49 protein-coding genes (1 of these 49 running past the window's edge) are annotated in these 57,671 nt (G+C 62.5%); 12 read left to right on the top strand and 37 right to left on the bottom strand.

Features of this window, described 5'->3' with window-relative positions; translation table 11 throughout:
* The 11 genes from ureC to urtA all read right to left on the bottom strand — a co-directional run.
* A protein-coding gene (gene ureC, locus HX792_RS16490; protein WP_176997083.1) for an urease subunit alpha crosses the window boundary here: on the bottom strand, positions 1 to 1,449 show its 5' portion. The gene continues 252 nt to the left of window position 1, outside the view; the window shows 1,449 of its 1,701 coding nt (coding positions 1–1,449); the start codon lies at positions 1,447 to 1,449; its stop codon lies beyond the left edge, outside the window.
* 112 nt (positions 1,450 to 1,561) lie between these two features.
* Positions 1,562 to 1,867 carry an urease subunit beta gene (locus HX792_RS16485; protein ID WP_176997082.1) on the bottom strand — a complete coding sequence of 102 codons (306 nt, stop codon included), beginning with the start codon at positions 1,865 to 1,867 and terminating at the stop codon, positions 1,562 to 1,564.
* A complete protein-coding gene (locus HX792_RS16480; RefSeq protein WP_176997081.1) occupies positions 1,864 to 2,397 on the bottom strand; it encodes a GNAT family N-acetyltransferase in 534 nt (177 codons plus the stop codon). Before HX792_RS16480 ends, HX792_RS16485 begins: the two co-directional genes overlap by 4 nt.
* A 5-nt stretch (positions 2,398 to 2,402) precedes the next feature.
* Positions 2,403 to 2,915, bottom strand: a complete 513-nt coding sequence (locus HX792_RS16475) for a GNAT family N-acetyltransferase (protein ID WP_176997080.1) — start codon at positions 2,913 to 2,915, stop codon at positions 2,403 to 2,405.
* Positions 2,916 to 2,924: 9 nt separating this feature from the next.
* Complete coding sequence (locus tag HX792_RS16470) at positions 2,925 to 3,227, bottom strand: urease subunit gamma (protein ID WP_069075162.1); 303 nt, start codon at positions 3,225 to 3,227, stop codon at positions 2,925 to 2,927.
* A 125-nt stretch (positions 3,228 to 3,352) separates the two neighbouring features.
* On the bottom strand, positions 3,353 to 4,192 hold the full coding sequence (locus HX792_RS16465; RefSeq protein ID WP_176997079.1) for an urease accessory protein UreD: 840 nt from the start codon (positions 4,190 to 4,192) through the stop codon (positions 3,353 to 3,355).
* A 30-nt stretch (positions 4,193 to 4,222) separates the two neighbouring features.
* Positions 4,223 to 4,921 carry an urea ABC transporter ATP-binding subunit UrtE gene (gene urtE / locus HX792_RS16460; protein ID WP_176997078.1) on the bottom strand — a complete coding sequence of 233 codons (699 nt, stop codon included), beginning with the start codon at positions 4,919 to 4,921 and terminating at the stop codon, positions 4,223 to 4,225.
* 133 nt (positions 4,922 to 5,054) lie between these two features.
* Positions 5,055 to 5,876, bottom strand: a complete 822-nt coding sequence (gene urtD, locus HX792_RS16455) for an urea ABC transporter ATP-binding protein UrtD (RefSeq protein WP_176997077.1) — start codon at positions 5,874 to 5,876, stop codon at positions 5,055 to 5,057.
* Between the two features lie 8 nt (positions 5,877 to 5,884).
* On the bottom strand, positions 5,885 to 6,952 hold the full coding sequence (urtC, locus tag HX792_RS16450; protein ID WP_176997076.1) for an urea ABC transporter permease subunit UrtC: 1,068 nt from the start codon (positions 6,950 to 6,952) through the stop codon (positions 5,885 to 5,887).
* Complete coding sequence (gene urtB, locus HX792_RS16445; RefSeq protein WP_176997075.1) at positions 6,952 to 8,454, bottom strand: urea ABC transporter permease subunit UrtB; 1,503 nt, start codon at positions 8,452 to 8,454, stop codon at positions 6,952 to 6,954. The genes urtC and urtB overlap by 1 nt, the downstream gene beginning before the upstream one ends.
* Before the next feature lie 126 nt (positions 8,455 to 8,580).
* Positions 8,581 to 9,846 carry an urea ABC transporter substrate-binding protein gene (gene urtA, locus HX792_RS16440; protein ID WP_176997074.1) on the bottom strand — a complete coding sequence of 422 codons (1,266 nt, stop codon included), beginning with the start codon at positions 9,844 to 9,846 and terminating at the stop codon, positions 8,581 to 8,583.
* Positions 9,847 to 10,108: 262 nt separating this feature from the next.
* On the opposite strand from urtA, the gene HX792_RS16435 reads away from it, so the two are divergent.
* Positions 10,109 to 14,638, top strand: coding sequence for a DUF4329 domain-containing protein (locus tag HX792_RS16435; RefSeq protein WP_176997073.1), 4,530 nt, complete (start codon positions 10,109 to 10,111; stop codon positions 14,636 to 14,638).
* Positions 14,639 to 14,648: 10 nt separating this feature from the next.
* On the opposite strand, the gene HX792_RS16430 is transcribed toward HX792_RS16435, so the two are convergent.
* The 10 genes from HX792_RS16430 to HX792_RS16385 all read right to left on the bottom strand — a co-directional run bounded on the left by HX792_RS16430 (position 14,649) and on the right by HX792_RS16385 (position 25,415).
* On the bottom strand, positions 14,649 to 15,659 hold the full coding sequence (locus HX792_RS16430; RefSeq protein WP_176997072.1) for an iron ABC transporter permease: 1,011 nt from the start codon (positions 15,657 to 15,659) through the stop codon (positions 14,649 to 14,651).
* On the bottom strand, positions 15,656 to 16,603 hold the full coding sequence (locus tag HX792_RS16425) for an ABC transporter substrate-binding protein (RefSeq protein WP_176997071.1): 948 nt from the start codon (positions 16,601 to 16,603) through the stop codon (positions 15,656 to 15,658). The genes HX792_RS16430 and HX792_RS16425 overlap by 4 nt, the downstream gene beginning before the upstream one ends.
* The gene (locus HX792_RS16420) at positions 16,600 to 17,388 is read right to left on the bottom strand and encodes an ABC transporter ATP-binding protein (RefSeq protein ID WP_176997070.1); all 789 of its coding nucleotides are present in this window, start codon (positions 17,386 to 17,388) and stop codon (positions 16,600 to 16,602) included. The genes HX792_RS16425 and HX792_RS16420 overlap by 4 nt, the downstream gene beginning before the upstream one ends.
* Positions 17,389 to 17,529: 141 nt before the next feature.
* On the bottom strand, positions 17,530 to 19,638 hold the full coding sequence (locus HX792_RS16415) for a TonB-dependent siderophore receptor (RefSeq protein ID WP_176997069.1): 2,109 nt from the start codon (positions 19,636 to 19,638) through the stop codon (positions 17,530 to 17,532).
* A gap of 149 nt (positions 19,639 to 19,787) precedes the next feature.
* Positions 19,788 to 21,170, bottom strand: coding sequence for a PepSY domain-containing protein (locus HX792_RS16410; protein ID WP_176997068.1), 1,383 nt, complete (start codon positions 21,168 to 21,170; stop codon positions 19,788 to 19,790).
* Between the two features lie 124 nt (positions 21,171 to 21,294).
* Entirely contained in the window at positions 21,295 to 23,355 is a 2,061-nt protein-coding gene (locus HX792_RS16405; protein ID WP_176997067.1) for a TonB-dependent copper receptor, read from the bottom strand.
* 93 nt (positions 23,356 to 23,448) lie between these two features.
* On the bottom strand, positions 23,449 to 23,850 hold the full coding sequence (locus tag HX792_RS16400; protein ID WP_176997066.1) for a DUF2946 domain-containing protein: 402 nt from the start codon (positions 23,848 to 23,850) through the stop codon (positions 23,449 to 23,451).
* Between the two features lie 11 nt (positions 23,851 to 23,861).
* Positions 23,862 to 24,344 (bottom strand): copper chaperone PCu(A)C, encoded by a 483-nt coding sequence (locus tag HX792_RS16395; RefSeq protein ID WP_176997065.1) that lies wholly within the window; start codon positions 24,342 to 24,344, stop codon positions 23,862 to 23,864.
* A gap of 46 nt (positions 24,345 to 24,390) precedes the next feature.
* On the bottom strand, positions 24,391 to 24,786 hold the full coding sequence (locus tag HX792_RS16390) for a DUF2946 domain-containing protein (protein ID WP_176997064.1): 396 nt from the start codon (positions 24,784 to 24,786) through the stop codon (positions 24,391 to 24,393).
* Between the two features lie 272 nt (positions 24,787 to 25,058).
* A complete protein-coding gene (locus HX792_RS16385) occupies positions 25,059 to 25,415 on the bottom strand; it encodes a hypothetical protein (RefSeq protein ID WP_176997063.1) in 357 nt (118 codons plus the stop codon).
* A 449-nt stretch (positions 25,416 to 25,864) separates the two neighbouring features.
* On the opposite strand from HX792_RS16385, the gene HX792_RS16380 reads away from it, so the two are divergent.
* The gene (locus HX792_RS16380; protein ID WP_176997062.1) at positions 25,865 to 26,113 is read left to right on the top strand and encodes a DUF6124 family protein; all 249 of its coding nucleotides are present in this window, start codon (positions 25,865 to 25,867) and stop codon (positions 26,111 to 26,113) included.
* 118 nt (positions 26,114 to 26,231) lie between these two features.
* Here HX792_RS16380 and HX792_RS16375 read toward each other — a convergent pair whose 3' ends face one another.
* A complete protein-coding gene (locus HX792_RS16375; protein WP_176997061.1) occupies positions 26,232 to 26,951 on the bottom strand; it encodes a cobalt-precorrin-6A reductase in 720 nt (239 codons plus the stop codon).
* Positions 26,948 to 28,153, bottom strand: a complete 1,206-nt coding sequence (gene cbiE, locus HX792_RS16370; protein WP_176997060.1) for a precorrin-6y C5,15-methyltransferase (decarboxylating) subunit CbiE — start codon at positions 28,151 to 28,153, stop codon at positions 26,948 to 26,950. The genes HX792_RS16375 and cbiE overlap by 4 nt, the downstream gene beginning before the upstream one ends.
* Before the next feature lie 38 nt (positions 28,154 to 28,191).
* Here cbiE and cobG point away from each other — a divergent pair, with 38 nt between their 5' ends.
* From cobG to HX792_RS16345, 5 genes are all read left to right on the top strand, one after another.
* Complete coding sequence (gene cobG, locus HX792_RS16365) at positions 28,192 to 29,538, top strand: precorrin-3B synthase (protein WP_176997059.1); 1,347 nt, start codon at positions 28,192 to 28,194, stop codon at positions 29,536 to 29,538.
* The gene (locus HX792_RS16360; protein WP_176997058.1) at positions 29,531 to 30,157 is read left to right on the top strand and encodes a precorrin-8X methylmutase; all 627 of its coding nucleotides are present in this window, start codon (positions 29,531 to 29,533) and stop codon (positions 30,155 to 30,157) included. The genes cobG and HX792_RS16360 overlap by 8 nt, the downstream gene beginning before the upstream one ends.
* Complete coding sequence (locus HX792_RS16355) at positions 30,157 to 30,888, top strand: precorrin-2 C(20)-methyltransferase (RefSeq protein ID WP_176997057.1); 732 nt, start codon at positions 30,157 to 30,159, stop codon at positions 30,886 to 30,888. The genes HX792_RS16360 and HX792_RS16355 overlap by 1 nt, the downstream gene beginning before the upstream one ends.
* Positions 30,888 to 32,525 (top strand): precorrin-3B C(17)-methyltransferase, encoded by a 1,638-nt coding sequence (gene cobJ / locus HX792_RS16350; RefSeq protein WP_176997056.1) that lies wholly within the window; start codon positions 30,888 to 30,890, stop codon positions 32,523 to 32,525. Before HX792_RS16355 ends, cobJ begins: the two co-directional genes overlap by 1 nt.
* A 236-nt stretch (positions 32,526 to 32,761) precedes the next feature.
* Positions 32,762 to 33,541 (top strand): hypothetical protein, encoded by a 780-nt coding sequence (locus HX792_RS16345; RefSeq protein ID WP_176997055.1) that lies wholly within the window; start codon positions 32,762 to 32,764, stop codon positions 33,539 to 33,541.
* Here the strand turns inward: HX792_RS16345 and HX792_RS16340 are convergent.
* The 13 genes from HX792_RS16340 to HX792_RS16280 all read right to left on the bottom strand — a co-directional run bounded on the left by HX792_RS16340 (position 33,538) and on the right by HX792_RS16280 (position 50,684).
* The gene (locus HX792_RS16340; protein ID WP_032890615.1) at positions 33,538 to 34,134 is read right to left on the bottom strand and encodes a MarC family protein; all 597 of its coding nucleotides are present in this window, start codon (positions 34,132 to 34,134) and stop codon (positions 33,538 to 33,540) included. The genes HX792_RS16345 and HX792_RS16340 overlap by 4 nt on opposite strands.
* A 162-nt stretch (positions 34,135 to 34,296) precedes the next feature.
* Positions 34,297 to 37,068, bottom strand: coding sequence for a hybrid sensor histidine kinase/response regulator (locus HX792_RS16335; RefSeq protein WP_176997054.1), 2,772 nt, complete (start codon positions 37,066 to 37,068; stop codon positions 34,297 to 34,299).
* A 115-nt stretch (positions 37,069 to 37,183) separates the two neighbouring features.
* Entirely contained in the window at positions 37,184 to 38,476 is a 1,293-nt protein-coding gene (purD, locus tag HX792_RS16330) for a phosphoribosylamine--glycine ligase (protein WP_176997053.1), read from the bottom strand.
* A 138-nt stretch (positions 38,477 to 38,614) separates the two neighbouring features.
* Positions 38,615 to 40,222, bottom strand: a complete 1,608-nt coding sequence (purH, locus tag HX792_RS16325) for a bifunctional phosphoribosylaminoimidazolecarboxamide formyltransferase/IMP cyclohydrolase (protein ID WP_176997052.1) — start codon at positions 40,220 to 40,222, stop codon at positions 38,615 to 38,617.
* An 82-nt stretch (positions 40,223 to 40,304) separates the two neighbouring features.
* Complete coding sequence (gene fis / locus HX792_RS16320; RefSeq protein WP_002555375.1) at positions 40,305 to 40,625, bottom strand: DNA-binding transcriptional regulator Fis; 321 nt, start codon at positions 40,623 to 40,625, stop codon at positions 40,305 to 40,307.
* A complete protein-coding gene (gene dusB / locus HX792_RS16315) occupies positions 40,622 to 41,635 on the bottom strand; it encodes a tRNA dihydrouridine synthase DusB (RefSeq protein WP_176997051.1) in 1,014 nt (337 codons plus the stop codon). Before dusB ends, fis begins: the two co-directional genes overlap by 4 nt.
* Positions 41,636 to 41,820: 185 nt before the next feature.
* On the bottom strand, positions 41,821 to 43,089 hold the full coding sequence (locus HX792_RS16310) for a DUF3426 domain-containing protein (RefSeq protein WP_176997050.1): 1,269 nt from the start codon (positions 43,087 to 43,089) through the stop codon (positions 41,821 to 41,823).
* 30 nt (positions 43,090 to 43,119) lie between these two features.
* Positions 43,120 to 43,998: a 50S ribosomal protein L11 methyltransferase gene (gene prmA, locus HX792_RS16305; RefSeq protein WP_071491599.1), complete on the bottom strand. Its 879-nt coding sequence runs from the start codon at positions 43,996 to 43,998 to the stop codon at positions 43,120 to 43,122.
* Between the two features lie 380 nt (positions 43,999 to 44,378).
* Positions 44,379 to 45,740, bottom strand: coding sequence for an acetyl-CoA carboxylase biotin carboxylase subunit (gene accC, locus HX792_RS16300; RefSeq protein WP_176997049.1), 1,362 nt, complete (start codon positions 45,738 to 45,740; stop codon positions 44,379 to 44,381).
* 17 nt (positions 45,741 to 45,757) lie between these two features.
* A complete protein-coding gene (gene accB, locus HX792_RS16295; protein WP_010213489.1) occupies positions 45,758 to 46,222 on the bottom strand; it encodes an acetyl-CoA carboxylase biotin carboxyl carrier protein in 465 nt (154 codons plus the stop codon).
* A gap of 24 nt (positions 46,223 to 46,246) precedes the next feature.
* On the bottom strand, positions 46,247 to 46,702 hold the full coding sequence (aroQ, locus tag HX792_RS16290; protein ID WP_056860456.1) for a type II 3-dehydroquinate dehydratase: 456 nt from the start codon (positions 46,700 to 46,702) through the stop codon (positions 46,247 to 46,249).
* Positions 46,703 to 46,998: 296 nt separating this feature from the next.
* Complete coding sequence (locus HX792_RS30645; protein WP_371319364.1) at positions 46,999 to 48,042, bottom strand: methyl-accepting chemotaxis protein; 1,044 nt, start codon at positions 48,040 to 48,042, stop codon at positions 46,999 to 47,001.
* Between the two features lie 971 nt (positions 48,043 to 49,013).
* Entirely contained in the window at positions 49,014 to 50,684 is a 1,671-nt protein-coding gene (locus HX792_RS16280; RefSeq protein WP_176997047.1) for a PleD family two-component system response regulator, read from the bottom strand.
* Positions 50,685 to 50,983: 299 nt separating this feature from the next.
* Between HX792_RS16280 and HX792_RS16275 the strand changes: the two genes are divergently transcribed.
* From HX792_RS16275 to HX792_RS16255, 5 genes are all read left to right on the top strand, one after another.
* Positions 50,984 to 52,051, top strand: a complete 1,068-nt coding sequence (locus HX792_RS16275) for a DUF2333 family protein (RefSeq protein ID WP_176997046.1) — start codon at positions 50,984 to 50,986, stop codon at positions 52,049 to 52,051.
* A gap of 2 nt (positions 52,052 to 52,053) precedes the next feature.
* Positions 52,054 to 52,590: an NUDIX hydrolase gene (locus tag HX792_RS16270; RefSeq protein WP_176997045.1), complete on the top strand. Its 537-nt coding sequence runs from the start codon at positions 52,054 to 52,056 to the stop codon at positions 52,588 to 52,590.
* Between the two features lie 281 nt (positions 52,591 to 52,871).
* Positions 52,872 to 53,243 (top strand): translation initiation factor Sui1, encoded by a 372-nt coding sequence (locus HX792_RS16265; protein ID WP_176997044.1) that lies wholly within the window; start codon positions 52,872 to 52,874, stop codon positions 53,241 to 53,243.
* Between the two features lie 143 nt (positions 53,244 to 53,386).
* Positions 53,387 to 55,300: an arginine decarboxylase gene (speA, locus tag HX792_RS16260; protein ID WP_176997043.1), complete on the top strand. Its 1,914-nt coding sequence runs from the start codon at positions 53,387 to 53,389 to the stop codon at positions 55,298 to 55,300.
* Between the two features lie 116 nt (positions 55,301 to 55,416).
* A complete protein-coding gene (locus HX792_RS16255) occupies positions 55,417 to 56,310 on the top strand; it encodes an alpha/beta hydrolase (protein ID WP_176997042.1) in 894 nt (297 codons plus the stop codon).
* On the opposite strand, the gene HX792_RS16250 is transcribed toward HX792_RS16255, so the two are convergent.
* Positions 56,255 to 57,592, bottom strand: a complete 1,338-nt coding sequence (locus tag HX792_RS16250; protein WP_176997041.1) for an MATE family efflux transporter — start codon at positions 57,590 to 57,592, stop codon at positions 56,255 to 56,257. The two genes, HX792_RS16255 and HX792_RS16250, sit on opposite strands and share 56 nt — an antisense overlap.
* Positions 57,593 to 57,671: the final 79 nt, after the last annotated feature.

Genomic DNA, 57,671 nt, shown 5'->3' with positions numbered 1-57,671 from the left:
CAGCGAGCTGCCGAAGCTGGCGAACATCGGGCGGTAGTGCACCGGTTGCGGAGTGGGGATGGAGCCGTTGATGTCGCCCATCAGGCTGGAGGCAATCGCGCCGCCCTTGAGAATCAGGGTCGGCTTGATGCCAAAAAACGCCGGGCGCCACAGCACCAGGTCGGCCCATTTGCCCACCTCGATGGACCCCACGATATGGCTCACCCCATGGGTGATCGCCGGGTTGATGGTGTACTTGGCGATGTAGCGTTTGGCGCGGAAGTTGTCGTTGCCAGGGCCGTCGCCAGGCAGCGGGCCGCGCTGTTTTTTCATCTTGTCGGCGGTCTGCCAGGTGCGCGTGATCACCTCGCCGACACGGCCCATGGCCTGGCTGTCGGAGCTGATCATGGAGAACGCACCGAGGTCGTGCAGGATGTCTTCGGCGGCGATGGTTTCGCGGCGGATACGGCTTTCAGCGAAGGCCACGTCTTCGGCAATGCTGGGGTCCAGGTGATGGCAGACCATCAGCATGTCCAGGTGTTCGTCGATGGTGTTGCGGGTGAACGGCCGCGTCGGGTTGGTGGAACTGGGCAGCACGTTGGGGAAGCCGCAAGCCTTGATGATGTCCGGCGCGTGACCGCCACCGGCCCCTTCGGTGTGGTAGGTGTGGATAGTGCGGCCCTTGAGGGCGGCCAAGGTGGTTTCGACGAAACCCGACTCGTTGAGGGTGTCACTGTGGATCGCCACCTGCACGTCGTATTCGTCGGCGACGCTCAGGCAGTTGTCGATGCTGGCGGGCGTGGTGCCCCAGTCTTCGTGCAGCTTCAAACCGATGGCGCCGGCCTTGACCTGCTCGATCAACGGTTCCGGCAAACTGGCGTTGCCCTTGCCGGTGAAACCGATGTTCATGGGGAACGAATCGCTGGCCTGGAGCATGCGCGCCAGGTGCCATGGGCCGGAGGTGCAAGTGGTGGCGTTGGTGCCCGTGGCCGGGCCGGTGCCACCGCCGATCATGGTGGTCACGCCGCTGGTCAGCGCCTCTTCGATCTGCTGCGGGCAGATGAAGTGCACGTGGGTGTCGATGCCGCCGGCGGTGAGGATCATGCCTTCGCCGGCAATCACTTCGGTGCTGGCGCCGATGGCGATGGTCACGCCGGGCTGCACATCCGGGTTGCCGGCTTTGCCGATGGCGTGGATGCGGCCGTTCTTGAGGCCGACGTCGGCCTTGACGATGCCCCAGTGGTCGATGATCAGTGCGTTGGTGATCAGCGTGTCGACCACTTCATGGGCGAGCAACTGGCTCTGGCCCTGGCCGTCGCGGATGACTTTGCCGCCGCCGAATTTCACTTCTTCGCCGTAGATCGTGAAGTCTTTTTCCACTTCGACGAACAGCTCGGTGTCGGCCAGGCGGACCTTGTCACCGACGGTGGGGCCGTACATGTCGGCGTAGGCTTGGCGGCTGATTTTCATGTGAGAGTGCCCTGAAAAGTTGTGTTGAATATGAAGTCGTTATCGCAGGCAAGCCAGCTCCCACATTTGGAATGCGTTCCCATGTGGGAGCTGGCTTGCCTGCGATGGGGCCCTACAGGTCGCCCATAATCCGGCCGGCAAACCCAAATACTCGCCTGCCACCGCTCAAATCGACCAACTCCACCTCCCGGCTCTGCCCCGGCTCAAACCGCACCGCCGTCCCTGCCGGAATGTTCAGGCGCATGCCGCGGCTGGCCGCACGATCAAACGTCAGCGCGTCGTTGGTCTCGAAAAAATGATAATGCGAGCCCACCTGGATCGGTCGGTCGCCACTGTTGGCCACGCTCAGGCTGAGAGTGCGGCGGCCCGCATTGAGCTCGATCTCGCCAGGCTGGATCAGGTATTCACCAGGAATCATGAAGGTTGCCCCAAGGTCTTGAAGTAGATGGCGGTTGGGTGTGAACGCCCGTCCGGGCTTTGGCAGTAGTCGGGCAACTCACCGAGTTTGGTGTAGCGCAGCGACTGGTAGAAGGCTTCGGCCGGCGAGCCGGCTTCGGTGTCCAGGTACAGCAAGCCGCGCTTGTGCTGGCGCGCGGCAAGTTCCAGTGTGTTCATCAATTGCTGGCCCAGGCCATGGCGGCGCGCCAGGCTGTGCACCATCAGTTTTTGCACTTCGGCGCGGTTCAATCCGTTGGCTTTCTGGCACAGCGCCAACTGCACGCTGGCGATCACTTGTTCATCGCGCACCACCACCCACAGCAGCAGGCTGGCGTCTTGCAGTTGGGTGTGCACGCCGGTGAAGTAATCGCGGGCCTGGGCCTCATCAATGTCGGCCATGAAACCCACCGAGGCGCCATGCTTTACCGCGTCCAGCAACAGCTCGATCAAGCCCAGGCGGTAGTGGGCAAAACTTTCAGCATTGACTCGACGCAGTTGCGCAGCACTCATCGACGTCACTCCTTGGGCGGTTGTGCGCCCGGGTTCAAGGTCAGTTGCATGAAGGTCAGGTCCAGCCAGCGGCCGAACTTGATGCCCACTTGGGGCATTTGCCCGGTGGTGACAAAGCCCTGGCGCTCGTGCAGGCGGATCGAGGCCTGGTTGCCGCTTTCGATGGCGGCGACCATCACGTGTTTGCCGCAAGCCCTGGCGCGTTCGATCAGGGCTTCCATCAGGCGCGGGCCGAGGCCCTTGCCGCGCTGGTCGTTGCGCACGTACACCGAGTGTTCGACGCTGTAGCGGAAACCTTCAAACGGGCGCCAGTCGCCAAACGACGCGTAGCCAGTCACTTCATCGTTTTCGATGGCGACCAGAATCGGGTAAGCCTGGGCCTGGCGCGCGGTGAACCACGCCTGGCGGTTGGCGAGGTCCACCGGTTGCTCGTTCCAGATCGCCGTGGTGTTGAGCACCGCGTCGTTGTAGATGTCGCGGATCTGCGCCAGGTCCTGCTCGGTTGCATCACGAATCATGCTCGCACCTCAGGCGATCGGCTGGTGGACGGTGACCAGCTTGGTGCCGTCGGGAAAGGTGGCTTCCACCTGGATGTCCGGGATCATTTCCGGGATGCCTTCCATCACTTGCTCGCGGGTCAGCAAGGTGGTGCCAAAGTGCATCAGGTCAGCCACGGTGCGACCGTCGCGGGCGCCTTCCATCAAGGCGGCGGAGATGTAGGCGATGGTTTCCGGGTAGTTGAGCTTCACACCCCGCGCGAGGCGGCGTTCGGCGACGAGGCCGGCGGTGAAGATCAGCAGCTTGTCTTTTTCCCGTGGGGTCAAATCCATGGTTCAAGATCCTTCATAAAAAAACATTCACGAATACACCGCAGCCCCCTGTAGGAGCCGGCTTGCCGGCGATGGCGATCTCAAGGACGCCATCGCCGGCAAGCCGGCTCCTACAGGTTGGGGCGTCATGTGCTCCAAATTCGAGGTGAAATCGCTTCTCGGCCGAGGACGGCCGGGCGCAACAGGCGCCATAAATCAATCAACCAGGCCCGCGCATGCAGCGCTTCACTGGCCAGGCAACGGGCAACCAGCAAGCCCGGCAATTGGGTCAAGTCACCGCGCACCCCATGGGGCAGGGCGCGGCATTGCTCAAGTAATTCGGGGTCCATATCAGCCGTCAGCAGCAGTGTTGCGAACACCGGTTGGCCATCCAGGCCGATGGGCGAGTCGAGCAAACCATCGGCGCCTACAATGCGCTGGCGCTCATGCCAGAGCAACTGGCCGTCGCGGCGGATATCCAGGTGCGATTGAAAGTGACCGAGGTCGAAACGCTCACCACTGGCCGGGCGGCCGAGGGCGACCACGTCCCAGTAAAACAGACGGGCATCGCCTTGCAGCTCAATGCGCGTAGTAAGTTCGGCCTGGGCCGCGCTGAACACGATGGTTTCCTGGGGCAGCCATTCCAGGGTGGCACCGGCTTCCACGGTGAGGTCCAGTTGCTGATAGGCCGGGCCGTTGGCGCGATACCACTTGGCCGCGCCAGGGCTGGTCAACTGCGCCCAGGCCCCCGCGCCGATGCGGGCGCGGATATCCAGGCGGTCACCGCCGGCAATGCCGCCGGGCGGGTGCACGATGATGTGCTGGCACACTTCGGGGCCTTCGGCGTACAGGTGCTTTTGCACGCGCAGCGGCCCAAGGTGGCGACGCATCACTGGGCGCGTGGTATCGCCGAAGCGCGCATAGCCGAGTTCCAGCTCGGCGTGCCAACTGGGGGTGAACAGGGCAGGGGTAACGGGCAGGTTCATGGTGTGTGCTTATCGTCAGGACGCTACAGATTAGATCGTTACGAGCCCGCGTACACCCTCGGCTTCCATATTTTCACCCAGGCCCTGCTGCACGATTTCACCGCGGGACATCACCAGGTACTGGTCGGCCAGTTCGGCGGCAAAGTCGTAGAACTGCTCCACCAACAGGATCGCCATGTCGCCACGGGCCGCGAGCTTCTTGATCACCGCGCCGATCTCCTTGATCACCGAGGGCTGGATGCCTTCGGTGGGTTCGTCGAGGATCAGCAGGCGTGGGCGGCTGGCCAGCGCACGGCCGATCGCCAACTGCTGTTGTTGGCCGCCCGACAGGTCGCCGCCACGGCGATGTTTCATCTGCAGCAGCACCGGGAACAGCTCGTAGATAAACGCCGGCACTTCCTTGGCCTCGGAGCCGGGGAAGCGCGCCAGACCCATCAGCAGGTTTTCTTCCACGGTCAGGCGCCCGAAAATCTCCCGGCCCTGGGGCACGTAGGCGATGCCGGCGTGCACACGCTGGTGCGGCTTGAAGCCGGTGATGGCCTTGCCTTCCCAGGTCACTGCGCCTTCCTTGGAGGGCAGCAGGCCCATCAGGCATTTGAGCAAGGTGGTCTTGCCCACGCCGTTACGCCCGAGCAGGCAGGTGACTTCGCCGACCTTCACGTCAAAAGACAGCCCGCGCAGGATGTGGCTACCGCCGTAATACTGGTGCAGCTTGTCGACTTGCAGCATTTTCAAATTCTCCTCGGTTCCCTGATGGGAACCGGATCAACTGTGGGAGCTGGCTTGCCTGCGATGGCGGTGTGTCAGTCAACATCGTTATCGCAGGCAAGCCAGCTCCCACATAAAACAGTCCGTGTCTGGGTTAGCGGCCGAGGTAAACCTCGATCACCCGCTCGTTGTCCTGCACCTGTTCCAGCGACCCTTCGGCCAGCACGCTGCCCTGGTGCAACACCGTGACGTGGTCGGCAATCGAGCCGACAAAGCCCATGTCGTGCTCCACCACCATCAGCGAATGCTTGCCCGCCAGGCGCTTGAACAGGTCGGCGGTGAATTCGGTCTCGGCGTCGGTCATGCCCGCCACCGGTTCGTCCAGCAGCAACAATTGCGGGTCTTGCATCAGCAACATGCCAATTTCCAGGAACTGCTTCTGGCCGTGGGACAGCAGCCCGGCCGGGCGCTGCGCCGAGGCGGTGAGGCGGATGGTGTCGAGCACTTCCTCGATACGGTCTTTCTGCTCACCGCTCAGGCGTGCGCGCAGGCTGGCCCACACCGACTTGTCGGTCTTCTGCGCCAGTTCCAGGTTCTCGAACACACTGAGGGCTTCAAACACAGTGGGCTTCTGGAACTTGCGGCCGATGCCGGCCTGGGCGATCTGCACTTCGCTCAGGCGAGTCAGGTCCAGGTGTTCGCCAAACCAGGCCGTGCCATGGCTGGGACGGGTCTTGCCGGTGATCACGTCCATCAGCGTGGTCTTGCCCGCGCCGTTGGGGCCGATGATGCAGCGCAGCTCACCCACGCCGATGTAGAGGTTCAGGTTGTTGAGCGCCTTGAAGCCGTCGAAGCTGACGCTGATGTCTTCCAGGCTCAGGATGGTGCCGTGCCGCGTGTTCAGGCCTGGGCCTGCCGCCTGGCCGATACCGATGGCGTCGCGGCCGGTGCCGGCGTCGAAAATAGGTTCGAGCATGACGTTTCTCACTTCTTCAGCAGCCCGATCACGCCCTTGGGCAGGTACAGGGTGACGATGATGAACAGCGCCCCGAGGAAGAACAGCCAGTATTCCGGGAAGGCCACGGTGAACCAGCTTTTCATGCCATTGACCACGCCGGCGCCGAGCAACGGGCCGATCAAGGTTCCACGCCCGCCAAGCGCGACCCACACAGCCGCTTCAATCGAGTTGGTTGGCGACATCTCGCTGGGATTGATGATGCCCACCTGCGGCACATACAACGCGCCGGCCAAGCCGCACAGCACCGCGCTCAACACCCACACGAACAGCTTGAAACCTCGCGGGTCGTAGCCGCAGAACATCAGGCGGTTTTCCGCGTCGCGCAGGGCGGTCAGTACCCTGCCGAACTTGCTGCGGGCCAGGCGCCAGCCGATGAACAGGCTCGCCACCAGCAGCACTACCGTGGCAACGAACAGCACTGCTCGCGTGCCCGGCTCGGTGATGCCAAAGCCGAGGATGCTGCGAAAATTGGTGAAGCCGTTGTTGCCGCCAAAACCGGTCTCGTTGCGAAAGAACAGCAGCATCCCGGCAAAGGTCAGGGCCTGGGTCATGATCGAGAAATACACGCCCTTGATCCGCGAGCGAAAGGCGAAGAACCCGAACACCAGCGCCAGCAGACCCGGCGCTAACACCACCAGGCACATCGCCCAGAGGAAGTGCTCGGTGCCCACCCAATACCACGGCAGTTCGGTCCAGGAGAGAAAGGTCATGAACGCCGGCAACTCATCGCCGGAGGCCTGGCGCATCAGGTACATGCCCATCGCATAACCGCCGAGGGCGAAGAACAGACCGTGGCCGAGGGACAACATGCCGGCATAGCCCCACACCAAATCCAGGGCGAGGGCGACGATGGCGTAGCAGAGGATCTTGCCCACCAGCGTCAGGGTGTAGGCCGAGACATGCAGGGCATTTTCCGCGGGCAACAACGACAACAGCGGCAGTGCCAACAGCACGGCGAGGATCACCCCGCCCACTGCAATCGTCACCTTGGGGCCGGCCTTTTGCGTGGCCGTGAGCATCAATGGCTGGTTCATCAGTCGATCACCCGTCCTTTCAGTGCGAAGAGTCCCTGCGGGCGTTTCTGGATAAACAGAATGATCAGCGCGAGGATCAGGATCTTGCCGAGCACGGCGCCGATCTGCGGTTCCAGAATCTTGTTGGCGATGCCCAGACCGAAGGCGGCCATGACGCTACCCGCCAACTGCCCGACACCACCGAGTACCACCACAAGGAAGGAGTCGATGATGTAGCTCTGGCCCAGGTCCGGGCCGACGTTGCCGATCTGGCTCAGCGCCACGCCGCCCAAGCCCGCGATACCGGAACCCAGGCCGAACGCGAGCATGTCCACGCGGCCAGTGGGTACGCCGCAACAGGCGGCCATGTTGCGGTTCTGGGTCACGGCCCGCACGTTCAGGCCCAGGCGCGTCTTGTTCAGCAGCAGCCAGGTCAGCACCACCACGCACAGCGCAAAAGCGATGATTACGATGCGGTTGTACGGCAACACCAGGTTGGGCAGTACCTGGATGCCACCGGACAGCCATTCGGGGTTGGACACTTCGACGTTCTGCGCGCCGAACACCAGGCGCACCAACTGGATCAGCATCAGGCTGATGCCCCAAGTGGCCAGCAGGGTTTCCAACGGCCGGCCATACAGGTGGCGAATCACCGTGCGTTCCAGCGCCATGCCGATGGCAGCGGTGACAAAAAACGCCACGGGCAACGCGATCAGTGGGTAGAACTCAATCGCGGCGGGCACATAACGCTGCATCAGCAACTGCACCACATACGTGGAGTAGGCGCCGAGCATCAGCATCTCGCCGTGGGCCATGTTGATCACGCCAAGCAGGCCGAAGGTGATCGCCAGGCCCAGGGCCGCCAGCAGCAGGATCGAACCCAGGGACATGCCGCTGAAGGCCTGGCCGAGGATTTCACCCAACATCAGTTTGCGTTTGACCTGCGCCAGGCTGGTCTCGGCGGCGGTGTGCACGGCGGCATCGGTTTCCACACCGGGGGCGAGCAGCGCTTCAAGGCGCGTGCGGGCCAGCGGGTCGCCGGTGCTGCCGAGCAGGCGCACGGCGGCGAGGCGCACCACGGGGTCAGGGTCGACCAGTTGCAGGTTGGCCAGGGCCAGGCTGAGGGCGGTGTGCACGTCCTCGTTTGTCTCGGCGGCGACCTGCTGGTCGAGGAATTTGAGCTGCGCAGGCTGTGCGCTTTTTTGCAGGGTTACCGCGGCGGCCAGGCGCACCTTGGGGTCGGCGGCGAGCAGTTGCTGGCTGGCTTGTACGTTGTCGATCAGGCTGCGCAGACGGTTGTTCAGGCGCACGGTTTTGGTTTCACCGTTGACCGTGAGCTGGCCTTGTTGCAGGGCGTCCACCAACTCGATGCGCGCCGGATCCGGCTGGGCGGCCCAGTCCTGGAGCAGCTTGGCTTGTTGGGCCGGGTTGGCGGCGAGGAAGTCGTCGGCGTCGCTGGCGTGTGCTGCGAAGGGCAGCACAAGCAGGGCCGTGAGGATGAAACGGTACAGGGCAGTGGGCATAACAAAGTGTCCTGATCATGCACGGACTTTGTAGGAGCTGGCTTGCCGGCGATGGCGGTCTGTCAGGTTGACCGCATCAAGCTGATCGCCGGCAAGCCGGCTCCTACAGGAGTTGTGTTTCTAGGCTTAGTTGCTCTTGACGGCGTAATCCGGCTTCTTGTCATTGCCCGGGATGTACGGGCTCCACGGCTGGGCGCGGATTGGCTTGTCGGTCTGCCACACCACCGAGAACTGCCCGTCAGCCTGGATCTCGCCGATCATCACCGGCTTGTGCAGGTGGTGGTTGGTCTTGTCCATGGTCAGGGTGAAGCCGGACGGCGCGGCGAAGGTCTGGCCGGCCAGGGCTTCACGCACTTTGTCGACGTCGGTGGACTTGGCTTTCTCCGCCGCTTGCGCCCACATGTGGATGCCCACGTAGGTGGCTTCCATCGGGTCGTTGGTCACGGCCTTGTCTGCGCCCGGCAGGTTGTGGGCCTTGGCATAGGCCTTCCAGTCGGCGACGAATTTCTTGTTCACCGGGTTCTCCACCGACTGGAAGTAGTTCCAGGCGGCGAGGTTGCCCACCAGCGGCTTGGTGTCGATGCCGCGCAGTTCTTCTTCACCCACCGAGAACGCCACCACCGGTACGTCGGTGGCCTTCAGGCCCTGGTTGGCCAGCTCTTTGTAGAACGGCACGTTGGAGTCGCCGTTCACGGTGGAGATCACCGCCGTCTTGCCGCCAGCCGAGAACTTCTTGATGTTGGCGACGATGGTCTGGTAATCGGCGTGGCCGAACGGGGTGTAGACCTCTTCGATGTCCTTATCTGCTACGCCTTTGGAGTGCAGGAACGAACGCAGGATCTTGTTGGTGGTGCGCGGGTACACGTAGTCGGTGCCCAGCAGGAAGAAGCGCTTGGCGCCGCCGCCTTCCTCGCTCATCAGGTATTCCACGGCGGGGATGGCTTGCTGGTTCGGCGCGGCGCCGGTGTAGAACACGTTCGGCGACATCTCTTCGCCTTCGTACTGCACCGGGTAGAACAGCAGGCCGTTGAGTTCTTCAAACACTGGCAACACGGACTTGCGCGACACCGAGGTCCAGCAGCCGAACACTACGGCCACCTTGTCCTGGGTCAGCAACTGGCGGCCTTTCTCGGCGAACAGCGGCCAGTTGGACGCCGGGTCCACGACCACCGGTTCGAGCATCTTGCCGTTCACGCCACCCTTGGCGTTGATCTCGTCAATGGTCATCAGCGCCATGTCTTTGAGCGAGGTTTCGGAGATGGCCATGGTGCCGGACAGCGAGTGCAGGATGCCGACCTTGATGGTCTCGGCGGCCTGCACGGTCCAGGTCATGCCCATGGCGGCAATGGATGCCGAAAGAGTGAAAGCCTTGATCAAGCTGCGACGCTTCATGGTGCGATCTCCGAGAACCCAAGTGTTGTTGTTGGACAGATGGGAGGGCGATTGCAAGGGCTGTGCCTGCTTTGCCGAGGGCCGCGTTCAAGGGGGATCAGGCCGTGCAATCCGCGGACGACGCACTGAATAAGCGCCGGTTCGGCGGAGTGGAAAGGGCGGGGCACTGTCTTGGTGCGAGGGGCGGCTAACTATGTAGCGCCCTCAGAATCAGGGGGTGTTCAGGATGATGGAACATCCAAACGTGTTCCAAGGAGTCATCATGGACGATCAACCCCTGCGCGAAAAACGCGCAACCCTGGCGCGCGGTCACGCCAGGCTCGGTACGCTCAGCCCGGCGTTCAAAACGGCGGATGAGGTGGCTCGCTACCTTCATGGCCGGGTAGGCCAGAATCTGCAGGTGGAGTACGGCAGCGTGATTCTGCGGCGTTCGGCCGATGGCCTTTTCGTCGGCACTGAGCCGATTTCGGATCGGCCGACCGTGTTCAATTTCAATCTTTTGCTCGACGACAATGCGGGCAATACGGCTTACCTTGAGCCGGAGGGTTATCAGATCGTTGCCAGCTGGCATACGCACCCCAATAGCGCCGCGCAGACTGCCCGCCGTAATCCCAAATGGACCGCGCACCAAGTCACGGCTTTCCTGGATTTTTACTCCTCAGAAGACGTGCTGTTCAATTATCAGAACCGCCGTCAGTTCAACACCGCTTACCTGTCAGGCCCTGCCGGTACGCTGATCGCGTTTCAGTTCGATGAGTCGCCTGCGGCCGCTAACTATTACCGATGGCTGGCGACCAATGGCAGCTTCGACTCCCCGGATGCCCACGATGGAACGCTGGAGGGTTTTTACAAGAAACTGGCGTCGGTTGGGCGCCTGACCTTTTTGCTCAGCAGCCCTTATTGGGGCGGCTCCGTGGGCCAGGTTCCGGCTGATTGGGAACCCTACAAACCGTGGCCGGTGTTCCCGAACGTACAGCGAGCGCTGGCGCGGGCCGCGTCGCAGGTCCAGCGCAAACCCAATGTGCGTCAGCAGGTATTGATTTTGGAGGCCGATACTGAGGCGGTCTATTTCGCGCGTGATCCCGACCCGCTCGACGATGCGGTGAAAGACTTGCCCAGGTTTCCCGTTGGCTATCACCTATACGGTATTTACGTTCACTCTCGGCCACTGCCTGTTCAATATCCCACGCTGGAAAACTGGCTGTATAAAAACTTCATCAGCCCGCTGGAACTTGCTCAGCACATCGTGCGGTTTCGTCAGTATGGCCAGGGGCCGCAATCCACCCTGGGCGCGTCGTTGTATATCCGCCTGCGGGACGAGGCGGTCTTGCGCTATCGCTTCTCCGGCTCGGCGCTTGAGTCCCGGCTCTTCACCCAGGCGCAAGATGGCCAGGTGGCCGACAACGGCCAGCAAGCCGCGCTGCTCAACGGGTCGATGTTGACGCGCGATTTTGTACGCCAAGTCGCGGCAGCGGGCGAGTTGACGGTCGAAAAGACCAGTGCACTGTGGGATCGCATGGGTGTGGTCGATGAGCGTTGGTTGCCCTATTCCCGGTTTGCACTGCCGTCGTTGAGCAATGCGTTCTTGTCAGCCGACGACGCGGCGCGTTTTGTTCACGGGAATATCGGTAAGCGGCGCGACCAGGTGCTCGGCGGGATGATCCTCAAACGTGCCGACGGACGCTTTGTCGTGACTGAACCGGTGCCCGCCAAGCCTCGGCCCTTTGCTTTCAACGGGCTCTATCCGGTCGACCGCCTGGGCACCCCGATTATCCTGCACCCCGGTCATAGCCTGCATGCGCGCTATGCATCTCGGGTGGCGCTATCGCTAACCGATCCGGCCTATATTGCTCGGTTCAAATGGACCCCGCAGGAGGCGGAGCTGGGGGCGCAGATGTTTCATCCACAGGATGTGGAGGACCTCTTGCGCTCGGGGCTGGTGGGGTACCTGTCCAGTGCCGAGGACAGCCTGATTGCGTGCGACCCGTCGTTCACTTCATCGGGTTGGCGAAAACAATGGATGGTTGAACCCACCGGTGAGGTGAGTACACAGGCCAAAAGCTTGGGCGACGGTAAGACCAAACCCGCCGATGTCGTCAGAACGCTGGCCGAGTCGGGCAAGTTAAGAGTGGTGATCGGCAACGCCCTGTGGGGGCCTGCCGACTTTGTCGAGTTGGACTGGGGCCCTTGGGGGCGCGCACTTGAGTTTCAGCGACCGGCGACGGTCAGCCATGGCGCAATTTTCAGAAGCGCTGACGACGCCGCCAGCGACCTGTATCGACGCGACCCGTTGGATCATGCGCAGCATTTTGTCAGCCGTTACTTTGCTTTCATCCTCAAGCACGAAAGCCGGGAGGAATACGTTGCCAGTGAGCTGATCCCGGTGACGGCCAAATCGCCGCTGCTGTCCCTCAAGAGCCTGTATGGCACCCAATTGCCCGAAGGCTTCGAGTGTCACAGCCTGTATTACGCCAACCAGTTTGTCGGAAATGGCTCGGCCACTTGGTTGAAGCAGGTGTTCATCGAGCCTGAGGACTTGAGTGAGGCGATTACCCAGGCGCGGGCCGAGACCCTGCGGCCGCCGCGCGGTGCTCCGGTGTATCTCGCTCCACCGGAAGGAGCCCTGTTGTGTTACCAGTCGCCATCCACGAAAGGGATCTTTGAGCGAAGTACAGAGGCAGATGCACTAGACAGCATACGGGCCAAGCTGGATATCGGCACATTGCAGCCACTTCAGTTCGTGCGCAGGGTGGCTTCCACCGGGCATTTGCGAGTGGTTAAGACCAGTCGTTGCTGGGGGCTCACAGGCGACGTTGAAGGGTTGTGGGTACCCTATGAAAACCTGCAGCGAGGTCGACTCAGCCCGGTGTTCCTGTCTGCAGATGATGCCGCGCAGTACATCCGCCGCCGCGTCACGCCTGATCTTGAGCAATCCTATGGCGGTGTCATTCTACGCAGGGACGACGGGGGTTTTATCGCCAGCGAACCTGTGCGCGTACCGGATGAAGTGTTCGATATCAAACGGATCTTTCCGGATGAAATGGTGACGCGTGGGCTTTATCCGACGCGCACAACGGTGGTAGCCACCTATCACTCCAGGCCTGCGATGCAATGGCCATTTCTGCTCTCACCGGTTCAATCGGCGGTGTACGGCAATATGTTTTCCACTCGCCTGTTGGCCCAGGCGCTCTCCGTTGATCATTCACGTTACTACCACTATCTCTTGGCGCCTGACGGCGCATTGGTGCGGCTGAAGGCTCGCGCGGAGTTGAAGCTCCCGCAGATTTCAACCGCTGAGCTCATCATGCGGCCTAGCAATCGTCTTGATTGGCTCAACGGGACGCTTGAGCGCCAGATGCGCAAGGGTGAGCTGGCACCCGACGAGTATGTCAGGCGGGCAAGCAACACCTTTGAATTGCAAGTGGTCGCGGGCAGTAAGATGTGGGGCGCGCCTGGTCCTGTCGCGGGGTGGCGACCCTTTGCCACGCTCGCATTGAGGGGGCGACGCTACCTCGAAGCCACTGTCGACCCGGCGTTCAGCCCGCTGCATGCCAGGGCAGACGACGCTGCGCGTTATGCCCATGAGCTGGCGGGGGAAAGGGAGCAGGCTCAGTTTGGCTATGTGCTCCAGTCGACCGGTAACGGACGTTTTGTGGCGACGCTGCCGGTGACCGAAGGCGGATCAGAGCTGGCGCATCGACGAGTGTTTGCCGATGAAGGCTACCCCGATCGTTATCAAATGGCGGGTATGTATTTGTGCGGGCTGCAATGGGGGGACATCCAACCTGGTGGCCATATCGTGACCCAGGACTCCATTTATCGCGGGCTGATTCTCCCGTCGCGCGTGATACAGGCGATGTATCAGGTGCATGCCAAGGCGAACCGTGCGGCGATGCCACTCTATCTGTCGTGTGCCGACGGCGCGTTGCTGAAGTTCGTTGTGCGCAATAGCCGCTTTATCGAGTACAGGGATGACTACCGATTAAAGAGGTTTGAGCTCAGCCCGAGGGATTACATTCGGCGTATGGCGGCAGCCGGTGAATTGAGCATCCTGGAGCCCAGCGAGCATTGGGCGGGCATTGGCGTGGTGGATACGCAGTGGCAGCCGGGGCGGTCTCGCGGCACATTGCCTGCGGGGCATAACCAATGGGCACTGGGGCCCGTGTTCGCGCATCGCGATGATGCCGCGGGATTCGTCCATGACCGAGCGGGCGTGTTTACAGGCCAACAGTCGATCAGTGCGTTGCTTGAAAAAGGCGCGGACAACAGTCATGTGCCAGTCCTGGCGATTACCGACGACGGTTTCCCATCGAGTGCAGCCGCGCATTTGTTTACAGGCGAATCGAAGCAGTGGCCGACGGGCTATCAGATCAGCGCAGCCTACCCGTTGTTTCACGCGGGGCTGGACCAGACGCAGAACGGTGTTGAGCGCTCCTATGCTGAGTATTTCGTGTCATGGCGCGAGTTGGGTTTTTACCTTTACACGCTGAAAAACCAGAAATTGCCCATTACTGGTTTTTACCTGACAGCGCGGGACGGCGCCTTGTTGAGCTACACCCCGACCTTTGGCCAAGACGAGGCCAACCTGTTGACGGGCAGCGGCAGATGGAGCGCCGAGCGGGGGTATACACCCTTCGCACCGACGCCTTCGCATGTTCTTTCTGAGCTGGCGCGACTCGGTCAGTTCCGGGTACTGCGCCATGGAGCGTTCTGGACGATCCCTACACTGGTGAACAGCGATCTGAAACTGCCAGGTCACACGACCTATCGGCCGGACAGGGATGAGCTGTGACCTATTCGCTCTAGCGCTTGCGCATCAACCCGATAAAAAACAGCCCGCCAATCGCCGCCGTCGCCACGCCAATCGGCAAATCTTCGGGGGCGATCAGGGTGCGGGCGGCCACGTCCACCCACACCAGAAACAGGCTGCCGAGCAGCGCACATACCGGCAGTAGACGGCGATGCTCGGCGCCCACAAGGCGCCGGGCAATGTGCGGCACCATCAGCCCGACAAAGCCGATGGAGCCGCTGATGGACACCAGCACGCCGGTCATCAATGAGGCCACCAGGAACACTTTCAGGCGCACATTGCGCGCGTTCAGGCCAAGCGTCACGGCGGTCTGTTCGCCGGCCATCAGCGCATTTAACGGCCGGGCCATGCCCACCAGCACCAGCAAGCCCAGCAGCACGGTGGCGGTGGGAATGGCCAGCAGTTCCCAGCGGGCCAGGCCGAGGCCGCCGAGCATCCAGAACATCACTGCCGACGCGGCGCGATGGTCGCCCATGAACAGCAGCAGATTGGCCGCCGCCATCATCACGAACGACACCGCCACGCCGCACAGCAGCAGGCGATCACTCTCCAGCCGTCCGTTGCGGCTGGCCACCGCCAGCACCACCAGCATGCTCAGCAGCGCACCGACAAACGCGGCGATAGGCAAGGTCAGCAGCCCGACGATCTCGCCCACGTGCAGCACCACGATCACCGCGCCGAGGGTGGCGCCGGAGGTGACGCCCAGCAGGTGCGGGTCAGCCAATGGGTTGCGCGTGACCGCCTGCAACACGGCGCCGATCAACGCTAGCCCCGCACCGACCAAAGCGCCAAGCAGCATGCGCGGTACACGGATCAACCAGACAATATGTTCCTGCCCGGACGACCAACTCGCCTCACCCACGCCAAAGGCCTTGAACAGCACGATGCGCCACACCACCTCCACCGGCACCCGCGCCGGGCCGAAGCCCAGGGAGATCACGCAAGAGACCAGCAGCACCGCCGCGAGGGTGGCGAGTAAAAAGGCGTAGCGACGGGTGATCATTCGCCGTGGAACCCCTTGGCCAGGGTTTCGACCGCCAGCACGTTGTCGATGCCTGGCGTGGCCTGCACGTAGGGGATCACGATAAACCGCTGGTTCCTGATCGCGTCCACGGCTTGCAGCGCCGGGTTATTCAGCAGGAACTGCTCCTTTTGCTCGGCGGTGATTTCGCTGTAGTCGACGATCACGATCACCTGCGGATTGCGCTCCACCACGGTCTCCCAGTTGACCCGGGTCCAGCTGGCATCCACATCATCGAGAATATTGCGCCCACCCGCGGCATCGATCAGCGCCTGGGGCATGCCCAGGCGGCCGGAGGTCATGGCGCGGTCTTCGCCGCTGTCATACAGGAATACGCGGGGCTTGTCGGCAGGCAGGTCGCTTTGCACGTTGGCCACTTGCGCCTGCATCTGTGCGATCAGCGCGTTGGCGCGGTCTTGCACGTCGAAGATCTTGCCGAGGTTGCGCAGGTCGTTATAGGTGTCGTCCAGCGTGGCGGCCGGGCGCTTCATCACGAACGCGCAAGACTCGGTCAGCTCGTACACGTTGATGCCCAGCGGTTGCAGGGTACTGGGTGTGAGGTCACCGCCCACGCGCATGCCGTAGTCCCAGCCGGCGAAGAAGAAATCCACGTTGGCATTGAGCAGGGTTTCCACCGACGGGTACTTGCTGGCCAGCTCCGGCAGGCCGTCGAGGATCTCGGCCATTTCGGGCGTGACCGACTTCCAGCCGGTCACGCCGCTGTAGCCGGCCATGTGCGACTTGAGACCCAGGGCGAGCATCATCTGGGTCATGTTGATGTCGTGGCTGACCGCGTGTTTCGGCGCTTCCTGGAAGGTCACGTCGCGGTTGCAACTCTTGATGGTCACCGGGTAATGGGTGGCTTCGGCGAACGCTTGAGAGGTTCCGAGCAGCAGGGCGAAGGCGATGAGGGCGCGAGGGATCATGGTTGGGTTATCCAGGTGATTCGGGGGTAGCCGGACAAGGGGTGGGTGTCGATCAGAGCTTCGACACCAAACACGTCGCGCAGCAGTTCGACGGTCAATACTTCGTGGGGCGTGCCGCTGGCGACGATGCGCCCGTGGTTGATCACATACAGGCGGTCGCAGAACGCGGCGGCAAGGTTCAGGTCGTGGATGCTGGCGAGCGTGCCGATGTTCAGGCGCTTGACCAGCCGTAGCAGTTCCAGCTGATAGCGTGGGTCGAGGTGGTTGGTCGGTTCGTCGAGGATCAGCAATTGCGGCTGCTGGGCCAGGGCGCGGGCCAGGATCACGCGTTGTTTTTCACCGCCCGAGAGGGTCGCAAAGGCATGGTCTTCGAAGCCCAGCATGCCGACGGATTCCAGCGCTTGTTGGATCAGCTGTTGATCCTGCAGCGTGTCACTGTCGAACAGGCCTTTGTGTGGCGTGCGGCCCATGGCAACCACCTCGTCCACCCGTAGGCCGAAGGCATCGGGGAATTCCTGCAGCACCACGGCGATGCGTTGCGCGCACCATTTGGCGCTGTGTTTCCACACGTTCTGGTGGGCGAGCGACACGTCACCCTGATCCGGCCGGGTGAACCGATAAGCGCAGCGCAGGAGGCTGGTCTTGCCGCTGCCATTGGGCCCGATCAGCCCGACGAACTCACCTTCACCGACCTGCAGGCTGGCGTCGCACAAGTGGAACTGGTGCTGGCAGTGGCCGTGAACCTGAGGTGTCCAGGTGAGACGGGTGAGGGTGAGTGAAGTCATCAGTGCGCTCGAGTTAAACACCGTTCAAAAATGTGGGAGCTGGCTTGCCTGCGATAGCGGTGTGTCAGTCAAGACACCTTCGCCGCAGAGACCGCCATCGCAGGCAAGCCAGCTCCCACACGGGGTGCGTGTTTTGGTCCGTTAGAAGGTGTAATCCGCCGTGACGAAGAACGAACGCGGCTCGCCCAGGATCCACTGCTGGCCTTCGTTGTACTGGCTGACGGCGTAGGTGCGGTTGAACAGGTTATTCAATTGCAAGCCCAGGGTGGTATTGCGCATGGCCTTCCACGACACCGTGGCGTCGACCACGGTGTAGCTCGGTATTTCACTGGTGTTGGCGGTGTCGGCGAAGCGCGAATCCACGTAGCGCACGCCTGCGCCGGCGCGCACGTCGTCGGTCACGGCCTTGCTCAGCCACAGGTTGGCGGTGCGCCGTGGCACGTCGGTGGGGCGGTTACCGTTACGCGATACTGACTGGCCGTCGACCACCTCGGAGAAGTCATCGTATTGCGCGCGCACGATGGCCGCGTTGGCTTGCAGTTGCCAGGCGTTCGGCAGTTGCAGGTCGAGGCTGGCCTCCAGGCCGTTGGACGATTGCTGGCCGACCTGTTCCTTGAGGTTTGTGCCGGGGATGCTCACCAGCAGTTTTTTCTTCACGATGTGGTAGGCCGCCAGGGTCCATTCGCCACGTTGATCCCAGAAGGATTGCTTGAGGCCGACCTCGGCCTGCTTGGCGGTGGACAGGCCGAATTGCTGCTGGCTCGGGCTCAGGGTAATCAGGCTGCCGACGCCGTCGGTGCTGGTGGCGTACTGGCCGTAGACCGAGGTGTCCGGGGTGAGCGCATAGACCAGGCCGGCCTTCCAGTTGTTGCCGGTGAGGGTCTTGTTGGCGTCGTTGTGGTCTTGTGTCAGGTCTTGATTGTCGATGTGCAGATAGTCACGGCGCACACCGGTGATCAGCGACAGCTTGTCGGTGAGTTGCAGGCGGTTTTCGGCAAAGCCCGCCAGCTGTTTGGTGGTGCTGACCGACTGCGGGATGAACGGGTCGGCGCTTTCGAAAGGCTGTGGCACCGGGTGGTGGATGTCCACCGGCTGGCCGCTGGTGGTGGCGTCATCGAACGGTGCGTTACTCGCCAGGCGGAAGCGGATGCGGTTGTACTCGGCACCGACCACGGTCTGGCTGTCGAGGCCGAACAGGGTGTGCTTGAAGGTGAAGGTCTGGCGGTCGCCGACCTGTTCCTGGTTGTGCTTGATGCCCAGGTAGCTCTGGCGTACCAGGCCGCCGTCGACGTAGTTGTAGCTCTCGGCGTTCTGCCAGCGACGCTGGTTTTTCAGGTACGACAGTTCGTTGGTAGCGGTGACGTTATCGTTGATCTGCCACTCGCTGGTCAGGCGCGTCCACTGGTCGTTGTAGTGCTGGATGGCGTTGCTGACGTTGTAGTTCTTGTCACGCAGGCCTTTGTGCAACTGGCCGTTGATCAGCGGCGTGCCGTAGTCGTTCTGCGGGGTCTGGTCGCCGTAGTCGTGGGCCAGGGTGAAGCTCAGGTTGTCGGCCGGTTGCCAGCGCAGGGCACCGCTGACGAAGTCGCTGGACGAATCGCCACGGTCGATGAAGCCGTTGCTGCGCAGGCGGTTGACGTTGAGGCGATAGCTCAGCGTGTCGGTCAACGAGCCGCCGCTGTCGAGGGCTTGCTGTTGGCGATCGTAGGAGCCGTAGCCGAGGCGGACGTGGTTTTCGATCTCGCCTTCAAACGGCTTTTTCGCGAGGGTATTGATCACCGCCCCCGTGGCGCCCTGGCCGTACATCACCGAAGCCGGGCCGCGCAGCACGTCCACCCGCTCCACCGACCAAGTGTCCACCGGGAAGGTGGATGTACCGGCGCCGTCGAACATGCGCTGGCCGTCGTACAACTGCAGCACCGAGCTTTGCCCGGTAAAACCGCGGGCCTGCAACGAGGTGCCGCCGTCGCCCGGCGTGCCGGTGCGTGTGATACCGGTGCTGCGGGAGATGGCGTCCTGCACGCTGGCATCGCCGCGTTCGCGGATCTTTTCACCGGTCTGGCTTTCGACGCTGCCCGGGGTTTGTCGCGCCGTGAGGTTCAGGCGTGAACCGGCGGTGGTCGGGGTGTCCAGGTCGATGCGTTCTTCATCGACGGCAGGCGCAGTGATGGGGCTGGCGGGCAGGGTCAGGGCCTGGGCGCTGTTGTGCAGGGCGAGCAGGCATACGCCGGACGCAAGGTACTTGTTCATCGGTCGATCAGTCTTCTTGGAGGGATGCTCGCCGCAGGGAGCGGCGAGCAACGATAACGCAGAAAGTGTTATAAGTTAACACTTATTGGCTGCGGGACAAAAGTCGCGCAAGGCTACAGAAGGCCTCTGCCATGGGCATCTCGCCGGGTTCATGCAGAACCTGAGGCAGATTCATGTTGGCCAAAAAAACGCGACAACACTAGGCGATCCAGTGCCCACACCACGATCAGCGAGGCGCCCACCAGCGGGAAAACAATCGCCAGCGCGAGCATGATCACCATCGCGGTTTTCCACTTTGGCAGGTCATGGCGCAGCGGTGGAACACCCAACCCGCCCGCTGGGCGACGCTTCCACCAAATCACCACGCCGCTGACCGCGCTGAGCAGAATCATCAGGCAAATCAGCAGCACGATCAGCTGATTGACCCAGCCGAACATCTTGCCTTCGTGCAGCATCACGCCGGTCTCCGTTGCGCGGGCGACCGTGTTGTAGTGCGCCCAGCGCACATCGGCCAACACCTTGCCGGTGTACTGGTCTACGTGCAGGGTGGCGTCGTTGCGCGGGTCGTTGGCGAACACCGCGACGGTGAATACGCCGGTGGCGGTGGTCGGGAAGGTGATGCTGTAGCCTGGCTCGACTTTGCGTGCGTTGGCCAGGTCGACCACCTGTTGCAGGCGCACGGTCGGCGCGGCCGGACCTGAGTGCATGGCGCCGTGGTTCATGTGTTCGGCGTGGTCGCCGGACATCGGCATCGGCGTGTTCTCCATGGCCCACGGCACGGTCTGTTGGCTGGCGGTATTGAGGGTACGCGCCTGTTGGTCGGACTGCGGCACGTTGTTCCACATGGCGGCCGGGAAGGTGTTCCACAGGTCGGCGTATTGCTTGCCCCAGAAGCCGGTCCAGGTCATGCCGCTGAGCAGCATCACCAGCAGGAAGGCGGCGCCCCAGAAGCCGGCGACGGCGTGCAGGTCACGCCAGAACACGCGGCCGCGGCTATTGAAACGAGGCCACAGCACGCCTGCTGAAGACTTGCCGCGCGGCCACCACAGGTACACGCCCGACACCACCAGCATCACGCCCCAGCCGGCGGCCAGCTCCACCAGGCGATCGCCGACGGTGCCGATCATCAACTCGCCGTGCAGGGCGCGGGCGATGGCTTGCAGGTTGTATTTCGAGTCCTGCTCGCCGAGTACCGTGCCGCGATAGGGGTCGAGGAACACCGTCACTTCGCGGCCTTGGTTGTGCATCACGAACTGCGCGCTGGCGGTGGCGTCGGCCGGTGGCAGGTATTTGCTGATGGCGGCATTGGGGTAGGCCGCTTTGGCGCGTGCCAGTTGCTCGTCGGCGGTCAGGGCGTGCTCGGCGGCTTGGACCTTGAGCAGGTCGCCGTACATCAGCGGATCGAGCTGGGGTTTGAACAGGTAGATGATGCCGGTCAGGGCCAGCAGCACCATGAAGGGGGCAACGAACAGCCCGGCGTAGAAATGCCAGCGCCAGGCCAGGTTGTAGAAGGAAACTTTTTGAGTGCTCATCAGGGTGCTCCGCAAAGGCTTGTTATTTATCCGGTTGTAAACGCGAACCCTGTAGGAGCCGGCTTGCCGGCGATGGCGTCCTCAAGATCGCCATCGCCAGCAAGCCGGCTCCTACAACGGTGCGTCAGAAACTCATGTCCACCTTGGTCCAGAGCGTGCGCCCTGGCTCCTTGATGGCTTGCGGGTCACTGGCCGGGTAGCCGAACCCGGCGTTGCCGGCCAGGTTCAAGTGCTCGGCATAGGCCTTGCCGAACAAGTTGTCGACGCCGGTGCTGACCTTGAAATGTTTATTGATGCGGTACGCCGCGTTCAGCGAGAACACGCCAAACCCCGCGCTCTTGTCGAAGTCCTTGCCGACCACGTTGCCCTTGTTTTGGTCGATGCGGTTTTGCGCCGCGACCACCCGCCACAAGGCGCCGGCGCTCCAGTCGTCTTCGCTGTAGGTGAGACCCAGGCGCGCGTCCAGCGGTGGGATCTGCGGCAGGGCCTTGCCGTCGCTGGTGTTTTTGCCCCAGGCGTAGGCGAGGGTTGCGTCGGCTTTCCAGTGGCGCGTCAGCTTGTACGCCGCGCCCAGTTCGCCGCCCATGATACGTGCGTCGACGTTGCGCGCCTGGGAGGTGGTGCCCATCATCCCCGGCCGGTAGTCGAACAGGATGAAGTCCTGTACGCGGCCGATGTAGCCCGAAGCCCAGGCCTCTAGGTCGGAAGTTTTGTATTGCGCGCCAAAGTCGAGCTGGGTGGTTTTTTCCGGCTTCACCCCATCGAACGCATTCACCGAACCGACCGCGCCGGTATTGGGCGAAAACAGCTCCCAGTAATCCGGGAAACGCTCCGAGTGGCCCAGGCCCGCGTAGAGCGTGGTGGGGCTGTCGGCCAGGTCGTGCTCGTAGCGCACGAAGCCCGAGGGCAAGGTGTCGGCGCGGGTGTCGTCGGCCGTCGGGTTGGGGCGGGTGCCCATGCCGGAACCGGTGGTTTGCCGGAAGTCCTTGGCCGAGGCGCGGTCCAGGCGAGCGCCGGTGATCAGGCGTTCGCGGTCGGCGGCGTACCAGGTGAGTTCGCCGAACACGCCGTAGTTGTGGAAGTTGGCGTCCTTGACCCGGGGCAGGTCCTTGTAGGTGTCGATGCCCATGCCGCTGCGCTGGCGGTGTTCGTTAGTCTGGGCATCCAGGCCGCCGATCAGTTGCACATCGGCCCAACGCCAGGTGGCCTTGATCCGCGCGCCGAGGGTGCGCCGGTCGACGTTGGACGCCATCGGCCCGGCCATCATTCCGGTGCCGGACGGGACACGCAGGCTGTAGTTGTCCATCACGTGGTCGGCGTAGTTGTAGTAGACCTGGGCTTCGACCTTATCCAGCACCTCGCCGATGTTGGACTTCTCAAAGCGCAGCCCGAGGCTCTCGCGCAGAAACTGCGAGCCGTCCATGCCGCGCCCGGCGTAACGCGCTTCGCCATCGCCACGGCCGGCCGTGAGTTCCAGCAAGGTGTCGGCGTCGGGGGTGAAGCCGACGGCGACGTCGCCGTTCCATTTGTCATAACGCGAGGCCACGGTGTCGTTGTTGCCGTCCTTGTAGTCGTCGGCATGCGCCTGGTTGCCGATCACGCGCACATAACCCAGCGGACCGCCGGCCGCGGCATCGATGACCTTGTCGAAGCGCCCGTTGGAGCCGGCCAGCACACTGGCGTTGAGGCGCGTACCCAACTCGCCGAACTGCTCCGGCTCACGCTCGAACAGGATGGTGCCGGCTGACGCACCGGGGCCCCAGAGCACGGTTTGCGGGCCTTTGATCACCGTGAGTTTGTCGTAGGTTTCCGGGGAAATATACGAGGTGGGCGCATCCATCCGGCCCGGGCAGGCGCCGAGCATCATGCTGCCGTTGGTGAGGATGTTCAGGCGCGAGCCGAACATGCCGCGCAGTACCGGGTCGCCATTGGTGCCGCCGTTGCGCACCAGGGCAAAGCCGGGGATGGTCTTGAGGTAGTCGCCACCATCGCTGGCCGGCACCGGTTGGCGCGGGTCCTTGGGGTTGGTGATCACGGTCAGCGGCGAGCTGGGGGCGATCGCGGTGATCACGGTGGGGCTCAGTTCGTGTTCGTCGGCATACACCTGTGGTGCCAAAAGGGCGCCGCACAGAACGGCGACCACGGGGGGGCTTCCCAAACGGGTGTCAGCAGAAAACCTGGACATGACAAATTCCATCAATCAATCGTAAACAACACGGCCAGCAGCCTGCGGCTGTCTGTCTAAAGTCGGCCGGGGTGAAGTAACGCTGTGAAGTGCTTACGCGTTGATGGGCGGTGCGCGACTGCGGGCGCCGGGGAAGATGCTCTGCCGGGCATGGCCTAGGCGGGTGGCGGGGGTGAGGGCGTTGGCGGACGGCGGGCTGCCCAACGTGAACATTGACGTGCCGCCGGGCAGCGCGGGGCAGCTGTAGAGCAGGTCGCAATAGCCGCACTTGGACCAGAGGGCGTGGTGTTCGTCAGGGGCTTTGGGGTGATGGGAACCGGCGTGGTCCATCGGCATGTCCATGGACATGCTCATCGACATACCGGCGTGATGATCCATCGGCATCGCTTGGGAAATCAGCGGACCGATAAAGATCATCAGCATGGCGAACAGGCTGATCCAACCGCCGCGTCTTACACGGGCGTGTGGAGAGAACCTGGCGCGGGGGGCGCCCATCGAATGTCAGCCTATTGCGGGTGCTTGTGCGCGTGACCGGCCATTGGCGGTACTTTTTGTACCGACACTTCCACCTCGACCTTGCCGGCTTTTTCGAAGGTCAGGGTCAGCGGAAATTGCTTGCCGTCGGCCAACAGGCTGCGGTCTTTGAGGCCCAGCAGCATCACGTGGTAAGCCATGGGCGCGAAGGTCAGGTCGCCCTTGGCCGGCACGGCGACGCTGGGTACTTGCTGCATTTTCATCAGGTCGCCCTGCATCACATGCTCGTGCAGCTCGGCCTTGTCCGCTACCGGCGTCTCGACGCTGAGCAGGCGGTCCGGGGTTGCGCCGGTGTTGTGAATCACGAAGTACGCCGCGACGGTGGGCGCGTTGGGCGGCAACTCCTGAGACCAGGGTTCGCTGACCACCAGGTCGCCGGCCTTATAGTCATCGGCATTGGCAGCACTGAACACCGGCAACAACATCGCAGCCAGAAGCAGGGAAGATTTGAGCATGGCAGTTCTCCAGAACGGTTCTAAACGCAGTTCACTTGCGAAGAAATCAGGCCGTTGGAGACGCGCGCGGGTTGAGGCTCGGCCATTGCTGGCGCGGGGTCGGGCTTTGCAGCCGGGGCGGCGGCAAGCGCTGTGAGGTGTTGAATTGGGTGAGGTACAACTGCGGCACATGCCCCGGCAGCGCCACCAACGGCGCCGAGCCTGAGCAGCACCAGCAATGCTGCATGGTGGAGTGGTCGTCCTGCTGCGGCGCCGGAATCTCCAGCTTGCCCAGGGCAATCGTCTTGAAACTCGCCCCATTGGAGGAGCAGAAACTGCCCCACAGCAATTGCTGCACCGGGTCCTGAGACTGCTGCATCGCCCCGGCCATCGGCATGGCAAAGGCGTTGAACAGCACTGCAAAGCAGGCGATCCACACAATTGCAAAGCGTTGACGGGCCATGGCGGACAATCCGTAGGGTTAAACGATCAGGCGGGTATTTAGCCTGATCGTAGGGGATAAGTAAAAAGGGGCGGTGTGGTTTGGTGTCGCAGCTGCTGGTTTCAGGATAGACGGGAACCTGGAATTGCCAATTAGATGGGGCGCGCACTTCATGGCCACGCCTAACACTGTGGGAGCTGGCTTGCCTGCGATAGCATCACCTCGTTCCAGCTGAAAGACCGAGTCGCCAGCATCGCAGGCAAGCCAGCTCCCACAGTCTGGATTGCGCTCGACTATCGCTTGGCGTTGATCCTGCTGATTGCACGAGCAATGTCGTCTTGGCCCATTTTGATCAATGAGCCATCGCCTGGGTCTTCTTCGATGCAGGCCTCGAGGAACGCATCCATATCTTCTTGTGTAAGGAGATAGTCGGCAGCGTCGAAACGAGTGAGTCCTGTCTTTCTGTCAGGGAGGTATTGGGCTTTTTCCAACCATTGGTTTAATCGCGCTGCGACTGCGGGTTCATCCGATTCCAGGGCCTCGGCTTCAAGGCTTAGCGCATCTGCAAACTCGGAATTGGCGATTATGTGTTCGATAATCGTTTGTTCAGTTGGTCGAGTTAAGCACTGGGTGTGGGTTTTCTTGGTCATGCGATGAACCTCATGTTTAACGTCGGTGGACGAAATGTTGAAAATCATCGCTATTGGAATGCGGGGCTCGGAAGCCAGCGGGTTCCGGTGCCTGTGTAGGTCTGTTCCTATTTGGTTTTTGTGCTGCTGAGCTTTGAAGCTCTCGGCAGAAATATCCGACAAGCCTTTAAGGTTGCCCCTAGGAAACTCAATCCCTAGTCTCCGTACACCGCTGCAAACTCAGCGGCCGGGCGTCGCGGCCCGGGTTCCTATGGACGCTAAGCGTCATCGTCTGCTTTCAGTTGGCGCTTTTTTAGCGTCTACTGTGCGGCGCTATGGCGGCTGTGCGCGGGATACCTTCGGGTATGCCGGGTTTCCTTAGGACCGGTCCGCGAACCTGCGTACAGCTGCCACCCTCTATCGCGTCGCGGCGAATCAGTGGCAGCTCCACTTTCCTAAGGAGCTTCACAATGATCAAACCCACCCCCAATCCCCCCATCCGGCTATTCACCGTAGCCGACGGCATCAGCACCGAAGACCTGCTGGTCAACCTCAGCGAAACCCTCGCCTCAGCCAATGCGCTGAGCTGCGATCTTGCGTTTAACCTGGAGGGCTCGAAACGAGAGGAGTTGCTCGGCGTTGCGCAGTTGATTGAATTGGCGCAGTTGCTGGCGGATCGTGTGCACACGGGGTTCGGACTGGCGACAACAGCGGCCTGACAACACAGGTCAAATGTGGGAGCGGGCTTGCCCGCGATTGCGGTGTATCAGTTATAGATGAGTTGGCTGACAGGACGCTATCGCGGGCAAGCCCGCTCCCACAGGGGATCAGTGGTGTTTAGAGCGTGGTGATTGCCTGCAGCGCCGCAGCCACGTTGGTGAACTCCCGATCCACCGGCGCCAACACCGGCCGCTTCAAGACGAGCACCGGTATTCCAAGCTCCCGCGCCACTTCCAGCTTCGGCTCCGTCGCGGTGCTGCCACTGTTCTTGCTGATCAGCACATCAATGCCGCGTCGCTCAAACAACGCACGCTCGTCCTCGATCAAAAACGGCCCGCGCGCGCCGATTACTTCGCACCGGTCATTCCCCGGGTACACATCCAGTGCGCGCAGCGTCCAAAACTGTTCGACGGGGATTTCGTCGAGGTGCTGCAACGGCTCACGCCCCAGCGTGAACAGCGGGCGTTTGAAGGGTTTGAGCGCTTCAATCAATGCGGCCCAATCGCCAACCTCTCGCCAATCATCTCCCGCCTGCGGCTGCCACGCCGGGCGCCGCAATGCCCAACAAGGCACGCCACCTAGCTGCGCAGCTTCGGCCGCATTGCGGCTAATCTGCGCCGCATACGGATGAGTTGCATCGAGAATCAGTCCAATTCCCTCATCCCGAACAAACCGCGCCAAACCTTCAGCGCCGCCATACCCGCCCACCCGCACCTGGCAGGTCAGGTCAGTCGGCACACGCCCGACGCCAGCCAGGCTGTAGATATGTTCCGGACCCAAAGTGCGCGCAATGGCCAAGGCCTCAGTCACGCCACCCAGCAATAGAATGCGCTTCATAGCGGCTTGACCACGTCCAGCAAGGTGATCGGCAACGCTTGGCGCCACGTATCAAACGCTCCCAACGGCTGCGCCTGGGCCACGTGGATGCGCGTCAGTTCGCCGCCATGCTTGTCCCGCCAGTTCATCAGGGCCATTTCACTTTGCAGGGTTACAGCATTGGCAACCAACCGTCCGCCCGGTCGCAGCTGTTGCCAGCAGGTGTCGAGCACGCCGTCACGGGTGACGCCACCGCCGATGAAGATGGCATCCGGTGCTTCCAAACCGTGCAACGCCTCCGGCGCCTTGCCGCGAACCAGCTGCAGCCCGGGCACACCCAGCGCATCGCGGTTGTGTTCGATGAGACCTTGGCGACCGTCATCGGCTTCAATCGCCACTGCGCGGCAACTGGGGTGAGTGCGCATCCATTCAATGCCAATGGAGCCGCTGCCCGCGCCCACATCCCACAGCAGTTCGCCGGGCATCGGCGCGAGGCGGGCGAGGGTCATGGCGCGTACGTCGCGCTTGGTCAGTTGGCCGTCATGTTTGAAGGCCGAGTCCGGCAGGCCTGCGAGGCGCGACAGGCGCGGAGCATGGATGTTGGCCACGCAGTCGATGGCGACCACGTTCAAGTCAGCGACTGAGGCGTGTTGCCAATCACCTGCCAAACCGTCGATACGCCTCTCGCCCGCACCGCCCAGGTGTTCAAACACGCTCAACCGGCTCGGCCCGAACCCGGATTCAACCAGCAGCGAGGCAATCAAGGCCGGACTGCGACCGTCATTACTCAACACCAACAACCGCACGCCACTCGCCAGATGCGCATTCAACGCCGCCAACGGCCGCGCGACCACGGACAGCGTCACCACATCCTGCAACGGCCAACCCAGCCGCGCTGCTGCCAGCGATACCGACGACGGTGCCGGCAAAATCAGCAACTCATCCGCCGCTACCTGCCGCGCCAGGCTTGCGCCCACGCCATAGAACATCGGATCGCCACTGGCCAGCACACACAGCGGCTCACCACGGCTTGCCAGCACCGGCTCCAGCGAGAACGGGCTCGGCCACAACTCACGCGCGCCGCGAATACACACCGGCAACAGGTCCAACTGGCGCTGAGCACCTATAATCCGCGTGGCGCGCAACAGGGCATGCCGGGCATTCCTGCCCAGCCCCTTGAAGCCGTCTTCACCGATGCCTACAACCGTCAGCCAGGGCGACATATGAATTCCTTGAACGACATCCGACGGGCAGGCTTTTCATGCCGCCGGACAAAGCAGGCATAATACCGCGCCTTTACCCGTCAACCGGTAGCCCCGTGAACCAGACGCCCGCTATGAATACCTTGCGCCCCTCGGCTTGTCCGGGGTTGCTGCGTATTGTCCAGGCGTTGGACGGCGGCATTTGCCGGATCAAGTTGGCCGGTGGTTCCATCACCGCAGAGCAGGCCCACGCGGTGGCTGAAGCGGCCCAGGCCTATGCAGGCGGGGTGATCGAGGCCACTAATCGCGCCAACCTGCAGATCCGAGGAATCGGCGCCGAAGAAGGCGCTTTGATCAAACTGCTGCTGGCCGCAGGCCTTGGCCCCAACAACGCCGCCGGTGACGACGTGCGCAACGTGATGCTCAGCCCCAGCGCCGGCATCGACCCGCAGATGCTCTTTGACACGCGCCCGCTGGCCGGACAGATCCTGAATACCCTGCAGAACCACCCGCGTTTCCACGAGCTGTCGGCCAAGTTCGCCGTGCAACTGGATGGCGGCGAAGCCCTGGCGATGCTCGAACATCACCATGACCTGTGGCTGTCGGCGTTCGTGCGCGATGGCCAGACGCTGCTCGCCTTCGGCCTGGCCGGTTGCCCGGGGCTGGATGCGCCGGTGGCCGCCGTGCCGTTGGATCAAGGGCATGCACTGGTGGTGGCTGTGCTGGAAGCGTTTCTCGACCTCGCCACGCCCGAGCAAACCCGCATGCGTCATCTGGCTGTGGATAAGTTATTGAGCCGCCTCACGCTGGCTTTGCTGCCAGTCGAAGGCTTCAAACGCCCGCCCAGCAGCGCTTCGCTGCACCTGGGCACTTATCCACAAGCGCAAAAGAATCTGTTCTACGTTGCGGCCATCGCGCCCTTGGGTCGCCTGGATTCGACGATGCTCAACGGCGCCGCACAACTGGCCAGCGAATACGGTGACGGCACCCTGCGCTTCACCCCTTGGCAGGGCGTGCTGCTGCCCAATGTCGAAAAACCGCAGGCCGTGACTGAGCGCCTGGCGCAACTGGGCTTTCTCTGTTCAGTCGACCAACCCCTGGCGCGCATGACCGCCTGCACCGGCTCCAGCGGCTGCGGCAAAGCCCTGGCCGACACCAAGGCCGACGCCCTGCAACTCGCCGCGCTGGACACCGGGCACGATGTGCACCTGTCTGGCTGCGTGCGTTCCTGCGCCGCCGCACACACCGCGCCGGTGACCCTGCTGGCCGTGAGCCCCGGCCACTACGACCTCTATTTTCGCGATGCCGCCTACCCAGGCTTTGGCCTGCTGCACGCGCGCACCCTTTCTATTGAAGCGACGGGCGCCTTGCTGCGCGCCCGCCCACGGAGCAACACCGATGATTGATTACATCCGCGACGGTCAGGAGATCTATCGCAACTCCTTCGCCATTATTCGCGCGGAAGCCAAGTTGGACCGCATCCCGGCCGACTTGGAAAAACTCGCGGTGCGGGTGATTCATGCCTGTGGCATGGTCGAAGCCATCGATGGCCTGCAGTTCTCCGAAGGCGCGGGTAAGGCCGGGCGCGATGCGCTGGCGGCCGGCGCGCCGATCCTGTGCGATGCGCGGATGGTCTCCGAAGGCGTGACCCGCGCGCGCCTGCCCGCCAACAACGAGGTGATCTGCACCCTGCGCGACGACAGCGTGCCGGAGCTGGCGCGTGAGCTGGGCAACACCCGCTCCGCTGCCGCCCTGGAACTGTGGCGCCCGCACCTGGAAGGCAGCGTGGTGGTGATCGGCAACGCGCCGACCGCGTTGTTCTACCTGCTGGAAATGCTCGATGCCGGTGCTCCCAAGCCGGCGTTGATCCTCGGCTTTCCGGTCGGGTTTGTCGGCGCCGCTGAATCCAAGGCGATGCTGGCCGCTGACAGCCGAGGCGTGCCGTTCGTGATCATGCAGGGCCGCCTGGGCGGCAGCGCCATGGCCGCCGCAGCGGTGAATGCCCTGGCCACGGAGGTCGAATAATGCAGGTACGCGGACGTTTGATCGGCCTGGGCGTGGGCCCCGGCGACCCGGAACTGATCACCCTCAAGGCCCTGCGCCTGCTGCGCGAGTCGCCGGTGGTGGCGTACTTCGTGGCCAAGGGCAAGAAGGGCAACGCCTTCGGCATCATCGAGGATCACCTGGTGCCACAGCAGACCCTGATGCCGCTGGTGTACCCGGTGACCACCGAAGTGCTGCCCGCGCCGATGTCCTATGAGCAAGTGATCAGCGATTTCTACGACGCTGCCAGCGTCGATGTGGCAGCGCACCTGGATGCCGGCCGTGACGTGGCGGTGATCTGCGAAGGTGACCCGTTCTTCTATGGCTCCTACATGTACCTGCACGACCGCCTCGCCGAGCGTTATGACGCGCAGGTTATTCCGGGCGTGTGCTCGATGCTCGGCGGCGCTTCGGTGCTGGGGGCGCCGCTGGTGTACCGCAACCAGAGCCTGTCGGTGCTCTCGGGCGTGCTGCCCCATGACGACCTCAAGCGCCGTCTGGCAGACGCCGACGCGGCGGTGATCATGAAGCTGGGCCGCAACTTCCCCAAGGTGCGCCAGGTGCTGGAAGAACTCGGTCTGGCCGGGCGTGCGCTGTATGTGGAGCGCGCCACCATGGCCAACCAGAAGATCGTGCCGCTGGATCAGGTCGACCCGTCGTCGTCGCCTTACTTCTCGCTGATCATCGTGCCCGGTGAACGGTGGCAAGGTTGATGCGCCCGGCGATTGTCATTTTGGGCCAGGGTAGCCTGGCCACTGCGCGCAAGATCCAGCAGGTTTACCCCGGCGCGCTGATCCATGGGCTGGCGGGGCGTGTCGAAGGCGCAGATCAGCTCTACAGCGAATTCGGCGCGACGCTGCGCCAGCTTTATCAGCAAGGCACGCCGCTGATTGCGCTGTGTGCGGCGGGCATTGTGATTCGCACCCTGGCGCCGTTGTTGCTGGAGAAAGGCGAAGAGCCTGCCGTGCTGGCCGTTGCCGAAGACGGCAGCGCCGTGGTGCCGTTGCTCGGTGGCTTGGGCGGTGTGAACGTCATGGCGCGGGAGATCGCTGCGGCGGTGAACGTGGCTGCGGCGATCACCACCAGTGGCGAGTTGCGGTTCGGCACCTGCCTGCTCAACCCGCCGAGTGGCTATGAGTTGGCCGACCTGGAGCTGGGCAAGCGGTTTGTCTCCGACCTGTTGGCCGGTGAAAGTGTGCGCATCGAAGGCGCTGCGCCGTGGTTGGACCAGGCCAACTTGCCGCAGGATCAACAGGCACGTTTGGCGATCCACGTGGGCAGTGCTGAGCGCACGCCTGCGGCCAATGAGTTGCTGATCTATCCAAAGACCGTGAGCGTGACCTGCAAGCCAGGCGCGCAATTGGCCGAGCGGGTGCGCGCGGCTTTGCATGACGCAGGTATCGCCGTGCAATCCCTGGCGTGCCTGTTGGCCAGTGACACGCAGATGGCTGAAGCGTCGCTGCATGAAGCGGCGTCGGCGCTGGGGGTGCCGCTGCGGTTTACCCGCGTGAACCAAGCGACCGATATCGTCATCGACGTTGCCGAGCAGCCGCTGGACCTGGCTAACGTCGGTCGCGTGCGTGGCCGCCTGGCGGTGATTGGCCTGGGCCCGGGTGCCGCCGAGTTGATGGTGCCGGCGGTCAAGGCTGAATTGGCGCGCTGCACCGATGTGCTGGGTTACGAAACCTACGTGCGCATGGCCGGGCCGTTCCGCGACGATCAAGTGCAGCACTGCACCGATAACCGCGAAGAAATGCAGCGGGCTCGCCACGCGTTCGAGCTGGCGGCCCAGGGCCGTTCGGTGGTAGTGGTGTCGTCCGGCGACCCGGGTGTGTTCGCCATGGCTGCGGCGGTGATCGAGGCGCTGCACGAGTCCAGCGACCCGGCCTGGCATCAGGTCGACCTGGAGATTCTGCCGGGGGTTTCGGCCTCACTGGCCACGGCCGCCCAGGCGGGTGCGCCGTTGGGGCATGACTTCTGCGTGATGTCGCTGTCAGACAACCTCAAGCCGTGGGCGATCATCGAGAAGCGCCTGGACCTGGCGTCCCAGGCTGATCTGGCGCTGGCGTTCTACAACCCGATCTCCCGTTCGCGTCCGTGGCAATTGGGCCGTGCCCTGGAAATCGTCGCGCTGCACCGCACACCCGAAACGCCGGTGGTGCTGGGCCGCGATATCGGCCGTCCGGGCCAGAGCCTGCGCGTCACCACGTTGGGGCAACTGACCCCGGAGCAGGTGGACATGCGCACCATGGTGTTGATTGGCTCCTCCACCACCTGCGTGTTCCCGCGTGCCGGTGGCGGTGAGTGGGTATACACCCCGCGTTGGTACGGCGAAAAACCGGCGTCCTGAAACGCTCCGGCCACTGCCAGAAAGCTCCGAATGCTTCAGGGATTTTCCTGTTGTCATTCGGGGCTTTTTCTTTTTTTGCGCGATGACGCCCGGAAGGCGTGGGCGAACGCCACGGGATTGCTGGGCGATGCTGTTTCAGGTGCATGGGCAAGGGATGTTTGTTGCGTAGAAAGCCCAACCGCCACTGGACTAGTGTGAACACAAGCCCCATGTGGGGCGCTTGTGGAGAATGGAAAATGGAGCGACATCACAAAAGGACCTTCAGTGCGAAGCGGCGTAAATTGATTGCCGCCTACAAACTGCCCGGCGCACCGGGAGCCAGTGCTCCCATGGCGCTGGATACCGAAGACGATAGCAATGCAGCCGTGGTGAACAACGGAGTGATCTCGTTTATCGAGGGCATGTCCGCCCTCAACCGCGAGTACATCCGCAAGAGCTACTTGCTTGCCAGCAGCTATGTGAGCGATGTGTTGAAGGTGCATCGCGGTACGGAAAGTTGGTACGACGAATTTATCAAGGTGATGGTCAGCCTGGGCTGGCTGCCGGTGCGCAGCAGCTTCGAGCGGGTCTCGAGTTCGGGCAAGGGCCTGACGGTGCAACTGGCGGCACTGAACATGATTGCGGCGATGCTGGCCTCGACCTCACTGGCCGGGCCATTGCTGGCGGCGCTGCCCAAGCTGGCGGCGGATGCATTGGAATCACTCAAGCAGCAGCCAGCGTCGTTCGAGTTGTTCAAACGCAACAGCACGGTGCAACAGGGCGGTGATTTCGGCCTGGCCTCATGCGCCGAAGCCGCCGGGGAGGTGACGATGGTGCTGGTCACCTACAGCGCCCATGGTGTGAGCAAAAAGGTAGGGTTGCCGTTTCTGGAGTGGGACAGTTCCTCGTTCGAGGCCTTCAGCGGGCAGACCTGCCTGGTGCTGAATACCTCGGTGGTCAACGAAAAAACCATCCGGCTGATGCGCGAAAGTGCGGGCGACAAAGTGCAGTTGGCAATCGCCAAATACCGGATCTAGGGCACCAGGTAGCCGCGCACCCCGGTAAAGATGATTTGCGCGGCCAGGGCGCAGACGAACAGCCCCATCAGGCGGCTGACGATCTGCAAGCCCTGGTCGCCGAGAATGCGTTCGATGCGGTTGGACAGGTACAGCACCACGCCCACGGTGAAGCTGGCGAGGGCGATGCTGAGAATGGCGGTGATCTTGTCATCCCAATGTGGCTGGCTCACGCCCATCACCAGCAACGCACCGATGGTGCCGGGGCCGACGGTGAGGGGGATGGTCAGGGGCACGATGGTCACGTCTTGCTGCACGTTGTCGGTCTGCACCGCCGACTTGCCCTGGGCCATGCCCAGGGCGGAGATGAACAGCACGCTGCCGGCGCCGATGCGGAAGGCATCCACGGTGATGCCGAACACGCTGAAAATGACTCGGCCGAACAGGTAGAGCAACACGCTCGACACCAGGGTGGCCAACGCGACCTTCCAGGCCAGGCGCCGCCGCTCCTTGCTGGAGTAACCACGGGTCAGGCTGATGAAGCAGGACAGCACAAAGAACGGGCTGTAGAGCACCAGCATTTTCAGGTAGACGCTGAATAACACGTGGAGCATGGAGATGGCTCGCAATGAGAGAAGTCTGCGGAGTCTATCAGGCGAAACGCCGTAAATGTGGGAGCTGGCTTGCCTGCGATAGCGGTGTGCCAGGCAACGAATAGGTGGCTGATGCAGCGCCATCGCCGGCAAGCCAGCTCCTACGGGGGATCGTATTTCAGGTCAGGAAGGCGCGTGCTCGGGGCGTTGCTGGCGCTGTGCGACCCAGAACTCCACCAGCTCGCGCAACTGCGACAGTTCCACCGGCTTGGCCATGTGCCCGTCCATCCCGGCCTGGCGTGCGCGTTCTTTGTGTTCCGAGAGGATGTGCGCCGTCAGGGCCACTACCGGTGTGCGGATACGCTGGTGGCTGACTTCCCAGGCGCGCAACTGCTGGGTGGCCGAGAAGCCATCGAGGATTGGCATTTCACAGTCCATCAACACCAGGTCATACCGCTGGGCCTTCATCGCCTCCAACGCTTCTTCGCCGTTGCTGGCGGTGTCCGGGTTGAGGTTGAGCTTGCCGAGCATGCCACGGATCACCTTGGTGGAAATGCTGTTGTCTTCGGCCACCAGGATACGGAAGTCGCTGGGTACGGTGACGGCCGCTGGCGGACTGATCGCAGGGCGCACCGGGACGCCGCCCTTGCTGCGTTGGGTCAGTTCGTCGGCCAGGGTGGTCTTGAGGGTATAGCCGGCCACTGGCTTGGCGAGGATGCGCTTGATCCCGCAGTTGCGCGCGATGATCTTGCTTGGCGCATTGCTGATGCCGGTGAGCATGATCAACAGGATGTCGTGGTTCAGGCTCGGGTCTTCCTTGATCTTTGCCGCAAGCTGCATGCCGGTCATACCTGGCATGTTCTGGTCCAGCAACACCACGTCGAAGTAATCGCGCAGGTGCGCCTTGGTGCGCAGCAGTGCCAGGGCTTCCTTGCCTGAAGGCACGGCGCTGACGTTAAGGCCCCAGGCGGAGCATTGCTGCACCAGCACCTTGCGGCACGTGTCGTTGTCGTCCACCACCAGCACACGTGCATCCTTGAGCGGGCCGTCGAGGTCGGAGGTCGGGTGCTCCAGGCGTTCCGGGTCCAGTGGCAGGGTCAGCCACAGTGTGCTGCCCTGATGGCTGCCACTCTTGATGCCGAACTCGCCGTTCATCAACAGGATCAACTGACGGGCGATCACCAGGCCCAGGTGGCCGCTCAGACGTGTAGCCGAGAGGAAGTTCTTGCTGTGCAGTTCACTGTGCAGCAACGCCTCGCGCTCGGCGGTTTCCATCGGCAGGCCGCTGTCTTGTACGGCGATGCGCAGGCGTGGCTTGGTGCTGCGTTCATCGAGGGCGACGACGATCAGCACTTCACCTTCATCGGTTTTCTGCAGGGCGTTTTCCAGCAGGCTCAAGAGTGCCTGGCGCAGGCGGGTGGGGTCGCCGCTGATGACGCGGGGCACCTGGGGCTGGATAAAGCTGATCAGCTCGACGTTCTGCTGTTCGGCCTTGGCGCGGAAGATGCTCAGGCAGTCTTCGATCAGTGCGTTGAGGTCGAACTGAACATCGTCCAGTTCGATCTGCCCGGACTCCAGCTTGGAGATGTCGAGGATCTCGTTGATCAGGGTCAGCAGTTCATTGCCCGCGCTGTGGATGGTCTGCACGTAATCGCGTTGTTTCACCGACAGCGGCGTGCCCAGCAGCAATTCGGTCATGCCCAGCACGCCGTTCATTGGGGTGCGGATCTCGTGGCTGATCTTCGCCAGGAACTCGGCCTTGGCGGCGATCTCGGCATTGCTCGCGGCCAGGTCACGGCTGAGGCTGAAGCGTGCCTCGACAATCGCGCGCTGGCGCTCGCCCAGGGCCAGGCTCATCAGCAGGCCACTGAGGCAGATGAAGCTGAGCAGGGTCACGATCAAGCCTTGCGGCGCCACCAGCGTGAGGCCGAGCAGCGCGGGCAGGATGATCAGCGTGCCGATGTTGAACACCACCATCGCCGCCACGAACAGCCGCGCCGGGCGGTAGCCTTTCTGCCAGTGGTAGGCCGAGACAAACAGCATGCTCAAGCCGGCCAGGGCCACCAGCGCATAGGTGATGATGTTCAGCGGCAGGGTATTGACGAACAACAGCAGCAGGCCGCACAGCACGATGAACAGGATGTCGGCCATCAACAGCTTGTTCAGCGGGTGCGGGCCCAGGGGCATGAAGAAACGGTAGGCGAACATCAGCCCGCACGGCGCGGTGAGCAGCAAGGCCAGGTAGGCGCCCGGGGTTTGCACCGCATGCCAGTTCGGCAGCCATGGGCCCACCAGGTTGAGCAGCAGCGCCAGGCTGAGCATCAACAGCACTTCGCAGGCCGCCAGCCACAGGCTGCTGCGCGAGCGGTGATAGGCGAAGCGTGTGAGGTTGTGCAGGATCAGCATCAACAGGACGCCGAACAGCAGCCCGTAGATCAGGGTCTGGTTCTGGTCGGCCGCAGCCAGTACGGCGGGCTCCAGGGTGATGTAGGGGCGCAGTTCGTGTTCCGAGACCAGGCGCAGATAGACCTCGAGAGGCCTTGGGCTCTGGGGCATCGGCAACATGAAGTCGCTGCTGGGTAGCGGGCGTTCCGCCTGGGGCTGGCGGGTGCCGGTGCTTTGTTGTTCCACCAGGGTGTCGCCGTCGAGCACGTAGAGGCTCAGGTGGGACAGGTCCGGCGCAAATACCCGCAGCACTTGTTCGTGCTTGCCGGGTTGCAGTTTGAATCGTACCCACAACGCACCGTCCGGTTCCGCAGCGGTAATGCGGTCCAGTTCGATGGGGCTGAATTGGTTGGTGTAGCGGGCGGAACGGATGTCGCTCAGTTGCAGGTCGGCCTGTTCATCAAGCAATACTGCCCACCCACTGCCTTGTGCGGCGGCCTGGGCCGGGAACAAGCAGAGCAGTGTCAGCAGACTGACTGTGAAACCTATGGCGATCCTGAGCCAGCGCACGGCGAAATCCCTTCGTAGGTTGATGCACGGGTTAACTATGCGCGGGGCGACATGTGTACGGCAAGGGCCAGAGGCCCTTGCCTAACCGAACGGATAGCTACGCAAGTGTAGCTGTTCAGCTGTTCTCGCCACGTTCACGGGCAATGGCGCGGTAGCCAATGTCCTTGCGGTAGAAGCAGCCTTTCCAATCGATTGCTGCGGCCAGTTTGTACGCCTGTTGCTGCGCGGCGTCGACACTGGCACCCATCGAGGTGGCGCACAACACGCGGCCACCTGCGGTCACCACCTTGCCATCCTTGAGCGCGGTGCCCGCATGGAACACCTTGCCTTCCAGCGTAGCAGCCGCGTCCAGGCCTTCAATCACATCGCCCTTGGCGTAGTCGGCCGGGTAACCACCGGCGGCCAGCACAATGCCGACGCTCGGACGTGGGTCCCACTGCGCTTCGACCTTGTCCAGCGCCTGGGCGAGGGCGGCTTCCACCAACAGCACCAGGCTCGATTGCAGGCGCAGCATCACCGGTTGGGTTTCCGGGTCGCCGAAGCGGCAGTTGAACTCGATGACTTTCGGGTTGCCGGCTTTGTCGATCATCAGGCCGGCGTACAGGAAACCGGTGTACACATTGCCTTCGTCGGCCATGCCGCGCACGGTCGGCCAGATCACCAGGTCCATCACACGCTGGTGCACGTCGCTGGTCACGACCGGGGCCGGGGAGTAAGCCCCCATGCCGCCCGTGTTAGGGCCCGTGTCGCCGTCGCCGACGCGTTTGTGGTCCTGGCTGGTGGCCATCGGCAGCACGTTCTTGCCGTCGACCATCACGATGAAGCTGGCTTCTTCGCCGTCGAGGAATTCCTCGATCACCACGCGCGAACCCGCATCCCCAAAGGCATTGCCGGCGAGCATGTCGCGAACGGCGTCTTCGGCCTCCTGCAGGGTCATGGCGACGATCACGCCTTTACCGGCCGCCAGGCCGTCGGCCTTGATCACGATCGGCGCACCTTTTTCACGCAGGTAAGCCAGGGCCGGCTCGATCTCGGTGAAGTTCTGGTAGTCGGCAGTCGGGATTTTGTGGCGCGCCAGGAAGTCCTTGGTGAACGCCTTGGAGCCTTCCAGCTGGGCGGCGCCTGCGGTCGGGCCGAAGCAGTCCAGGCCACGGCTGCGGAACAGGTCCACGACGCCAGCCACCAGCGGCACTTCCGGACCAACGATGGTCAGGGAGACGTTTTTCTCGGCAAAGTCAGCCAGTTGCTCAAGGGCCAGGACGTCGATGGCGACGTTTTCGCACTTGGCTTCAATGGCGGTGCCGGCGTTGCCCGGGGCAACAAAGACTTTCTGGACGCGTGGGTCCTGGGCAACTTTCCAGGCCAGGGCGTGTTCACGGCCACCGCTGCCAATGATCAAAACATTCATTTCAAAAACCTCGGATGACGCTGAATTCTGGGGAACACCACACACTGTAGGAGCCGGCTTGCCGGCGATGACGGCCTCTGAATCACCACAGGTTTCAAAGGCCCCATCGCCGGCAAGCCGGCTCCTACAGTCGTGCTTTTAGTGACGGAAGTGGCGCATACCGGTGAAGACCATGGCGATGCCGGCTTCATCAGCAGCAGCAATCACTTCTGCGTCGCGCATCGAGCCGCCTGGCTGGATCACGGCGGTCACGCCGGCTTTCGCCGCGTTGTCCAGGCCGTCGCGGAACGGGAAGAACGCATCGGAGGCCATCACCGAGCCCGCCACCTGCAAACCGGCGTGCTCGGCTTTGATCGCGGCGATACGCGCCGAGTTCACGCGGCTCATCTGGCCGGCGCCGACACCGATGGTCTGGCGGTTCTTGGCGTAGACGATGGCGTTGGACTTAACGTACTTGGCGACTTTCCAGGCGAAGATCAGGTCGTTGATCTCTTGCTCGGTCGGGGCGCGCTTGGTCACGACTTTCAGGTCTTCGCTGCCGATCATGCCGATGTCGCGGCTCTGTACCAGCAGGCCGCCGTTGACGCGCTTGTAGTCCCAGGCAGCAGCGCGGTCAGCCGACCACTCGCCGCAGGCCAGCAGGCGCACGTTGGCTTTGGCGGCGACAATGGCACGGGCCTCTTCGCTCACGCTTGGGACGATGATCACTTCAACGAACTGACGGTCGACAATCGCCTTGGCGGTTTCAGCGTCCAGCTCACGGTTGAAGGCGATGATGCCGCCGAAAGCCGATTCAGTGTCGGTGGCGTAAGCCAGTTCGTAGGCCTGGCGAATGCCGCCTTCGGCGTCCGGGCTGACGGCCACGCCGCACGGGTTGGCGTGCTTGACGATCACGCAGGCCGGCTTGACGAAGCTCTTCACACATTCCAGCGCGGCGTCGGTGTCGGCCACGTTGTTGTAGGACAGCTCTTTGCCTTGCAGCTGGGTCGCGGTGGCGATGCCCACTTCGGCGGGTTTGGCTTCAACGTAGAACGCCGCGCTCTGGTGCGGGTTCTCGCCGTAGCGCATTTCCTGGGCCTTGATGAACTGGCTGTTGAAGGTGCGCGGGAACTGGCTGCGGCCTTCGGTCGACAGGGTTTCAGCCGCCTGGTTAACCGTGCCCATGTAGTTGGCGATCATGCCGTCGTAGGCCGCGGTGTGTTCGAATGCCTTGAGCATCAGGTCGAAACGCTGGGCGTAGGTCAGGCCGCCGGCTTTCAGGCTTTCCAGCACGTTGGCGTAGTCGCTGGCGTTGACCACGATGGCCACGTCTTTGTGGTTCTTGGCTGCCGAGCGCACCATGGTCGGGCCGCCGATATCGATGTTCTCGATGGCCGTCGGCAGGTCGCAGCCTGGCTTGTTGATGGTGGCTTCGAATGGGTACAGGTTAACGGCCACCAGGTCGATCGGCTTGATGCCGTGCTCGGCCATGATGGCGTCGTCGGTGCCGCGACGGCCAAGGATGCCGCCGTGGATTTTCGGGTGCAGGGTCTTGACCCGACCGTCCATCATCTCTGCGAAACCGGTGTAGTCCGCCACTTCTACTGCGGCCACGCCGTTGTCCTGCAGCAGTTTGAAGGTCCCGCCTGTGGAGAGGATTTCCACGCCCAGGGCTTCCAGCTCCCGGGCAAATTCGAGGATGCCGGTCTTGTCGGAAACGCTGATCAAGGCGCGGCGGATCGGCAGGCGGGTAGTCTGGTCGGTCATTTCAATTTCCATCAAAAGCAAAGGAGTCAGCAAAAAAGGCGACCGTTTTTTACGCGGGCGCCTTTCTGGTTTGATTGAATGCTTACAGCAAATCGTATTGTTTGAGCTTTTTGCGCAAGGTGCCACGGTTGAGGCCCAGCAGCTCACTGGCTTTGGTCTGGTTGCCCTTGACGTAGTTCATCACGCTTTCGAGCAGCGGCGCCTCGACTTCGGAGAGCACCAGGTTGTACACGTCCGTGACGGAAGCGCCCTCAAGGTGGGCGAAATAATTGTGCAGCGCCTTCTCGACACTCCCGCGAAGGGTCTGGCCTTCTTCGCTCGGCGTGTTGAGGTGCTGTTTCAAATTGACGTTGTCGCTCACGGGTGTTGTTCCACTCACTAAAGTCTCGGTCATCATCGTCATGCGGCCACCCCCTCTCCGTCCCCTGTCCCCAGGCTCTTGTAACGCTCGCTGAAGAACTCACGAACGTTGGCGCACTGTGCTTCCGTATCATCCAAACGATTGAAGTGGGCGCGAAACTCCCTGGCGCCCGGCAGGGTTGCGAGATACCAGCCGACATGCTTGCGAGCAATGCGTACTCCCATCACGTCCCCATAGAAGGCGTGCAGGGCGGCCAGATGCTCTAGCAGAATACGTTCCACCTCGATCAGCTCCGGTGCCGGCAACACGTCGCCGGTACGCAGAAAATGCTCGATCTCACGGAAAATCCACGGCCGCCCCTGGGCGGCCCGGCCTATCAACAGACCATCGGCACCGGTTGCGTCGAGTACGCGCCGGGCTTTTTCGGCTGAGTCGATATCGCCATTGGCAAAGACCGGCATCGACACCGCCTGCTTGATCGCGGCGATGGTGTCGTACTCGGCTTCACCGGTGTAAAGGTCGGCGCGGGTGCGGCCATGCACCGCCAGCGCTGTAATTCCTGCCTGTTCGGCGATCTTCGCCACCGTCAGGCCGTTCTTGTTGTCCCGGTCCCAGCCGGTACGGATCTTCAGGGTGACCGGCACATCGACTGCGGCGACAACGGCCTGCAGGATCTCGGCAACCAACTGCTCATCTTTCAACAGGGCGGAACCGGCGGCCTTGTTGCAGACCTTCTTGGCCGGGCAGCCCATGTTGATGTCGATGATCTGTGCGCCCAGCTCCACGTTGGCTCGGGCCGCGTCCGCCAGCATCTGTGCATCACCACCGGCGATCTGCACCGAGCGGGGCTCGGGATCACCTTCGTGGATCATGCGCATGCGCGATTTGCGGGTGTTCCACAAGCTCATGTCGCTGGTGACCATTTCCGAGACTACAAGACCTGCGCCCAAACGCTTGCACAGCTGACGAAAGGGCTGGTCGGTGACACCCGCCATCGGGGCGAGAATCAAACCGTTTTGCAATGTGTATGGGCCGATGCGTACCGCCGACATAGGACTTCCCTGTTGTGGGGCCGGATCATTAGAGTTCGAAAAAGGGTTGGCATGATACCCGCTCTCGATGACTGGATAAAGGCTGAATTGGATAAAATCTGAACAGTTATTTCTTTATCGCCGTCGGTTTGGTCGAGCACGGCAAAGTCAATATGCCGCCGTCAAACCTTCGTGCATGAACCGGTTCACTCGGGCGAGTGGAAGCTCAGGCTGTAATTCACGGCTTTGTTGCCTGGATCCAGGATATCGAGGGAGATGTGGATCGGTGTCTGCGATGGCATTTCGCTCACGCCGGCCAGTTCACCGTTGAGGTATTCGGCAGGCTTGAAGCGACGACTGGCAATCAGGTTGCCGTTCAGGTCGGCAAAGCGCAGTTCCAGCAGCGGGAAGGGCTGGGAGAACGTGGCGCGGTTATAGATGATGGCGTCCACCACCAGCGCCCCGGCGAAGTCCGGGTGGCTGCGCACCACGAGGTTGCTGCTCTTGATATGGGCGATATCCACCCGCGATGGCACCGTACACCCCACTTTCGGGCACAGTTCCTGGAACCACGGGCGGTAGGCGTCCTGGCGGGCCAGGTCGTCGAATTGATAGGCGATGTACTGGCCCGCCAGACCGGCGGCAGCGATCAGCACCAGCAGCAGCCAGATCAGGCGGCGGCCCCAGCCCGATGGACGCTTTTGTGCGTACAGGTGCAAGGGGTCGTCTTCAAGGTCCTGCAGCACATCGTCGTGAACGCTGGCAGGGCCGCGTGCCCGTTGTTTGCGACGAGGCTGGGGGCGCTCTTCGGGCTCGGCGTCGTCCTCGCCGTGGGTGACGGGGCTGAAGGGCGGGTCGATGTCTTCGTCGTCCACGGTCGAGCGCAGGGTGGGCTCATCGTCGAGGTCATCGATGTGCAGCGACATGGACGGTTCGGTGCGCTGCCTGGCCGCAGGTGCCTTGGCTGGTTCAGGCTCGATCTCGGCGGCGGCGGCGCGCTCTTCGGGTGGTTCGCTGAAGAGGCTGGCGGCCCATTTCTCTTCTTCGGCCTTGACCGAATCGCGGCTGGCGCTGAGGGGCTCTTCCTTTTGCCGACGATCGGCGCCCGGCTGACGCCGGTCTGCGCCAACGGGCAGGGTGTGCTGAATCTCGCGGCGTTCCAGCTTGGCCAGTTCTTCGTCCAGGTCCAGGTTGTCCAGGTCCAGCTCTTCGGCCGTCCACTGCTTCTGGCTGATGGCTCGCGGTGCCTGCGGGGTGGCTTCAGGCGCAACGTCGGGCACTGGCTCGGCGGCAACCGGCTTCTGCGCTTCGGGGGCCGATGCGCTGGCGCGTTGCTCCAGCAACTGGCGAGCCGCGTTGAACACTTGCAGGCACGAGCCGCAGCGCACCACGCCACGGGCCACGCTCAACTGGGCGTGGCTGACGCGAAAGCGGGTCTGGCAATGCGGGCACTGGGTGACGAAACTGTCGGTCATGCGGCCATCCGATTCAGGCAAGCGCTCATTCTAGCGCCGACGACCGCTGATGCGTACCCAGCCATCACGGTTGGCGATAGGGTCCAGCTCGAAATCCTTCGCATAGGCCGCGGCGACGTCTTCGCCTTGCTCAGCGAGGATGCCCGACAGCGCCAGGCGCCCGCCCGGCTTGACCAGGCTCGACAGTTGCGGGGCCAGGGACACCAGCGGGCCGGCGAGGATGTTCGCCACCAGCACATCGGCCTGCACCTGCGGCAATTGCTCCGGCAGGTAGAGCGGGAATTTGCCTTCAGGGATGTTGTTGCGCCCGGCGTTATCGCGGGAGGCTTCCAGGGCCTGCACGTCGATGTCGGTACCCACCGCCTCTTTGGCGCCCAGCAACAGTGCGGCAATCGCGAGGATCCCCGAGCCGCAGCCGAAGTCCAGCACGTGGCTGTCGGTCAGGTCCTGGCCATCCAGCCATTCCAGGCACAACGCGGTGGTGGGGTGGGTGCCGGTGCCGAACGCGAGGCCCGGGTCCAGCAGCAAGTTGACCGCATCCGGTTCCGGCGCGGCGTGCCAGCTTGGCACGATCCACAGGCGCTGGCCGAAACGCATGGGCTGGAAGTTGTCCATCCAGCTGCGTTCCCAGTCCTGGTCTTCGATGACTTCGCTGTGATGCTCGGGCAGCGGGCCGCCGGTGAGCAGTTCCATGTGGGCCAGTACGCTGGCGGCATCGGTGCCGTCTTCGAACAGGGCCAGCAAGTGGGTGTGGGACCACAGCGGGGTGGTGTTGAGTTCCGGCTCGAAGATCGGCTGGTCTTCGGCGTCCATGAAGGTTACCGATACAGCGCCGACTTCGAGGAAAGCGTCTTCATAGGTTTCGGCTTGTTCTGGGCTGATGGCGAGACGGACTTGCAGCCAAGGCATGGCGGGCACCTTTGAAAAAATTGAATGTGCAGCGCAGCGGGGCTGCGAAAGGGCGCAAGTTTACGCGAGCGGCGGGAGGGGTGTACACATAACAAATGTGGGAGCCGGGCTTGTGTGGGAGCTGGCTTGCCTGCGATAGCATCACCTCGGTATTACTGATACTCCGAGGCGACTGCATCGCGGGCAAGCCCGACTCCCACACAAGCCCGCTCCCACAGAGGAATGTATCCATCCTGAAATTGTAGGAGCCGGCTTGCCGGCGATGGCGGCCGTGAAGTTGATGCAGGGCTTGCGGGCCTATCGCCGGCAAGCCGGCTCCTACACGTAAGTGGCCACCCACAAAAAAACCGCCCGAGGGCGGCTTTTTTGTGGGTGGTCACTTACTGGTTAGCCAGCTTGTGTTCCAGGTAGTGAATGTTCACACCACCTTCGCAGAAGCCTTCATCACGGACCAGGTCCCGGTGCAGCGGGATGTTGGTCTTGATGCCGTCAACCACGATTTCGTCCAGGGCGTTACGCATACGGGCCATGGCCTCGTCGCGGGTGGCGCCCCAGGTGATCAGCTTGCCGATCAGCGAGTCGTAGTTGGACGGAACCTTGTAGCCGCTGTACAGGTGCGAATCCACACGTACGCCGTTGCCGCCGGGCGCGTGGAAGTGCTTGACCAGGCCAGGGCTTGGGATAAAGGTTTTCGGGTCTTCGGCGTTGATCCGGCACTCCAGGGAGTGGCCGTGGATCTTCACGTCGTCCTGGGTGAAGGACAGCGGGTTGCCAGCGGCGATGCTCAGCATCTCCTTGACGATGTCGATACCGGTGACCATCTCCGAAACCGGGTGCTCTACTTGCACACGAGTGTTCATCTCGATGAAGTAGAAGCGGCCGTTCTCGTAGAGGAACTCAAAGGTACCGGCGCCACGGTAGTTGATGTCGATGCACGCCTTGACGCAGCGAGCCAGAACTTCCTGGCGGGCTTTTTCGTCCAGGCCCGGTGCCGGGGCTTCTTCCAGTACCTTCTGGTGGCGACGTTGCAGCGAGCAATCGCGGTCACCCAGGTGAATGGCGTGGCCCTGGCCGTCCGACAATACCTGCACTTCCACGTGACGTGGGTTGGTCAGGTATTTTTCCAGGTAGACCATCGGGTTGTTGAACCAGGCGCCGGCTTCGGAGCGGGTCTGCTTGGCGGCTTCGATCAGGTCTTCTTCCTTGTGCACCACGCGCATGCCGCGACCACCACCGCCACCGGCGGCCTTGATGATCACCGGGTAACCGACTTCGCGACCAATGCGCAGAGCGGTTTCCTCGTCCTCAGGCAGTGGGCCGTCGGAACCTGGAACGGTGGGTACGCCGGCCGCGATCATGGCTTCCTTGGCGGAGACCTTGTCGCCCATCAGGCGAATGGTCTCGGCTTTGGGGCCGATGAAGGTAAAGCCGGATTTTTCCACCTGGTCGACGAAGTCGGCGTTTTCCGCGAGGAAACCGTAGCCTGGGTGGATAGCGGTAGCGCCGGTCACTTCTGCCGCGGCGATGATGCTTGGGACTTTCAGGTACGAGTTCGTGGCCAGTGGCGGGCCGATGCAGATGCTTTCGTCCGCCAGTTTCACGTGCATCAGTTCCGAGTCGGCCGTCGAGTAAACAGCGACGGTCTTGATGCCTTGTTCCTTACAGGCGCGCAGGATTCGCAGGGCGATCTCACCGCGGTTGGCGATCAGGACTTTTTCCAGTTTCTTCGCAGGTTTCAACATCGAAGGCACTCCGCGGTTCAAACGATGGTGAACAGCGGCTGGTCGTACTCAACCGGCTGACCGTTTTCTACCAGGATGGATTCGATGACGCCGGCTTTTTCAGCCGTGATGTGGTTCATCATCTTCATCGCTTCAACGATGCAGATGGTGTCGCCCACTTTCACGGTTGCGCCGACTTCAACGAAGGCTGGCGAGGTCGGTGCCGGGGTGCGGTAGAAGGTACCGACCATTGGCGACTTGACCACGAAACCGTTCAGCGCAGGCGCGGCCGGGGCGGCAGGTGCAGCGGCGGCAGCAGGCGCGGCGGCCGGAGCAGCAGCGGCTGGAGCCGGTGCTTGCATTTGCGGTGCGTAGAACTGTTGAGCCGGGGTCTTGCTGTGACGGCTGATCCGTACGGACTCTTCGCCTTCCTTGATTTCCAGCTCGTCGATACCGGATTCTTCCAGCAGTTCGATCAGTTTCTTAACTTTACGGATATCCATGAATCATCAACTCCCAAGGGTCGGTCAGGGGCGCTTGGCCGGTTGTTCAAGTTGTTCCAGGGCGGCCTCCAGGGCCAGTCGGTAACCGCTGGCGCCAAGGCCGCAGATCACACCTACCGCAACGTCGGAGAAGTAGGAGTGATGGCGGAAAGCTTCGCGTTTGTGCACGTTCGACAAATGCACTTCGATGAATGGGATGCTCACCGCCAGCAGCGCGTCACGTAATGCAACACTTGTGTGCGTAAAAGCGGCGGGATTGATCAGGATAAAGTCCACGCCTTCGCCACGCGCGGCGTGGATGCGATCAATCAATTCGTACTCGGCATTGCTTTGCAGGTAGAGCAGATGGTGGCCGGCTTCACGGGCCCTGCGTTCCAGATCGAGGTTGATCTGTTCCAGGGTGACTGCCCCGTAGACGCCCGGTTCACGGGTGCCGAGCAGGTTCAGGTTGGGTCCGTGTAGAACCAGAAAGGTCGCCATCGGCTGTTCCTTGTTATTGATGTGGGTACGGCAGAACCCGGCGACTATGCCGCAAAGCCTTTGTGACTGTCCAGTTCTATGCAGTAGGCAGCACGATTAGCGAGGATAGCGCGAAATTTGTGACTGTGGCCTCGTATCCGGTCATTGGAAACACGGTGATGAGGTAGACGCAGATCAATGTGGGAGCTGGCTTGCCTGCGAAAGCGGTATGTCAGCGCCGGATAGGTTGCCTGATCCACCGCTATCGCAGGCAAGCCAGCTCCCACAGGTTGATCTCTATTTGATTCGGGATCGCGTCACACGCGGAAGGCTTTCACCGCCGTGTTGAGATGCCCACCCAACACCAGCAAATGCTCACCCTGGCTACGGCCCTGCCCGATACGCAGCAGGTTGTCCTCGCCCAGCTGGTGAATTCGCTCACTGTTGTCACGGATTTCACTGACGGCACCACTCTGCTGCGCGGTCACATCGGCGATGCGCACGGCGGTTTCAGAAATGGTCTGAATCGCGCCGACGATTTCATCCAGCGCACCATCGGCCGCCTGGGCCTGCTGGGCCGTGGCTTCGGCATGTTCAACCTGGGCGCGCATGCCTTCCACCGATTGGTGGGCGGCGCTTTGCAGGCCGGCGATCAGGGTCTGGATTTCGGCGGTGGCGCCTGCGGTACGCTGGGCCAAGGAACGCACTTCGTCGGCCACCACGGCAAAACCACGGCCGGCCTCACCGGCGCGGGCGGCTTCGATGGCGGCGTTGAGGGCCAGCAGGTTGGTCTGGTCGGCAATCGAGCGGATCACCGTGAGTACACCGCCGATGGTGGCGGACTCTTCGGCAAGTTTCTCGATCATCTGCGCATTTTGCTGCACTTCACCCACCAAGGCATGCAGCCCGGTCAGGCTCAAACCGATGACCCGCTGGCCGTGCTCCACCGCCTGGCCGGCACTGCGGCTGGCACCGGCCGCCTGGCTGGCATCGCCCGCCACTTGCTGGATGGTCGCCTCCAGTTCGCCCAGGGAATCACGGATCTGCGCGGTATCCCCGGCCTGGCGTTCGGCGCCGTCATGCAGGCCGCTGCTCAGTTCCGCCAGCGCGCGGCTGCTGCCGGCGACTTCTTCGGCATTGCCGCGAATCGTGCCCACCAGGTCCACCAGGTAGGCTCGCAAGCGGTTAAGGGACGCTTCTATATCGTGCAACTCGCGGTTGGTCTTGCCCAGGGCGATCGGCTGGCTGAAGTCGCCTTCGGCCCAGGTCGACAGGGCCGGGGCCAGGTTGGTCAGCACGCGGGCCAGGCGGCGTTGCAGGGTGTCGATCAACAGCGCGATCAGCAGGATCAGGCCGATCATCACGCCCTGCATCAGGCGCACTTCGCCCTGGATCTTGCCGTGCTGGGCACGCACCACGGGTTCCAGGCCGGCGATGGCTTCCTGCACGGCCTTGATTTTCAGGTGGGTGGCGGTGGCCAGGTCAGCCCGTTGCTGGATCTGGTCGCGGGTGCGCTTGAGTTCGGCGGGGTAGCGGGTCAACAGGCTGTTGAGTTCGCGCTTGAGGTCGACGCCGGTGTCTTGGGCGACGGTTTTTTCGCTGTTTTCCAGGCCCATCATGGCCGAGAAATCATCGCTGCTCGATTCGGCGGCGGCGGTCACCCCCAGCAGTGGCAACTGCGCCAGCAGGTCAGCCTGGGCGCGGATGTTGGTGATCTCGCGCTCCACATCATCGGCCAGCTCGGCGCGGCCGCTGCTCACCAGCTTGCCGCGGGCCAGGGACAACTTGCCCAAATGCTGGGACGCTGCCAACAGCGGCGGCAGGTAGCGCGCAGCCTCAGGTGTATTCACGCCTATGGCGTACTGGCTCAGTTGCTCCAGGTTCGCGCCCAGTTCGCGTTCGGCTTGCAGCAGCAAGGCTTGCGGGTCGCCCGCCAGCTTGCCAGCGGCCAGCAGGTCGGTTTTGCTGAAACCATCGAGGTCTACCAGGCTCGGGCGCAGGCTTTGCGCCAGGTCGACCGGCAAATCGTCGAGGTGCTGCAACAGGTTTTCCAGGCTTTGGCTGGCACTGCTCAAGCGCAGGGCGTCGCCGCTGGCCAGGTAGTCGTCAATGTTGCGCGCGGCGTGGTTCTGAAAATTCTGGGACAGGCCCAGGTAGCGTTCCATCAGCAAGTACGGCCGCTCCAGCGCCCGTTGCGACCACCAGAGTGTCGCCCCAAGTGCCAGGCACACGGCCACTAGAAGGAGGGTATTGAGATTGGTCAGCAGCTTCAGGCGCATGCGTGGTTTCAACCGACAGCAAAAGATAAGTGCCTGAAGTTATTGCGTTTTCATTACAAGGTTATGACGGAATCAGTGGATTCCGGTGAAAAGGTGGCACTTTGCTTTGACGTGCGTGCGGCTTGCACGCGGTTGCGCCCGGCATCCTTGGCGCGGTACAGCGCCTCGTCGGCCTGGGCCGCCATCATCAGGCTGTCGGAACCGTCGCACAGCTCCACCAGGCCAGCACTGAAGGTGCACCACAAATCCTGCGGTTGGGCGGGGTAGTGGATTTCGGCAAAGCGCCCGCGAATTTCATCCAGCACCTTGCAGGCCGATTCCAGGTCAGTGTCGGGCATCACGATGGCGAACTCTTCACCGCCGTAGCGCCCTATATAGTCGGTCTTGCGCAAACGCTGCTTGAGAAACAGCGCCAGGCTTTTGATCACGCGGTCGCCCATGGGGTGGCCGTGGCTATCGTTGACCCGCTTGAAGTGGTCGATGTCGAGCATGGCAAAGCTCAGCGGCTTGTTCTCGCGACGTGCGCGGAAGCTGCAGTCTTCGAGCAATTGCAGGATATGGGTGTGGTTGTACAGGCCCGTCAGGCTGTCGCGCACCATTCGCGCTTTCAGGTTGCGCGCACGGGCGGCGCGGTTGCGCACGGTAGTGATCAGGTGGCGCGGCTTGATCGGCTTGGTGAGGAAGTCGTCGCCGCCTTCGCTCATGGCGTCCAACTGTTTATCCAGGTCGTCCTCGGCCGACAGGTAGATGATCGGCACGCTGACATAGCGGTCATTGTGGCGGATCACCTTGGCCAGTTCAGTGCCGGTACAGGCGGGCATATACATGTCGAGGATGATCAGGTCGGGCTGGAAGTCCGCCAGCTCGGCCATGGCCTGGATCGGCTCGATCAGTGTGCGGGTGACGATGCCGGCGCTGTTGAGCAGGCGCTCGGTGTGCAGGGCCTGGGCCCGGGAGTCGTCGATGATCAGCACTTTGTAGGGGTCGTACTGGGCGACGCAGGTCAGCACTTCGATCTTTTCCAGCAGGCTTGAGGCTTCCAGCGTGCCGGTGAGGAACTCCTGGCCCCCGGCGCGCACGGCGGCCAGGCGGGTTGGGGTGTCGGTTTCGTGCAGACTGAAGAACAACAGTGGCAGCTTCTGCTCCAGGCCTTCCTGGGCTTCGGCGGCCAGCGTGAGGCCCAGGCCGGTGCCGCAGAAATCCACGTCCATGACAATCGCCGAAGGCAAGCGCTCGGCCATCGACGCACGGAACGCCGCCACGCTGTCCAGGGACTGGGCGCTCATGCCGAAGAATTCCAGCTGCTTGGCCAGGCGCTCGGCGCGGTCGTGATCGGCCAGCATCACGTAGATCGGCTTGCGCATCGGCGGCAGGAAGGTTTGTTCCAGCTGGTCGCCCTGGCGCAGGCCGGTGCGGGACAGGCGTTGCATCAAGCGGTTGAGTTCGGTGATCAGATGGCTGCTGAGGCGCCCGCGGTTTTCATCCACCGCCTTGAGGGACTCGCCGATATGCCGCGCCAACTGGCCGTGTTCCGGTTGTTCGAAACGCTCGGCAAAGCGCAGCAGGCGCAAGTTGGCTTCGCTGAGTTCGGACAAGTCTGCGTTCGACCATTCACTGCGTTGCAGGCGCTGCCAGATCTCAAGAATTTGACGTGCCTGATGAATTACCCGCTGGGCAAAATGGTGCTTGAGACGCTCACGGCTGGGGTCTTCTGGCTCGGTCATATCCTGACTACTAGTTAGGGTGCATGCTGAGGTCGACTGATGGCTCTATGCTAGCACCTCTTTTCTGTTACATGAGTGTCATACGTCAATTAAGTACGTGTCTGTGTGATTCAGTTTTTGACCTCATGGTCGCGCAGCGTAAAAAGCGTGCATCCTTTATAGTCGAACATCTCTCGCACGCCACTTTCGGTTAAAAGCCCCGCGCCGATGGGCACGATGGGGTAGGGTTGTGGTCGGAGTGTTTGAACGCACCCGGACCATTGACGTGCATGAACTCAAGTGATTGAAAGGATATCGCCATGCTGGACTGGAAAAACCGCGAAGGCACTGCCAAAGGCCCCGCCCCTGAGCCCAAGTCGGCCAACCGCAGCTATTTTCGCAACCTGCTGATGAGCAAGGCCTTGCTTAGTGTGCTGGGTCTGTACCTGCTGGTGACCGGCGCCCTGGGTTGGTACTGGAGCGAAGAACCGGCGCTGTTCCCGGTCCAGCAGAACGCCCAGCTGGCCGCCGAGAAGGAAGGCAAGCAGATGGTGGTGGGCTTCACCACCGTCGAAACCCTCAAGACCGTGGTCGGCACTTTGCTGAACAAGCCCGGTGGCTACATTTCCAACGACCGTTTCCCGCCAGGCCTGTGGATGGACAACATGCCGAGCTGGGAATACGGCGTGCTGGTGCAGGTGCGCGACCTGACCCGCGCCCTGCGCAAAGACTTCGCCCGTTCGCAGTCGCAGTCGGCTGAAGACGCCGACCTGGCCAAGGCCGAGCCGCGTTTCAACTTCGACAACAAGAGCTGGGTGCTGCCGTCCAGCGAGTCGGAATACCAGGAAGGCATCAACTCCCTGAGCCGCTACGAAGCGCGTCTGTCGGACCCGAACCAGAAGGGCGCGTTGTTCTATGCGCGTGCCGACAACCTGAACAACTGGCTGGGTGATGTCGCCACTCGCCTGGGTTCGCTGTCGCAACGCCTGTCGGCGAGCGTGGGTCGCGTCAAGTTGAACACGGCGCTGAAAACCGAGGCCCTGGCCCCGGGTGAAGTGCCGCAGGTCGATGAAGAAGTGGTGGAAACCCCCTGGATGCAGATCGACAACGTGTTCTACGAGGCCCGTGGCCAGGCGTGGGCCTTGTCTCACTTGCTGCGCGCCATCGAAGTGGATTTTGCCGATGTACTGGCCAAGAAAAACGCCACCGTCAGCGTGCGCCAGATCATTCGTGAGCTGGAAGCCTCGCAGGAGCCGGTATGGAGTCCTATGATTCTTAACGGCAGTGGTTTCGGTGTACTGGCGAACCACTCGCTGGTCATGGCTAACTACATTTCCCGGGCCAACGCTGCAGTGATCGATTTGCGTCAGCTCCTCAACCAGGGTTGATGATGGACGCCACTCAAAAAGAGGCCGCGCACCGTGCGGCCTCCGATGCTGAACTGATCTGCTGGGTCGACGAGCAGGACAACCTGCTCGGCGCCCTCGTTCGCGCCGACCTGCGCCAGCGCGGCCTGATTGGCCGTTGCACCTTTATCTTCCTGTTCAATTCAGCCGGCGAGCTGTGTGTGCATCGGCGCACCCTGAGCAAAGCCATGTATCCCGGGTTCTGGGACACGGCAGCGGGTGGGATGGTGGCGGCCGGCGAGAGCTACGCCGATTCGGCAGCCCGTGAGCTTGAAGAAGAGTTGGGCGTCGGCGGGGTGGTGTTGACCGAGCACGACCATTTCTATTTTGAAGATGGCGACAGCCGGCTGTGGTGCAAATCCTACTCGGCGGTCTGGGATGGCCCCCTGCGCCTGCAGCCCGAAGAAGTCATGGAAGCGCGCTTTCTACCCCTTGAAATTGTCCTGCAGGAGGCCGAACAAAAGCCCTACTGCCCGGACGCTCAAGAGGGGTTGCGGCGTTATCTCGCTTCACGTCGCTAAAGTTGCATAAATTGGCGCCATTTGGCTCTTAGCAACGGGGCTTTTTGCCGTTACACTGCGCGACTTTTCACCCGTACCACCCAGCTTCACCCCGTATTCACTGTAGGAGCCGGCTTGCCGGCGATGGCGTCCTCAAGATCGCCATCGCCGGCAAGCCGGCTCCTACAGGTAGGGTTGAACCCTGGTGGTACGGTAGCGCTGCCCCTGCCTGAGTGGGGCTTCGCGGTCGGTCACCTCTTTGCAGGGGCCGATCAGTCTTTGTCCTCCCAAGAGGATTGCCGGTGGCCAAAAAAGCCGCATCCTTCGCCGCCCTTGGTGGCCTGGTATTTTCCACCGACGCAGGTCGACACTGCCCGGACTGTCGTCAGCCCGTGGATTCGTGTACCTGTAAACAGACCCTGATCCCCCAAGGCGACGGTATTGCCCGCGTGCGACGCGAGAGCAAGGGCCGTGGCGGCAAGACGGTGACCACCATCACCGGCGTGCCGCTGGCCGAGGATGCCCTGAAAGAACTGGCCACCACGCTGAAAAAGCGTTGTGGCACCGGCGGCGCGTTGAAAGACGGCGTCATCGAGATCCAGGGCGATCACGTCGAGTTGCTGTTGGCCGAGCTGATCAAGCTCGGGTACAAGGCCAAGAAGTCCGGCGGCTGAAAGCCTCTTCCCGACCTGTGTCTAAACTCTGTCCTGCGTGTGGGGTCCTACCTTCCACGCAGGCAAATCGTCATTTTCATTCTTTAGACTGCGCCAGCCTCAGAGAGGGGCGGTGCCTTCGACTTCATTTATAGGGGACTTCGATGTCCGTACGACGCACACGCAAAGACGATGGCAGCCAATGGACAGTTGCGGACAGCCGCAGTGTTTACGGGATTCGCCATTGGGGGGGCGGGTATTTCGCGATCAATGATGCCGGTCGCGTTGAAGTCCGTCCGAACGGCCCGAACAGCACGCCCGTCGACCTGTACGAGCAAGTCGACGAGCTGCGCAAGAGCGGCCTGTCATTGCCGCTGCTGGTGCGCTTCCCCGACATCCTGCAAGACCGTGTACGCCAGCTGACCGGCGCCTTCGATGCGAACATCGAGCGCCTGGAATACCAGAGCAAGTACACCGCGCTGTACCCGATCAAGGTGAACCAGCAGGAAGCGGTGATCGAGAACATCATCGCCACCCAGAACGTCTCCATCGGCCTGGAAGCCGGCTCCAAGCCCGAGCTGCTGGCCGTGCTGGCCCTGGCGCCGAAGGGCGGCACCATCGTCTGCAACGGTTACAAGGACCGTGAGTTCATCCGCCTGGCGCTGATGGGCCAGAAGCTGGGCCACAACGTGTTCATCGTGATCGAGAAAGAATCCGAAGTCGGCCTGGTGATCGAAGAGGCGGCGAGCCTCAAGGTCAAGCCACAGGTTGGCCTGCGCGTGCGTTTGTCGTCGTTGGCGTCGAGCAAGTGGGCGGACACCGGTGGCGAGAAGTCCAAGTTCGGCCTGTCGGCGGCGCAACTGTTGTCCGTGGTCGAGCGCTTCCGCGCGGCGGGCCTGGATCAGGGCATCCGTCTGCTGCACTTCCACATGGGCTCGCAGATCGCCAACCTGGCGGACTACCAGCACGGCTTCAAGGAAGCCATCCGTTACTACGGCGAACTGCGCAACCTCGGCCTGCCGGTGGACCACATCGACGTCGGCGGCGGCCTGGGCGTGGACTACGACGGTACGCACTCGCGTAACGCCAGCTCCATCAACTACGACATGGACGACTACGCGGGCGTGGTCGTGGGCATGCTCAAGGAATTCTGCGATGCGCAGAGCCTGCCGCACCCGCACATCTTCTCCGAAAGCGGCCGTTCCCTGACCGCCCACCACGCCATGCTGGTGGTGCAGGTCACCGACGTCGAGAAACACAACGACGACGTGCCGGAAATCGAAAACAAGGAAGCCCTGCCGGAAACCGTGCAATGGCTGGTGGACCTGCTCGGCCCGACCGACATCGAGATGGTCACCGAAACCTACTGGCGCGCCACCCACTACATGAGCGACGTGGCCGCACAGTACGCCGACGGCAAGCTGACCCTGGCGGAAAAAGCCCTGGCCGAACAGTGCTACTTCGCCGTGTGCCGCCGCCTGCACAACTCGTTGAAAGCCCGCCAGCGCTCGCACCGCCAAGTGCTGGACGAACTCAACGACAAGCTGGCCGACAAGTACATCTGCAACTTCTCGGTATTCCAGAGCCTGCCGGACACCTGGGCCATCGGCCAGGTATTGCCGATCCTGCCGCTGCACCGTCTCGACGAAGAGCCGCTGCGCCGTGCCGTATTGCAAGACCTGACCTGCGACTCCGACGGCAAGATCAAGCAGTACGTCGACGAGCAGTCCATCGAGACCAGCTTGCCGGTACACGCCTTGAACGAAGGCGAGGACTACTTGCTGGGTATCTTCCTGGTGGGTGCTTACCAGGAGATTCTGGGTGACATGCACAACCTGTTCGGTGACACCGACTCGGTGAACATCTACCAGCGTGAAGACGGCTCGGTGTACAGCGCCGGGATCGAGACCCACGACACCATCGAAGACATGCTGCGCTACGTGCACTTGTCGCCGGAGGAGTTGATGACGCACTACCGTGACAAGTGTGCGAGCGCGAAGATCAGCGCGAGTGAACGTACCCAGTTCCTCGACGCGTTGCGCCTGGGCCTGACCCGTTCGTCGTACCTGTCTTCCTGACAACACCGACCTTGTAGGAGCCGGCTTGCCGGCGATGAGGCCCTTGAGACGTGCAAGTATTTCAAGGACGCCATCGCCGGCAAGCCGGCTCCTACAGGTGATAGTCGAGGTGAATGATGTCGAGCAAGCTCCTGCAAGCGTTCACCCTGGCACTCGCCGCCTTCCTGGCAGCCTGCTCCCCCATCAATGTGCTCAACGCACTCACCCCCTCCAGTACCTTCACCAAAACTTCTGCCATTGCCTACGGCACTGATCCCCGGCAGAAACTCGATATCTACCGACCCGCCCCGGCGATCTCCAATGCCCCGGTCGTGGTGTTTTTCTATGGCGGCAGCTGGAACAGCGGCTCAAAGGACGACTACGGTTTCGTCGGTGAAGCCCTGGCCTCACGCGGTATCGTCGTCGTTATTGCCGACTACCGACTCTACCCGCAAGTGCGTTACCCCGCCTTTCTCCAGGACGGCGCCCAGGCGGTGGCCTGGACCTACAAGCACATCGCTGGGTTCGGCGCCGACCCAAAACAGCTCTACGTGATGGGCCACAGCTCCGGCGCCTATAACGCGTCGATGCTGGCGCTGGATGCGCGCTGGCTGAATGAAGTGGGCTTGTCGCCTTCGGTGTTCAAAGGCTGGATCGGCCTGGCCGGGCCGTATGACTTCCTGCCGATTGAGAACAGAGATGTGCGGCCGGTGTTCTTCTTCCCGGACTCACCGCTCGACTCCCAGCCGATCAACCACGTCAGCGCCGGTGCGCCGCCTGCGCTGTTGCTCGCGTCCACCGACGACAGCCTGGTCAACCCAACGCGTAACACCGATGGCCTGGCGAGCAAGTTGCGCGCCGCTGGCGTGCCCGTCCAAGTGTCCTATTTCACCAAGACCAGCCATGCGACGTTGGTGGCTTCAATCTCCCGGCCGCTACGCTGGCTGGCGCCGGTGCTGGACCGTGTGACCGCGTTTATCCAAGCCACTGATTCTGCCGGTTCAGGCGCCACGCAATCGCCCACAAAGTAAGGCTGCGCAGGGCCATGAACAGCAGGAAGGTGATCCACAGCCCATGGTTGCCCAGGCCCTGCAACGTCCAGGCGAATGGCAACGTCAGGGCCACGGTGAGCAGCATGCCGTTGCGCATCTCCCGCGCTCGGGTGGCGCCAATGAACAAGCCGTCCAGCAGGTAACTCCACACTGCAATCAGTGGCAGCACCGCCAGATACGGCAGGTAAATGTCGGCGGTTTCGCGCACGCTGGGGATATCGGTCTGCATGGCGATAAACAGGTGCCCGGCGAAGGTGAACAGCAAGGCAAAGCCGAGGCTGGCGATCAGCGACCAACCTCCGGCCACCACCAGTGAACGGCGCAGGGATTGGCGGTCATGGGCGCCGATGGCGTGGCCGCACAGGGCTTCGACGGCATGGGCCAGCCCGTCTAGCGCGTGGGCTGTCAGTAGCAGGCCATTGAGCAGCAGCGCATTGGCCGCCACGGTGGCATCGCCCAGGCGTGCGCCCTGCACCGTGATCATGAAAAACACCGACTGCAGCGCCAGGCTGCGGATAAAGATGTCGCGGTTCACCGCCAGCAGCGGGCGCCAACTTTCCCAGACCTTCAGCGCCGCCCAGGCAATATGCCCCGGGTAGGCGCGCAAGGCCTTTTGCGTGAGGGCCAGGCCGAGCAGGGCGCCGGTCCATTCGGCCATGACCGACGCACGCGCCGAGCCGACAACGCCCCAGTCCAGTCCCAGGACGAACCACAGGTTCAGGGCGATGTTCACCAGGTTGGTGGTCAGGAGAATCGCCAACGGTGCACGGGCGTTTTGCGTACCGAGGAACCAGCCGACCAGCGCATAGCTGGCCAGCGCGGCGGGCAGGCCGAACAGGCGGGTGTGGAAAAATTCGCGGGTGAGTTCATTGAGTTCGGGGGAGGGTTGCATCCATTCCAGGGCCAGGTGGCTCAAGGGAATGCCCACCGTGCCCAGCAGCATCGCCAGCCCCAGCGCCAGCAACAGGCCTTGCAGCAGGATCTGCCGCAGCGCCGCGCCGTCATTGCGCCCGGCGGCCTGGGCGGCAAAACCGGTGGAGCCCATGCGCAAAAAGCCCATGGCCCAGGCGAGAAAGGTGTACAAGCTGGCGCCGACGGCCACCGCACCCAACTGATGGGCATGGGGCAGGTGGCCGATGACCATGCTGTCGACCAGCGCCACCAACGGCACCGAGATGTTCGACAGGATCATCGGCGCGGCCAGGGCCCAGACGCGGCGATGGGTAGGGCGGTGGCGCCAGTCGTTAAGCAGGGCAGTCATCAAGGCTCCTCGGTGGAGCGGCATTGTAACCGCCCCTCCCTCACACCGCAGAACCAATGTAGGAGCCGGCTTGAACTGG

Source organism: Pseudomonas sp. B6002, assembly GCF_013385985.1.
In the GTDB taxonomy this organism is placed as follows: domain Bacteria; phylum Pseudomonadota; class Gammaproteobacteria; order Pseudomonadales; family Pseudomonadaceae; genus Aquipseudomonas.
The sequence above is the reverse complement of the archived record's forward strand: the minus strand, read 5'-3'. Positions and strand labels throughout refer to the sequence as shown.

Coding starts and splice junctions, on each gene's coding strand:
- HX792_RS16390 (WP_176997064.1), bottom strand. CDS start 24,786: ATGGCCCGTCAACGCTTTGCAATTGTGTGGATCGCCTGCTTTGCAGTG.
- urtC (WP_176997076.1), bottom strand. CDS start 6,952: ATGAACCAGCCATTGATGCTCACGGCCACGCAAAAGGCCGGCCCCAAG.
- HX792_RS16475 (WP_176997080.1), bottom strand. CDS start 2,915: ATGATTCGTGATGCAACCGAGCAGGACCTGGCGCAGATCCGCGACATC.
- HX792_RS16385 (WP_176997063.1), bottom strand. CDS start 25,415: ATGACCAAGAAAACCCACACCCAGTGCTTAACTCGACCAACTGAACAA.
- cbiE (WP_176997060.1), bottom strand. CDS start 28,153: ATGTCGCCCTGGCTGACGGTTGTAGGCATCGGTGAAGACGGCTTCAAG.
- HX792_RS16250 (WP_176997041.1), bottom strand. CDS start 57,592: ATGACTGCCCTGCTTAACGACTGGCGCCACCGCCCTACCCATCGCCGC.
- HX792_RS16405 (WP_176997067.1), bottom strand. CDS start 23,355: ATGTCCAGGTTTTCTGCTGACACCCGTTTGGGAAGCCCCCCCGTGGTC.
- HX792_RS16480 (WP_176997081.1), bottom strand. CDS start 2,397: ATGAGTGCTGCGCAACTGCGTCGAGTCAATGCTGAAAGTTTTGCCCAC.
- HX792_RS16465 (WP_176997079.1), bottom strand. CDS start 4,192: ATGAACCTGCCCGTTACCCCTGCCCTGTTCACCCCCAGTTGGCACGCC.
- HX792_RS30645 (WP_371319364.1), bottom strand. CDS start 48,042: ATGATCGGCCTGATCCTGCTGATCGCGCTGTTGATCGACACCCTGCAA.
- urtA (WP_176997074.1), bottom strand. CDS start 9,846: ATGAAGCGTCGCAGCTTGATCAAGGCTTTCACTCTTTCGGCATCCATT.
- prmA (WP_071491599.1), bottom strand. CDS start 43,998: ATGCCTTGGCTGCAAGTCCGTCTCGCCATCAGCCCAGAACAAGCCGAA.
- HX792_RS16340 (WP_032890615.1), bottom strand. CDS start 34,134: ATGCTCCACGTGTTATTCAGCGTCTACCTGAAAATGCTGGTGCTCTAC.
- HX792_RS16435 (WP_176997073.1), top strand. CDS start 10,109: ATGGACGATCAACCCCTGCGCGAAAAACGCGCAACCCTGGCGCGCGGT.
- cobG (WP_176997059.1), top strand. CDS start 28,192: ATGCCGCCGGACAAAGCAGGCATAATACCGCGCCTTTACCCGTCAACC.
- HX792_RS16420 (WP_176997070.1), bottom strand. CDS start 17,388: ATGACTTCACTCACCCTCACCCGTCTCACCTGGACACCTCAGGTTCAC.
- HX792_RS16425 (WP_176997071.1), bottom strand. CDS start 16,603: ATGATCCCTCGCGCCCTCATCGCCTTCGCCCTGCTGCTCGGAACCTCT.
- speA (WP_176997043.1), top strand. CDS start 53,387: ATGTCCGTACGACGCACACGCAAAGACGATGGCAGCCAATGGACAGTT.
- cobJ (WP_176997056.1), top strand. CDS start 30,888: ATGCGCCCGGCGATTGTCATTTTGGGCCAGGGTAGCCTGGCCACTGCG.
- purH (WP_176997052.1), bottom strand. CDS start 40,222: ATGACCGACCAGACTACCCGCCTGCCGATCCGCCGCGCCTTGATCAGC.
- purD (WP_176997053.1), bottom strand. CDS start 38,476: ATGAATGTTTTGATCATTGGCAGCGGTGGCCGTGAACACGCCCTGGCC.
- HX792_RS16395 (WP_176997065.1), bottom strand. CDS start 24,344: ATGCTCAAATCTTCCCTGCTTCTGGCTGCGATGTTGTTGCCGGTGTTC.
- HX792_RS16255 (WP_176997042.1), top strand. CDS start 55,417: ATGTCGAGCAAGCTCCTGCAAGCGTTCACCCTGGCACTCGCCGCCTTC.
- HX792_RS16355 (WP_176997057.1), top strand. CDS start 30,157: ATGCAGGTACGCGGACGTTTGATCGGCCTGGGCGTGGGCCCCGGCGAC.
- HX792_RS16280 (WP_176997047.1), bottom strand. CDS start 50,684: ATGACCGAGCCAGAAGACCCCAGCCGTGAGCGTCTCAAGCACCATTTT.
- HX792_RS16270 (WP_176997045.1), top strand. CDS start 52,054: ATGGACGCCACTCAAAAAGAGGCCGCGCACCGTGCGGCCTCCGATGCT.
- HX792_RS16275 (WP_176997046.1), top strand. CDS start 50,984: ATGCTGGACTGGAAAAACCGCGAAGGCACTGCCAAAGGCCCCGCCCCT.
- dusB (WP_176997051.1), bottom strand. CDS start 41,635: ATGTCGGCGGTACGCATCGGCCCATACACATTGCAAAACGGTTTGATT.
- HX792_RS16400 (WP_176997066.1), bottom strand. CDS start 23,850: ATGGGCGCCCCCCGCGCCAGGTTCTCTCCACACGCCCGTGTAAGACGC.
- urtB (WP_176997075.1), bottom strand. CDS start 8,454: ATGCCCACTGCCCTGTACCGTTTCATCCTCACGGCCCTGCTTGTGCTG.
- HX792_RS16485 (WP_176997082.1), bottom strand. CDS start 1,867: ATGATTCCTGGTGAATACCTGATCCAGCCTGGCGAGATCGAGCTCAAT.
- HX792_RS16430 (WP_176997072.1), bottom strand. CDS start 15,659: ATGATCACCCGTCGCTACGCCTTTTTACTCGCCACCCTCGCGGCGGTG.
- HX792_RS16375 (WP_176997061.1), bottom strand. CDS start 26,951: ATGAAGCGCATTCTATTGCTGGGTGGCGTGACTGAGGCCTTGGCCATT.
- aroQ (WP_056860456.1), bottom strand. CDS start 46,702: ATGGCGACCTTTCTGGTTCTACACGGACCCAACCTGAACCTGCTCGGC.
- HX792_RS16360 (WP_176997058.1), top strand. CDS start 29,531: ATGATTGATTACATCCGCGACGGTCAGGAGATCTATCGCAACTCCTTC.
- urtE (WP_176997078.1), bottom strand. CDS start 4,921: ATGCTGCAAGTCGACAAGCTGCACCAGTATTACGGCGGTAGCCACATC.
- HX792_RS16380 (WP_176997062.1), top strand. CDS start 25,865: ATGATCAAACCCACCCCCAATCCCCCCATCCGGCTATTCACCGTAGCC.
- fis (WP_002555375.1), bottom strand. CDS start 40,625: ATGACGATGATGACCGAGACTTTAGTGAGTGGAACAACACCCGTGAGC.
- HX792_RS16470 (WP_069075162.1), bottom strand. CDS start 3,227: ATGGATTTGACCCCACGGGAAAAAGACAAGCTGCTGATCTTCACCGCC.
- HX792_RS16345 (WP_176997055.1), top strand. CDS start 32,762: ATGGAGCGACATCACAAAAGGACCTTCAGTGCGAAGCGGCGTAAATTG.
- HX792_RS16415 (WP_176997069.1), bottom strand. CDS start 19,638: ATGAACAAGTACCTTGCGTCCGGCGTATGCCTGCTCGCCCTGCACAAC.
- HX792_RS16410 (WP_176997068.1), bottom strand. CDS start 21,170: ATGAGCACTCAAAAAGTTTCCTTCTACAACCTGGCCTGGCGCTGGCAT.
- accC (WP_176997049.1), bottom strand. CDS start 45,740: ATGTTGAAACCTGCGAAGAAACTGGAAAAAGTCCTGATCGCCAACCGC.
- urtD (WP_176997077.1), bottom strand. CDS start 5,876: ATGCTCGAACCTATTTTCGACGCCGGCACCGGCCGCGACGCCATCGGT.
- accB (WP_010213489.1), bottom strand. CDS start 46,222: ATGGATATCCGTAAAGTTAAGAAACTGATCGAACTGCTGGAAGAATCC.
- HX792_RS16310 (WP_176997050.1), bottom strand. CDS start 43,089: ATGACCGACAGTTTCGTCACCCAGTGCCCGCATTGCCAGACCCGCTTT.